The 43,364-nt window shown below is 41.4% G+C and carries 31 protein-coding genes, 2 pseudogenes and 1 CRISPR repeat array; of the genes and pseudogenes, 16 read left to right on the forward strand and 17 right to left on the reverse strand.

Going from position 1 to position 43,364, the window contains the following annotated elements:
* Window positions 1-93 precede the first annotated feature (93 nt).
* On the forward strand, window positions 94-1,893 hold the full coding sequence (locus G3T18_RS16950) for a PAS domain-containing hybrid sensor histidine kinase/response regulator (RefSeq protein WP_224411762.1): 1,800 nt from the start codon (window positions 94-96) through the stop codon (window positions 1,891-1,893).
* A gap of 144 nt (window positions 1,894-2,037) precedes the next feature.
* On the opposite strand, the gene G3T18_RS16955 is transcribed toward G3T18_RS16950, so the two are convergent.
* Entirely contained in the window at window positions 2,038-2,616 is a 579-nt protein-coding gene (locus G3T18_RS16955) for an NUDIX hydrolase (protein WP_224411763.1), read from the reverse strand.
* 824 nt (window positions 2,617-3,440) lie between these two features.
* On the opposite strand from G3T18_RS16955, the gene G3T18_RS16960 reads away from it, so the two are divergent.
* Both G3T18_RS16960 and murD read left to right on the forward strand, forming a co-directional pair.
* Entirely contained in the window at window positions 3,441-4,832 is a 1,392-nt protein-coding gene (locus G3T18_RS16960; protein ID WP_224411764.1) for a hypothetical protein, read from the forward strand.
* Between the two features lie 49 nt (window positions 4,833-4,881).
* Window positions 4,882-6,270, forward strand: coding sequence for a UDP-N-acetylmuramoyl-L-alanine--D-glutamate ligase (murD, locus tag G3T18_RS16965; RefSeq protein WP_224411765.1), 1,389 nt, complete (start codon window positions 4,882-4,884; stop codon window positions 6,268-6,270).
* A gap of 104 nt (window positions 6,271-6,374) precedes the next feature.
* Here the strand turns inward: murD and G3T18_RS16970 are convergent, their stop codons facing one another.
* Together G3T18_RS16970 and G3T18_RS16975 are read right to left on the reverse strand one after the other, a co-directional pair.
* Window positions 6,375-7,301, reverse strand: coding sequence for a glutamate cyclase domain-containing protein (locus G3T18_RS16970; protein ID WP_224411766.1), 927 nt, complete (start codon window positions 7,299-7,301; stop codon window positions 6,375-6,377).
* An 11-nt stretch (window positions 7,302-7,312) separates the two neighbouring features.
* Complete coding sequence (locus G3T18_RS16975; protein WP_224411767.1) at window positions 7,313-8,095, reverse strand: putative hydro-lyase; 783 nt, start codon at window positions 8,093-8,095, stop codon at window positions 7,313-7,315.
* A gap of 203 nt (window positions 8,096-8,298) precedes the next feature.
* On the opposite strand from G3T18_RS16975, the pseudogene G3T18_RS16980 reads away from it, so the two are divergent.
* A pseudogene (locus G3T18_RS16980) lies at window positions 8,299-9,756 on the forward strand (RecQ family ATP-dependent DNA helicase).
* Window positions 9,757-9,815: 59 nt separating this feature from the next.
* Here the strand turns inward: G3T18_RS16980 and G3T18_RS16985 are convergent.
* Together G3T18_RS16985 and petN are read right to left on the reverse strand one after the other, a co-directional pair.
* Window positions 9,816-9,956, reverse strand: a complete 141-nt coding sequence (locus G3T18_RS16985) for a hypothetical protein (RefSeq protein WP_224411768.1) — start codon at window positions 9,954-9,956, stop codon at window positions 9,816-9,818.
* Between the two features lie 3 nt (window positions 9,957-9,959).
* Entirely contained in the window at window positions 9,960-10,049 is a 90-nt protein-coding gene (gene petN / locus G3T18_RS16990; protein WP_224411769.1) for a cytochrome b6-f complex subunit PetN, read from the reverse strand.
* 78 nt (window positions 10,050-10,127) lie between these two features.
* Here petN and G3T18_RS16995 point away from each other — a divergent pair, with 78 nt between their 5' ends.
* Complete coding sequence (locus G3T18_RS16995) at window positions 10,128-10,616, forward strand: hypothetical protein (RefSeq protein ID WP_224411770.1); 489 nt, start codon at window positions 10,128-10,130, stop codon at window positions 10,614-10,616.
* Between the two features lie 443 nt (window positions 10,617-11,059).
* Window positions 11,060-16,909 (forward strand): beta strand repeat-containing protein, encoded by a 5,850-nt coding sequence (locus G3T18_RS17000; RefSeq protein WP_224411771.1) that lies wholly within the window; start codon window positions 11,060-11,062, stop codon window positions 16,907-16,909.
* Between the two features lie 184 nt (window positions 16,910-17,093).
* On the opposite strand, the gene G3T18_RS17005 is transcribed toward G3T18_RS17000, so the two are convergent.
* From G3T18_RS17005 to G3T18_RS17020, 4 genes and pseudogenes are all read right to left on the reverse strand, one after another.
* On the reverse strand, window positions 17,094-17,522 hold the full coding sequence (locus tag G3T18_RS17005) for a hypothetical protein (RefSeq protein WP_224411772.1): 429 nt from the start codon (window positions 17,520-17,522) through the stop codon (window positions 17,094-17,096).
* 620 nt (window positions 17,523-18,142) lie between these two features.
* Window positions 18,143-18,859, reverse strand: a pseudogene (locus tag G3T18_RS17010) (adenylate/guanylate cyclase domain-containing protein); the annotation flags it as partial.
* 506 nt (window positions 18,860-19,365) lie between these two features.
* Window positions 19,366-21,099: an ATP-binding protein gene (locus tag G3T18_RS17015; protein WP_397333962.1), complete on the reverse strand. Its 1,734-nt coding sequence runs from the start codon at window positions 21,097-21,099 to the stop codon at window positions 19,366-19,368.
* Between the two features lie 113 nt (window positions 21,100-21,212).
* Window positions 21,213-21,446, reverse strand: a complete 234-nt coding sequence (locus G3T18_RS17020; protein ID WP_224411774.1) for a type II toxin-antitoxin system CcdA family antitoxin — start codon at window positions 21,444-21,446, stop codon at window positions 21,213-21,215.
* Here G3T18_RS17020 and G3T18_RS17025 point away from each other — a divergent pair.
* The gene (locus tag G3T18_RS17025) at window positions 21,445-21,699 is read left to right on the forward strand and encodes a hypothetical protein (protein WP_224411775.1); all 255 of its coding nucleotides are present in this window, start codon (window positions 21,445-21,447) and stop codon (window positions 21,697-21,699) included. The two genes, G3T18_RS17020 and G3T18_RS17025, sit on opposite strands and share 2 nt — an antisense overlap.
* Complete coding sequence (gene lepA / locus G3T18_RS17030) at window positions 21,696-23,501, forward strand: translation elongation factor 4 (protein WP_224411776.1); 1,806 nt, start codon at window positions 21,696-21,698, stop codon at window positions 23,499-23,501. Before G3T18_RS17025 ends, lepA begins: the two co-directional genes overlap by 4 nt.
* Window positions 23,502-23,711: 210 nt before the next feature.
* Here the strand turns inward: lepA and G3T18_RS17035 are convergent, their stop codons facing one another.
* From G3T18_RS17035 to G3T18_RS17045, 3 genes are all read right to left on the reverse strand, one after another.
* Window positions 23,712-25,430, reverse strand: coding sequence for a putative bifunctional diguanylate cyclase/phosphodiesterase (locus G3T18_RS17035; RefSeq protein ID WP_224411777.1), 1,719 nt, complete (start codon window positions 25,428-25,430; stop codon window positions 23,712-23,714).
* A gap of 293 nt (window positions 25,431-25,723) precedes the next feature.
* Window positions 25,724-28,129, reverse strand: a complete 2,406-nt coding sequence (locus G3T18_RS17040) for a PAS domain S-box protein (protein ID WP_224411778.1) — start codon at window positions 28,127-28,129, stop codon at window positions 25,724-25,726.
* Between the two features lie 44 nt (window positions 28,130-28,173).
* Window positions 28,174-29,400, reverse strand: a complete 1,227-nt coding sequence (locus G3T18_RS17045; protein WP_224411779.1) for an RNA-guided endonuclease InsQ/TnpB family protein — start codon at window positions 29,398-29,400, stop codon at window positions 28,174-28,176.
* Between the two features lie 315 nt (window positions 29,401-29,715).
* Between G3T18_RS17045 and G3T18_RS17050 the strand changes: the two genes are divergently transcribed.
* The 3 genes from G3T18_RS17050 (at window position 29,716) to G3T18_RS17060 (ending at window position 33,870) form a co-directional block, all read left to right on the forward strand.
* Entirely contained in the window at window positions 29,716-30,660 is a 945-nt protein-coding gene (locus G3T18_RS17050; RefSeq protein WP_224411780.1) for a UDP-glucuronic acid decarboxylase family protein, read from the forward strand.
* Window positions 30,661-30,729: 69 nt separating this feature from the next.
* On the forward strand, window positions 30,730-32,121 hold the full coding sequence (locus tag G3T18_RS17055; protein WP_224411781.1) for a UDP-glucose dehydrogenase family protein: 1,392 nt from the start codon (window positions 30,730-30,732) through the stop codon (window positions 32,119-32,121).
* 171 nt (window positions 32,122-32,292) lie between these two features.
* Window positions 32,293-33,870: an NAD(P)H-hydrate dehydratase gene (locus G3T18_RS17060; RefSeq protein ID WP_224411782.1), complete on the forward strand. Its 1,578-nt coding sequence runs from the start codon at window positions 32,293-32,295 to the stop codon at window positions 33,868-33,870.
* Between the two features lie 3 nt (window positions 33,871-33,873).
* Here the strand turns inward: G3T18_RS17060 and G3T18_RS17065 are convergent, their stop codons facing one another.
* Genes G3T18_RS17065 through G3T18_RS17075 form a run of 3 tightly spaced genes read right to left on the reverse strand, consistent with a single transcriptional unit; the run spans window position 33,874 to window position 37,007 of the window.
* Window positions 33,874-34,812, reverse strand: a complete 939-nt coding sequence (locus G3T18_RS17065; protein ID WP_224411783.1) for an alpha-L-glutamate ligase-like protein — start codon at window positions 34,810-34,812, stop codon at window positions 33,874-33,876.
* Window positions 34,813-34,818: 6 nt separating this feature from the next.
* Complete coding sequence (locus G3T18_RS17070) at window positions 34,819-36,450, reverse strand: UUP1 family membrane protein (protein WP_224411784.1); 1,632 nt, start codon at window positions 36,448-36,450, stop codon at window positions 34,819-34,821.
* Window positions 36,447-37,007 carry an ATP-dependent zinc protease family protein gene (locus G3T18_RS17075; RefSeq protein WP_224411785.1) on the reverse strand — a complete coding sequence of 187 codons (561 nt, stop codon included), beginning with the start codon at window positions 37,005-37,007 and terminating at the stop codon, window positions 36,447-36,449. Before G3T18_RS17075 ends, G3T18_RS17070 begins: the two co-directional genes overlap by 4 nt.
* Before the next feature lie 118 nt (window positions 37,008-37,125).
* Window positions 37,126-38,080: a CRISPR direct-repeat array (repeat unit 37 nt; unit sequence GTTTCAATCCCTAAGAGGGATTTTAGCTGATTTAAAC).
* A gap of 424 nt (window positions 38,081-38,504) precedes the next feature.
* On the opposite strand from G3T18_RS17075, the gene G3T18_RS17080 reads away from it, so the two are divergent.
* From G3T18_RS17080 to G3T18_RS17095, 4 genes are all read left to right on the forward strand, one after another.
* On the forward strand, window positions 38,505-39,209 hold the full coding sequence (locus tag G3T18_RS17080) for an ATP-dependent Clp protease proteolytic subunit (RefSeq protein ID WP_224411786.1): 705 nt from the start codon (window positions 38,505-38,507) through the stop codon (window positions 39,207-39,209).
* 31 nt (window positions 39,210-39,240) lie between these two features.
* Complete coding sequence (locus G3T18_RS17085; RefSeq protein ID WP_224411787.1) at window positions 39,241-39,843, forward strand: ATP-dependent Clp protease proteolytic subunit; 603 nt, start codon at window positions 39,241-39,243, stop codon at window positions 39,841-39,843.
* Window positions 39,844-39,882: 39 nt separating this feature from the next.
* A complete protein-coding gene (locus tag G3T18_RS17090) occupies window positions 39,883-40,632 on the forward strand; it encodes a J domain-containing protein (protein WP_318013993.1) in 750 nt (249 codons plus the stop codon).
* Between the two features lie 145 nt (window positions 40,633-40,777).
* Complete coding sequence (locus G3T18_RS17095; RefSeq protein WP_224411788.1) at window positions 40,778-41,038, forward strand: hypothetical protein; 261 nt, start codon at window positions 40,778-40,780, stop codon at window positions 41,036-41,038.
* 199 nt (window positions 41,039-41,237) lie between these two features.
* On the opposite strand, the gene G3T18_RS17100 is transcribed toward G3T18_RS17095, so the two are convergent.
* Complete coding sequence (locus G3T18_RS17100) at window positions 41,238-41,561, reverse strand: hypothetical protein (protein ID WP_224411789.1); 324 nt, start codon at window positions 41,559-41,561, stop codon at window positions 41,238-41,240.
* Window positions 41,561-41,692 (reverse strand): hypothetical protein, encoded by a 132-nt coding sequence (locus G3T18_RS25575; RefSeq protein ID WP_263480471.1) that lies wholly within the window; start codon window positions 41,690-41,692, stop codon window positions 41,561-41,563. The genes G3T18_RS17100 and G3T18_RS25575 overlap by 1 nt, the downstream gene beginning before the upstream one ends.
* Before the next feature lie 174 nt (window positions 41,693-41,866).
* On the opposite strand from G3T18_RS25575, the gene G3T18_RS17105 reads away from it, so the two are divergent.
* Window positions 41,867-42,595 carry a WecB/TagA/CpsF family glycosyltransferase gene (locus G3T18_RS17105; protein ID WP_224411792.1) on the forward strand — a complete coding sequence of 243 codons (729 nt, stop codon included), beginning with the start codon at window positions 41,867-41,869 and terminating at the stop codon, window positions 42,593-42,595.
* The last annotated feature ends 769 nt before the right edge of the window (window positions 42,596-43,364 follow it).

Consider the following 43,364-nt stretch of genomic DNA (forward strand, 5'->3'; position numbering starts at 1 on the left):
ATCGTGCTAAACAAGATGGACAATCAGTTCTCTATACCGGAATCAGAGTTGACAGAAACGGCAACGAAAGAAATATTAGCCTCCGAGTTGGCTTTGAGCCAGAAAATCCCGCCCTCGAAAATTACCCAAAAATTGGGTAATGTGGAAATTCGAGGCTTTACTCCCGCTAACCCAGACCAAGAAAAGGTTTGGATGGCTAGTTACTATCCGGTGGATTTACTTGATGGCAATCGAGGGGTAGGTGCGGTGATGATTGAAATTACTCATCGCATTCATGCTGAAGAAGCGCTGCGGGAAAGTCAAGGAAAACTGCTCGAAGCCCAACATCTGGCTCAAATTGGCAGTTGGGAAGTCAGCGTCGGGGAAGCTTTTGACTTGAATGAAGCAAGATTTCTGGGTTCGCCAGAATTATTTAGGATTTATGGTATCGAACCGCAAGAGGATTTCCGTTTTGCCCGATTACTCGAATGTCATCCTGTAGAAGACCGCCAGCAATGGCAGGAAGCGATGATACGGTTGCTGGAAAATCTTACGCCTTACAATTTAGATTTGCGGTTTCATCGTCCCGATGGCGAACTGGGCTATATCAACATTATCGGACGGGCGACTCAGGAAGAAGGACAGATTACGAAGGTTTACGGCACAATTATGGACGTGAGCGAACCCAAACGGATCGAAGCTCAACTGATGCGTCAAAATCAAGCTTTAGAAGATGCGATCGCGATCGCTCAAGCTGCGGATTCTGCTAATCAAGCAAAAAGTGAGTTTCTCGCGAATATGAGTCACGAAATTCGCACGCCGATGAATGCTATTCTTGGGGTCAGCGAGCTTTTATTGCGGGGTCAAGTTAGTCCCGAACAACGCAATCTGTTAGAAATGCTCAGAGCTAATGGGAAAAAACTCCTCAAACTGATTGACGACATTCTCGATCTCTCGAAAATTGAAGCGAGAAAGTTAAATTTGCATAGTCGTCCTTTCAATTTGGATGAACTTTTGCAATCTCTGAATGATTCTTTTGCTTCCCAAGCTAACCAAAAACAAATTCAACTCAACTTGGAAGTTGCAGCCAATGTCCCCAACGACTTAACTGGGGACGATTTCCGACTCAATCAGGTGTTGAGTAATCTGGTAAGCAATGCGATTAAATTTACTGAAGTTGGAGAGGTGAAGATTACTGTATCTCGTGTAGCTGAAGAAAACGCGATCGCTACTTTACGCTTTACCGTCCAAGATACAGGCATTGGTATCGCCCCAGAACAACAAGAAAACCTCTTTCAACCTTTCACCCAAGCGGATAGTTCCACAACCCGTCAGTATGGGGGAACGGGCTTAGGTTTAACTATCTGTCGCCGAATTGTGCAGTTGATGAATGGAGAAATTGGCGTAGAAAGCAATTTAGGTGAAGGTTCTACTTTTTGGCTTACTGTACCACTAGAGCGAGTTAGTACCTCGGTTGACGCGGGCGAATCTTCAGCAACTCCAGCAACCACAACACTTTCAGCATCGCGTTCAACTCCGAGAATCCTGCTTGCGGAAGATAATGCTGATAACCGCGTTCTTTTGTCATTTATGTTGCGAGAGTTGGGTTATGAAGCAGATGAGGTGGAAAATGGTCGAGAAGCTTTAGAACGCATTAACAACGGGGATTATGACATTGTGTTTATGGATTGTATGATGCCTGTGATGGACGGTTATGAAGCTACCCAAGCTTTGCGTCAACAAGAAGGAGAAGAACGTCATACAATTGTAATCGGACTCACTGCTAACGCAATGGAAGGCGATCGTGAAAGATGTCTGGAAGTGGGAATGGATGAATATCTCAGCAAACCTGCGAGTTTGGAGGATTTGGAACGGATTTTGCACTACTGGAGCGAAATTTTAAACCGACGTTAGACATTGCTCATACTAAGTTGCACTTAAATATAGTAGGGGTTTTACGTCATCGGTGAGCGAAGCGTTCTCGAAGAGTAGGATCTCCCCAGATCCTACTCTTCGCTCACCGATGACATTTTCCCACATTATCGTCTTACAAGGACACTATCTCTGGACGCAACTTGGTATCAACTGCTGTTCGAGATAATTGAGTCCGAGGAAGATAGCCGCGATCGTTCCAGAAACGCAAATTTCTCCAGCAAATATCTTGGCTTTTACTTCAGTTAAAGGAACCAAAACTACTTCGATTTCTTCTGTTAAATCTAATTGTTGTTTACCAGTAGGAATAACATCAAGGGCGATATACAAATGAATTCTATTTGTATCTTTCGGTGGATTATCAAACAAAGTGGCTAATTTAACTAACTTTTCGGCAACATATCCTGTTTCTTCAGTTAATTCTCGCGCAGCCGCAGTTTCTCCAGCTTCTGACTCTGAGTTAAATCTACCCGCAGGTAACTCTAATAAAATTTCTTCTACACCATGTCGATACTGACGTACAAAAACAACTTCTTGGTTACGAGTAACTGGCAAAACTACGGCAATGTCTGGTCTAACATTAACAAAATAGTCATCAATAATCTTTCCATTCGACAACTGAATTGTATCTTGTCGCACTCGACACCAAATGTTGTCTAATACTAATCGAGAAGCTAAAATTTTCCACTTGCGTAACTTGGACATTTTCCCCCTAAAACATTCTCACTTTGGCAAATAACTTACCCCAAAAAAGTAATCTTCAATCTGAAAATTAAATATAGCAGAGAACGAGATAATTGTACTAAGTTGCACTTAAATATAGTAGGGGTTTAGAGACTAAAATATTTAAATAAATGAAATATCTAGATACAACTTCTTTTTTGTCTGATCTTATACCAATTTGTTTTAGATTTACTACATGAAATTGGGTAGAGACGTTGCATTTTAGTCTCTACAGAGTCTGTCTCTGTAGCATTCATTTAGGGAAATGGTATTACGTCATCGGTGAGCGAAGCGTGACGCGCAGCGATAGCGACGTTAGGAGCGTCAGGATCTGGGGAGATCCTGAGCGAAGCGAAGGATGACATTTTTCCATATTATCGTCTTACAAGGACACTATCTCTGGATGCAACTTGGTATCAGGACATCTTCATTTTCGGAAAACTTTGCTAGCCTAAGCTATTATCGTTGTTTACTGTTCACTGCTATATTTGCCACACTGCAACCAATTTTGATATTATCATAATTTGCCAACTAAATTTTGAGTGAAATTAATTTTTCTGTATTCTTATGCACTCTAATTTTGCTATAATAGTAAAATTTGTAGAGGTATTGCCGGCAACGTCTCTACACTAAACAATTAAATATTTTTACAAATCAGCTACTATTGCTATATGCTAAATAAATTTTTCAGTTGGCTAGATATATATGGTTAACTCGCGCTCAAATTTTTAAATTCTGTTGAGAATTTTGCTTGGCTTCGCTATTTAGTTGTTACTAATTTCTTTGACTAAACTTGAGAAAAAATCATGAATCTTGAGCAATTACGCCAAAAACATCCGCGCTTAATTTACCAAAGTTATAACTATGAAATAGTCGAGCAAGAATTAAAAGCAAACTGGAAATTTTGCTTAGAACCAGATATTATTTTTACACCCAAAATCATTGTTCCTATCGAGGCAAATTTAGACAAAAAACAAATAGAAAATTATATTTTTCATTTAGGATTAATCGAATTAATTAGTTATTGGAAAGCGGCTTGTCCTCCCGAAGTTGTTATCCAACCAGCGAAAATTTCTCCAGCACAAATCGAGTGGTTACATGACTTAGTTATTCACGGTTTAGGAGAATTTTATTACACTAATAATATTGACTTCACTGCTACCGATTTTCTGACAATTACTTGCGAAAGCGATCGATTGATTCCTACTGCTTCGCTGGAAAAAGAACATCAAGGTGATTTAATTTTAGTTGCTGGAGGTAAAGATTCTTCAGTCACGCTGGAAATTTTAAAAGAATTACCAAACCCCAAGGGAACGTTAATTCTTAACCCCACCAGATCGGCAATTGATAGTATTAAAATTGCTGGCTACGACTCTCCAATAACTGTTAAAAGAACTATCGATCCCAAGTTGATTGAATTAAACCAAGCTGGCTACTTAAATGGTCATACTCCATTTTCGGCTTATTTAGCATTTTTAGGCACATTTATCGCCGATTTATACGGCTATAAAAATGTCATTGCTTCTAACGAAAATAGCGCCGACGAGCAAAATACTATCTTCCACGAATTGAAAATTAATCATCAATATTCTAAGAGTTTTCGCTTTGAACAAAGATTCCGAGAATATGGCGATCGCTATTTAACTTCCGCAGTAAGTTACTTTAGTTTCCTCCGTCCGTTATTAGATTTACAAATTGCCGGATTATTCGCTGAATTTCCGCAACATCATGCGTCTTTCCGCAGTTGCAACGTTAATCAGAGAAAAGATTCTTGGTGCAAACAATGTCCGAAATGTGCTTTTGTTTATCTCTCCTTATTTAACTTTTTACCCTACCAAGAAATGCTCAATATTTTCGGGGACGATCTTTATCTAAAACCCGAAATTCAAAGTTCCTTAAAAGGTGTTGCGGGAATCAGCGAACATAAACCATTTGAATGTGTAGGTACAGTGGAAGAATCAAGAATTGCTCTTGCGCTCAGTGCCAAAAAATATGAGAAAATGAATGAAGAAATACCGGAAATTGTTCGCTTAGTAGAGCGAGAGGTTTCCGGAAACGAGAGCCTCGGGATTGAAGCTATAGCCGAAAAACTTTTGACTCAATGGAGCGATCGTCATTATTTACCCCAAAAACATGAAACTATTTTAAGGCAAAAATTGACCTCAGTCAGCCGCAAACTCCTGGAAAATTTAAATTAAAATCAAAAAAATTGCTGAATAAATTTCCGATTAGTAACTAAGCAAAAAAATGGCAGAAATTGAAGGTAAATCAATCTTAATTCTGGGATACGGTAGAGAAGGACAAAGTGTTCATAAATACTTATTAAAACACTATCCAGATCGAGTTATTGGAATTGCCGATCTAAATGAAGTTAAAGATTGCTTTGACTCCAAAGCAAAAATTCATAGCGGTGCAAATTACTTATCTGCTATTTCCGAATATGATGTCATTGTACGTTCTCCGGGAATCACTTTACTAACACCCGAAATACAAGCTGCGCGATCGTCAGGAAAAGAGGTTACTTCAGCAACTAACATTTTTTTGTCAGAATGTCAAGGTACTATCGTAGGAATTACAGGAACTAAAGGCAAAAGTACCACTTCCACGCTCATTTTTGCCATCCTGAGTAAGCATTATCCTGATGTAAAATTAGTTGGTAATATCGGTCAACCATCTCTAGATTATTTAGAAGGAGCAAATGAAGAGACAATTTTCGTTTTAGAACTTTCTAGTTACCAATTATCTGACGTTCAATCTAGTCCAAATATCTCAGTTTTACTAAATATTGTTCCCGAACATCTCGATTATCATGGCGGTTTTGCAGGTTATGTCGCTGCGAAAGAAAATATTTTGAAATATCAAACAAAGCAAGATATTATTGTTGGTAATCCCAATCATGAAACTGTCGGTCAAGCAATTCACAAAAGTGTAGCCCAGAAAATTTATTTTTCCCCAGAAAAAAATTTTGATTATGACTATACAGCTTACATAGAAGATGGATATATTATTAGCCAGCTTCAAAATGGAAGCAAGGAAAAAGTTATTTCTGTAGAGGAGATTCCCCTAATTGGCTTTGGCAATTTAGAAAATACGTTAGCAGCAACTACAGTAGGAATAATCTTGAATGTACCTACTGCTTTAATTGCTGAAGCAATTAAAGAATTCAAGCCCCTCAGACATCGTTTAGAGTTTGTTGGTGAATATCGAGGAATTCGCTTTTACGATGATTCGATTGCGACAATTCCCGAAGCTGCGATTAATGCGATCGCGGCTTTAGGAGATGACGTAGAAACGCTAATTCTGGGAGGTCACGATCGCGGACTTGACTTTTCTGAGTTAGGCACTTATATTATTAGTAAACCGATTAAAACTTTGATTCTATTTCCCGACACAGGAACCCGAATTTGGTCAGCAGTTTGTCAAGCTGAACCAGAGGAGAAAAAACGACCTCAGAAATATGATGTTACCTCGATGGAAGAAGCAGTAAAAATTGTTTACAGCAATACGTCACCGGGTAAAGTTTGCTTGCTTTCACCTGCTTCTCCTCGGACTCGTTGGTTATTTCACAGTTTTGACGAGAGAGGAGATACTTTTAAAAAGTATGCAATTGAATTAGGAAAATCTCTAGAAGTTTAATCAATAAGAAACTAGGAAATCTGCATAATGGTAATCAATCTTCAAGCCGTTCCTTGTTCGGATTCTCCTAGCCTGAAAAATGGACGAAGAAGTAGGAATTAGTGTTAAGTTAAATCGGCGGCTTGACAAATATATTCTAAGACTTGACGATGAACTTCCCAAGGTAAATTATCCACTGATAAAGTTGGCAAACCTGTAACGCCATCCACAGCAACTTTTTGCTCGATAAGAGTCTGTAAAATACGATAATCGGTGTCTGAATTTAATCCTTTAGTTAAGTTAGCTTGTAGATCGGGTCTGAGTAAAGAGAGAGCAGCCAATAAACCTAAACCTCCCCAATTAGAAACACCGCAAACGATGAGATAATCGCTAGGAATAACACAAGTAATTTTTTCGCCTTGACTGATATTATTGATGACCAATTCTAGAGGTAATTTCCCCATACCTAACTCATTACCGCCATCACCAATAGCGATCGTTGTAGCGTTACTTTTGCTAAAAAGAAGATGTAAAGGCGCTGTGTAGGCTGTGATATCTTTACCTTTCATATTACGGATTTTACCATCAAAACTGGGTCCGGCTCTTTCAATCGAAATCAGATGAGAAATCGACTTAGATCCCCTTTCCCAGGAATTGAGAATCGAGGTAACTTGGCTGACATCTTCCCCCAAGACATCAAAAGCAGTGTCAGCCGGGACTTTTGCGGCTTCAGCAGCAATTTTCACTGCATCGAGACAAAAGCGATCGCTAACTAATCTTACTGGAATTCCCGCCCGAATCAGCCCTGCGGCTAAATGAGCAGCAGCGATCGGACCATCAGTTTCCGCAGCCGGAGGATTTCCGTGAGGAATAAAAAAACCTGTCATAATAGCCACATGAGGTGAAGAATGTTCAGCCAAAGATTTCGCTGCACCGCATAATTCTCCTCTGCTAAACTGTGCTAATGGCTCAATTCCTCTACCTACATCCTGACTACAAATACTTTCAATTTTTGCTATTTTCGCTAAGACTTTTTCAGAATAATTAGTCATTTCAGTTACGCTTAAAAACCTAAACAATCATCCTTAAGATCGCTAACAAACATATGTCCCGGAGCATGGGTAATTGCCAACTCTGGTTTCGCTTCCAGAATAGCAAGTTGAGTTGTCACTCCACAAGCCCAGAATACAGGTAATTCTCCCTCATTGATAGTTACCGAATCGCCAAAATCTGGACTATCTATTTCCTTAATTCCAATTGCAGCCGGATCGCCAATTTGAATTGGCGATCCATGTGCTTTTGCATAACGTCCAGTAATTTGTACCGCTTGAATCGCTTGATTCATAGATAAAGGACGCATCGAAACTACTAAATTTCCCGAAAAAACTCCTGCGGATAAACAAGGAATATTTGTTTTATACATCGGCACATTTTTTCCTTCTTCAATATGTCTCACAGGTAAACCCACACGCAACATTGCCGCTTCAAAGGAAAACGAACAACCAATCAAAAAAGCCACTAAATCGTCGCGCCAAAATTCAGTAATTTCTGTTACTTCTTCTCCTAAATTGCCATTACGAAAAATCCGATACCGAGGTAAATCTGTCCTCACATCTGCCCCCGAAGCGATAATTTTTGGTTCCGGATTTCCTACTTCAGTTACATCTAAAACTGGACAAGGTTTAGGATTGCGCTGACAGAAAAGCAAGAAATCAAAGGCTAATAATTTAGGTAGAATTACCAAATTAGCTTGGACATATCCAGAGGCTAAACCTGGTGTAGGAGTGACTAATTTTCCAGTTCGACAAAGCTGGCGAATTTCCGCAGGGTTTAAAGATGATTTCATCGATAGTTTGGGGCAAATTTCACTGTTTACTGACTTTATTACATAAATTAGTAAAAGTAAAGCTCGTGCCATAAATATTGATTAAGTAAATTTAAATCATATTTAGACTTGGTTATTGTTAAAATTGTTACAGACAATGATACAATTAAATAATTATCAAAAATTAGGAGTTAAACTGATAACTAAAACTGGTTGCGATCGTTATGTCTACCAACTGGAACCAAGTAAAAAAAGAATTTCAACGTATTTGGGGCTACGAAGATTTTCGACCGCCCCAAGGAGAAATTATTCGCTGTCTGTTAGCATCAAAAGATAGTTTAATTGTCTTACCTACAGGTGGAGGTAAGTCAATTTGCTTTCAGTTACCAGCTTTATTGCAAACAGGTTTGACTTTAGTAATTTCGCCTTTAGTAGCTTTAATGGAAAATCAGGTACGGGAATTACAAAATCTGCATCTTCCTGCGGCTTTATTGCACAGTCAATTACCTGTTTATCAACGCAAGCAAACTCTCAAAGCAATCGAAAATCAACGCTTAAGATTACTATATTTATCTCCAGAAACTTTACTTAGTCCTCCCGTCTGGGAAAGAATATCTCAACCGCAAATAAAAATTAATGGTTTAATTCTCGATGAAGCCCATTGTTTAGTTCAGTGGGGAGATACATTTCGTCCAGCTTATCGACGTTTAGGTGTAGTTAGACCAGCTTTATTAAAGTCTAAACCGAGAGGTACTAAAATCCCAATTGCGGCTTTTACTGCTACTGCCGATCCTACCACGCAAAAAATCATTGGCGAAACCTTAAAATTAAGACAACCACAAGTTTTTCTTACCAGTCCCTACCGCGAAAATCTTCATCTTAGCGTGCAAACTATTTGGACACCGAGAGGAAGAAGACAGCGTATTTTGAAGTTTATTAAAGCTAAATCTCAACAGTCAGGATTGGTGTATGTTCGTTCCCGACGAGATAGTGAAGAATTAGCTAATTTTTTTACTAATTTAGGTTATCAAACCGCAGCTTATCATGCAGGGCTGGCTGGAGAACAAAGGCGAGAAATTGAGAACAATTGGTTAACGGGAAAAACCCAATTTGTGATTTGTACTTGCGCGTTTGGAATGGGAATTAATAAGCCCGATGTTCGCTGGATAATTCACTTTCAAGCGCCGCTACTTTTAGCTGAATATATTCAAGAAATAGGAAGAGGTGGCAGAGATGGAAAACCTGCCGAAGCTTTAACCTTAATTAGCGAACCTACTGGTTGGTTAAATCCCGAAGATAAACAAAGAAATCAATTTTTTGCCGATAAATTAAATTAACTGTATCGTCAAGCACAGCAAACAGCAAAAAATTTACCTCTGCGGGGAGAAATTAAGTCAGTAAGTAAGGAATTTCGTAGCGGAGAGATTACCTTATCTCTTCTTCATAGTGCCGGGGAAATTGAATGGATCGATCCCTTTCATTATCAACGCAAAAATCAGGTTGGTAAGCTTTCTTTTGCCAATTTAAATGTTAGCCAACAACAATATCAAGGGCAAATGAAAGCGTATTTTACCACAAAAGAATGTCGTTGGCAATACTTATTAAATGCCTTTGGTTTCACTCAACAAGCAGAGGGATTTAAATGCGATCGCTGCGACAATTGTCAGCGAAAAGCAAATTAGCCCGTCGAAACGGGCTGAATGAAATCTAGCCAGGAAGTTACACTTCAGGCTATGATTGATTAACGAATTTTCTCGTCACGTTTTTGACGACGGCGATCGCGCCATTCGGCTGCTGTCAAATAAGCAATACCACCACTCACCACAAGTAGGAGTGCGATCGCAGCTAAAAACAGAACATTGAGTAGAGAAATTGTTTCCACAACTTAGAAACCGTTACGACCCCAAATAACCATTGCAATCGACCAAGTGAACAAAGTCAAGACTCCAACCCAACCAAGCGTCAAAATATCCATAAATTGCTATTGAAACAAAACTAAACAACAAACTCTATAAAATATCATAATACTCGTTGCTCTTTGGTGGTGGAATCCTTGGATAACTTGCAAGCCGAAAGAATCGAATCCTTAAAAGCAGGAATTATTTCTAGCTTATCTTTTACTTTCAGTCAAGTCCTTGCGATAATTTTTAACAATTTCTGGTTAGCAGAGAAATATGAATTTCTGTTTGCCGAGGAAATAACAACTGAAGTAGAGTGGTTAGAGCGAGTAGCGATCGCCCTACTGACAGGTTTCCTTTTCGGTGTTACCTACCGTCATCTCGTGCGATCCGAGCAAAACTCTCACCTCAAAGATGGCGCAGTATTAGCTTTTGGAATCGTGCGAGGATTAGCCTTAATAGAAGCCCAGTTATCTGCTACTATCAGTATTTGGTTGCTAGGTATTCTTGTAGTACAAAGCATACTTAGTTTTTTCGTAGCTCGCCTTGTCTTAGATAGAGCGCTAAAGGGGAAAATTGTCAAGCCATTAACCAACTTTTCCTTAACCCAAACAGACAATCGACTCGGAAGCTTTCCGGAATGAGCCTAGAGAATTTTGTAGTGCCTCACGTAATCGAGTTGACAATTAAGTCAATTTGCTAGAAAATTCAGCCGTCGAACGCAGTTAAATCAGATAACTTGCCAAAAACTGCTAATATATGAGAATTTGTGGTGTAAGATTACTTAGATATTTAAGATTCTTGCACCGAATTAGAGAGCAACCGTATCTTACCTCAATCATGTTTCACCTTCAGCGATCGTAAACTCCGGCAATCTTGGAATTTCGCTCTCTATCCCAGAGGTTAGTCGAGCAATAACAGAGAGATTAGCTTCTACAAGTTATCAATAGTTTGGTGAAACAACAAAGCTCTCGCTGAGTTCAGGTGGATTAAGTTATCGCTCAAAGTCGGTTTTTGAGATCCAAAAATTGACACAGGGCTGTAATACCAAACTCCTCACACAAACACAGTAAACCAGGTAACACATATGGCGACTTTCAATCCGACAACAACAGAAGAACTCATCCAAGCAATTCAAGATGCCAATGCTAATGCTGAAGCAGACACAATCAACCTAGTTTCTGGTGCTACTTACACAATTACAGGTAATGAAACAGGCGTACCATTTACCGCCACAGCCGAAGATCCTAACAATCCAGGTTTAAACCAGTTTCCTGATGGAGTTTCTGGATTACCTAACATTACCAGCGAAATTGTTATCAACGGTAACGGAGCAACCATTGAGCGCTCTCCAACGGCGACAGGCAACTTCCGACTTTTTTATGTATCAATACCAGGAAACCTAACTCTTAATGACGTAACCCTTACGAATGGCAGGGCAGAAGATGAAGCTGTAGGCCCAGGTATATTAGGAAACAATGCACCAGATGATGGTGGAGCTATTTTCAACCGGGGTACACTAACCGTAAATGATAGCACCTTCAGCAATAACGCGGCTGTGGATGATGGGGGAGCGATCGCTAATGAAGGTCAGTTTGCTACTCTCACAGTAAATAATACTGATTTCATCAATAATACTGCCGAAGGTGATGGCGGTGGTGACGATGGTGGTGGCGCGATCGATAATAACGCTGGAGGTACTCTAATCCTTGAAGGAAATACCTTTGAAGGAAATAGTGGTGACGAAGGTGGTGCAATCCGCAACCGTGGCGGTAGCGAAATTCAAGATAACGGCAACAATACTTTCAGTAACAATGAACCAAACAACGTTGAACTAGAAGATGACCCTGCCGTTGACGATCCACCATTTAATACCGTCCCAGGCGATCAGAATGTACTCCTCGGTTCAACACTAACTTTTGCAGATGATGTCAGCGACACTGGTAACTTAATCACTGTCAACGATCCTGATACAGCCACACTAGATGTAACCCTAACAGCAACCAACGGGACGCTGAATTTAGGTCCCACAGTTCCAGCAGGAGTAACAACTACAGGAGATGGTACCGATACAATTACCTTAAGTGGTCCCGTTGCCGATCTCAACACAGCTTTAGACGGTCTAGGTTTTGTTCCCACCGCCGAAGGTACAGGAACTATCCAAATTGAAACCAATGACGGAACTTCAACCGATACCGACACCGTTGAGATAACTATTGCCGGAACTAACAATCCCCCTGTGTTCGATCAAGATCCTTTTACTTTCGACGTTGAAGAAGCAAGCACTGCTGGTACCGCAGTTGGGACAGTAACAGCCACAGACCCAGATACAGGTGATACCCTGACATATTCCATTATTGATGGAAACACTGATGGTGATAGTGATACCAACTTGGCTTTTGCGATCGACCCAGCAACAGGAGCAATTACCGTCAACGATCCTGACGATATCGTCAATGGTACAGACCCAGAATTTACTCTCACCGTAGAAGTTGAAGACTCCTTCGGTGCAAGTACCACAGCTACAGTGAATGTCAATGTCAACGAAGTAGGTGACAATCCACCAGAGTTTAGTCTAGATACTTTTACTTTTGACATTGAAGACGGTAGCACTGCTGGTACTGAAGTTGGGACAGTAACAGCCACAGACTTAGATGACGATATTGTCAGTTACAGCATTACTGGTGGCAACGATGATGGTGATGATGGTGATGGGGAACTACCTTTCGCGATCGACCCAGCAACAGGAGCAATTACTGTTAACGATCCTGACGATATCGTCAATGGTACAGACCCAGAATTCACTCTAACAGTAGAAGTCACCGATGCCAACGGCAACACCGATACTGCCGAAGTTCAGGTTAACATTGGTGACGTTACTGGCACACTAATCGACGCAGTAGATGATGAAGCTACTACAGCTTTAGATACACCTGTTACCATTAGTATCCTCGACAACGATACCTTTGGCACTTTAGTGACGATTGAAGTTGACGACGATTCTGCTACCAACGGTACTGTAGAAATTAATGACAACGGCACTACAGCCGACTTCTCTGATGATTTTCTAGTCTTTACCCCTAATGCAGGTTTTGATGGGTTTGAAGACTTTAATTATACGATTACCGATGAAACTGGTAGCGATACAGCCACAGTTATCGTTGAAGTAGGTGGTGATGTCATCGCTACCATCGATGCTGTAGACGATCTTGCTGAAACTGAAGCAGCTACACCAGTTACCATCGATATCCTCGACAATGACATCTTTGATACTTTAGATAGTCTCGAAATTGAGTTTGATTCAGTTATTAACGGTACTGTCGAAGTCAATGATAATGGTACTACGGCAGACTTTACCGATGACTTTATCGTCTATACACCTGATGCTGGCTTTGATGGGGTAGAAGATTTTACTTATACCATTACATCAGGCGATGACAGCGACACAGCGACAGTTGAAATTACTGTTGGAGCAATTCTTAGCACTCTTGATGCTGTTGACGACGAAGCGATTACAGACACAAATACACCCGTTACCATTCCGATTCTCGATAACGATAATCTCGGTGATGGCTTAAGTCAGCAACTTACTATTGACGATACTACCTTACTCAACGGGACAGTAGAAATCAACGACAATGGCACTACGGCAGATTTCTCCGATGACTTCGTTGTCTATACACCCGATCCTGACTTTGAAGGTGTAGAAGACTTTAACTACACTATTACCGATGGGACTAACACCGATACGGCTGAAGTTACCGTCAGCATTGGCGTTGTCGATACTTCTATCGATGCTGTAGAGGACGAAGCGACAACAGAGGCGGCTACACCTGTTACGATTAATATCCTCGATAATGACATTTTCGATTCTGCCACTTTACAAGATATCCAGATTGATTTTGCTGAGGTTATTAACGGTACGGTAGAAATCAATGACAATGGAACTACAGCAGATTTCTCTGATGACTTTGTTGTCTATACACCTGATGCTGGTTTTACCGGGGTAGAAGATTTCTCCTACACGATTACAGACGATACGGGTACTGATTCGGCGGAAGTATCGATTACAGTTGGTGATGTCATTACTACTATTGACGCTGTAGACGACGAAGCCACCACAGAGGCAGCTACTCCTGTTACGATTAATATCCTCGATAATGACATTTTCGGTACTTTAGATAGTCTCGAAATTGACTTTGCTGAAGTTATTAACGGTACGGTAGAAATCAATGACAACGGGACTACAGCAGATTTCTCTGATGACTTTATTGTCTACACACCAGATGCAGGTTTTACTGGGGTAGAAGATTTCACTTACACAATCACAGACGATACGGGTACTGATTCGGCGGAAGTATCGATTACGGTTGGTGATGTCATTACTACTATTGATGCTGTAGACGACGAAGCGACAACCGAAGCCGCAACTCCTGTTACAGTCAGCATCCTTGACAATGACACTTTCGGCACTTTAGAGAATCTTGAAATTGACTTTGCTGAAGTTATTGGTGGTACGGTAGAAATCAATGATGGCGGTACGACTGCCGATTTCAGTGATGACTTTATTGTCTACACACCTGATGCTGGTTTTACTGGGGTAGAAGATTTCTCCTACACCATTACTGACGATACGGGTACTGATTCTGCTCAAGTGTCAATTACTGTTGGTGATGTCATCGCTACCATCGATGCTGTAGACGATCTTGCTGAAACTGAGCTAGCTACACCTGTCACAATCAACATTCTCGATAATGACACTTTCGACGCTGCTACCTTAGAAAGCATCGAAATTGATTTCTCTGATATCTTTAACGGTACAGTGGAAATTAATGACAATGGCACTACGGCAGATTTCTCGGACGACTTTATTGTCTTTACCCCGGATGAAGGATTTAGTGGAACTGAAGATTTTGACTATACCATCACTGATGGTACAGGTAGCGATACAGCGAAAGTAATAATCACAGTTGATGAAGACGTGGTGATTACTACTATTGATGCTGTTGACGATCTTGCTGAAACTGATGCGGCTACACCGATCACCATCAACATTCTGGATAATGATACTTTCGACGCTGATACGATTGAAGCGATCGAAGTTGACTTTGCTGATGTCTTCAACGGTACGGTAGAAATTAATGACAATGGCACTACAGCCGATTTCAGCGACGATTTCATTGTCTATACTCCAGATGCCGACTTTGATGGTATTGAGGATTTTGAGTACACGATTACCGATGCTACAGGTAGCGATACTGCAACGGTTGTAGTTGGAGTTAACGAAGTTGTTGTCGGAGCTACACTCGATGCGGTAGATGATACGGCAAGTGCTGAAGCGGCTACACCTGTCACCATTGACATTCTCGATAATGATGTTTTCGATACTATTGATAGTCTCGAAATTGACTTTAACGATTTACTCAACGGTACGGTAGAAGTTCTCGACAACGGTACACCAACTGACTTGACTGATGATGTCATTGTCTACACTCCGAATGACACTTTCCGGGGAGTGGAACGATTTGACTACACGATTACCTCTGGTGATGAATCAGATAGTGCTTCAGTGACAGTTACCGTTACTGAAACTGACGATCCTAATCAGCCACCTGTAGCTGGGGATGATACGGCAACAACCGATCTGGGTATCCCAGTTAATATCAATGTTCTCGCTAATGATAGCGATCCTGACGGAGATCCGCTTTCACTAAGTATCATTAACGCTCCTGATAACGGTACAGCTACGGTTAATAACAACGGTACGCCTACCGATCTGACTGACGATTTCATTACTTACACCCCAACTGGTGACTTTGTTGGTGAAGATACCTTTGTTTACCAGGTTGATGATGGTAATGGTGGTACTGATACGGCAACAGTAACAGTCACGGTGGCAGATGATGGCGGCGATGTGGTGCTGATGCCGCCAACGAATAATGTTTTCCCCATTGGTGGTAATCCAAATCAGGACGCTACCTTGAAGTTCACGTTAACTGGTGTAGATGCAGCGTTAGTTAACCAAATCGGCGTGTTTGAAGTTGATGATGATGCTGGTGCGATCGGTACTCTCGAACCGGGAGATTCGGGTTATATCACCGCAGCACTGAATTCGGGACAGGTAATCTTCTCGGCGCTTTCTTCCGAGTCACCAGATTTCTTCGATACTCAGTTCCTGGGCGACGATGCGATGCGGATTTTGTCTGGCTTCCAGGGTAGCGATCGCCTCGGTTTCTATCTCATTCAAGGTAGCACTTCTGAAGCGGTACTCTCTGGCGATACTCCTCAAAGCAATGTACTGTTGGGCTTTGCTTCTAATGGTGGAGATGAAGTGCTGAGTGTAGATGAAATCTCTGATGGTTTATTCCAGCTATCATTTGAGGATACCCCTGATGTAAGTGGCGATGATGCACCTTTTGGTGACTTGGTTGTTACTGCTCAAGTAACCAATGAAGATCCTGTGATTGGTGCTGGGCTGCAAGGAGAAGTTGAATTAATCGACTTGCGTGAGTTCCAAGGTGAGCAATTACAAACTCAGATTATTGCTACTGGAGAAGCTCAGTTGGATAATCGTGGCGGTTTGTATATCGTTCAAGATACTGATGGCACTGTCTTCGATCCTGTAACTGGTCAATTTGTGACTCCGGGTCAAGCAAATTACGCTGAGGCTGCTTTGCGTAATAGTGTTATTGAATTCAACCGCGTCGATCCTGATGTGTTTAACATTGCAGGTGGATTCCTCTATGCACCTTATATGCAGATTGGTGGCGATTCCGATCAAACTTTGTTTGCTTTCAATGAAGCTAATCCACAAGGTTTTGATGCTAGTCGCTTGCTCGCTGATAATACCTTTGGCTTTGAAGATGTCGTTAGTGCTACAGAGTTGAGCGACTATGACGATTTTGCCTTCCAGGTTAATTTCGCGGCTGATGTCTAATTAAATTCTCTGGGTAAAGTTTCTCACTTTACCCCTGGAGAAAAGGGGATGGGTTTCAAACCCATCCCCTTTTTACACTCAAAGATTTTCTTTACCAGATGATTCTTTTTTTGTCAAGCCAAATACAGACAGTTTAACAAAACTTGTCTGTAAAGAGAAGATTTTTGGGTTTTTATCTGCTGAGTCAAGTATTTTTAGCCACTGGCGATCGCCCCGCTTGAGTTTTGGCGAGATCGAGAAACTCCAGAATTGACTCTGGTTTAGCTTTGGAGTCAATCAAATGCTGCACGTCAGCAACCAGGCGTTTTGGTACATAACGGCGATTACTTCTACCATTACGATAATATCCATATCGATATTGTCTTACCGAACCATCCCAGTTACGTTCTTCCTCAATCCATCCCGTACCCCGGGAGGATGAAGTCGTATAAATAAAACAGTTTACCGCTCCTGCTTCCTGAAGCAGATTTGCTTGCTCTTCCGAAAGAGCAACTATTTCTGCTTGAATTTGTAGTTTTCTAGCAGGAGTTGCATCCTTAAGCTGATGAACTAGAACCTGCTGTTCTCGTAAAATCTCGTTGAGACGAGTCTCTGGCGATTTTTCTTTAGACATAAAAGTTACCAGCAGTAATCCTATCGACATCAGCTTGAGGCTGCTTCTTAGTAATTTAGCATCTAAGAGCAGAGGTTTGAATCTACTACTTGACTGATTATAGTGCCATCCGAGCAGGCAATGAAAAGTTTGCAACATATTGTTTCACCGCATTGAGTCCAGGCGTACCATCGACTTACCTCTCCACACTGTCTAGCTAGTAAGTTTTGCTCTTGCTTCGGTTTTAGCGATTGAGAAGCTAGATTCACCTCAGCAAGCTGAAGAGGAAAAATCGCGAGTATTAAAGCCGTAATCATGACGCAATGCACCCTTGTTCTATTGTTGCAGAAGTTTGGGAAAATATCCGGAAAACTCCTTTGATATACCCCAGATAAATTTTGCAATCCTCTGACGGATCTTGGTAGAGGGGCTATACCCCTCAAGGAGTAAAGCTACAAGCCGATTTCAACCTGTCAGTAGTAGTCAAGCCAAAATCACCTATGTTAATTTTATCTGCTCAGAGGAATATTATTTCTAGGGATTTGGGACCTTGGATTAGTGTTACGTCTGTAGAGATTAAGTGAAATTGAACAAATTAAGCAAAATTTTCTTTAATTCAGTTAAAGTAACAATTCTTAAAATTAGCGCTCGTCAACTTTTTTGCCCATTAAGAGATAAGTAATCATATTTCCTTTTCCTTTAATATCGATCGCGCCCCGACAGACAAAATGATACCTATCTTTTAATTTTTCGTAAGTAGTAGCAGTGACTTGAATTTTACCAGGAATTCCGTGGGATTCCATGCGACTAGCAGTGTTAACAGCATCACCCCAAAGATCGTAAGAGAATTTTTTCTTACCAATTACGCCAGCAACTACTTGTCCAGTGTTAATCCCAATGCGAATGCTAAGGTTAAAGTTATGTCGAGCATTAAATTGAGCAATTTCTGCTTGCATAGCGATCGCCATTTCGGCAACTGCTTCAGCGTGGTCACTTCTTGGTGTAGGTAAACCACCGACTACCATATAAGCATCGCCAATAGTTTTAATCTTCTCCAAATTATAATTTTCCGTGAGGCGATCGAAGAGCGAAAAAATTTCATTGAGCAAGTTTACCAATTGTACGGGAGAAATTTGGGCAGAAATTTGCGTAAAACCAACCAGATCGGCGAAAAGAATAGTTGTTTCGGCAAATCCATCCGCAATATAACTTTTTCCTTGTTTTAACTGTTCGGCAATAATTTCTGGCAAAATATTAAGTAATAATTGTTCTGATTTTTCTCGTTGTAAAGCTAATTCTTGATTTGCTTCTCGTAACTGAGCAGTACGTTCAATCACATTTCTTTCTAATTCCTGAGAAGTTTGGAGCATCCGCCCAATAACTACAGCTATTCCCGAAATCCCTAAAAAGCCAATACTTCCTAACATAATGCTAGTTTCTCGCAGTCCGTTGCGGGTCATAGTCACAAACGGATCCAAAGGAGTAGTGATTTCCAAAACTCCCCGCACGTCTCCAACTTGCCAATCATTTTTTGGTGTATCAGGATGGCTGTTATGACGAGACGGTGCATATTCCACATCGCTAAGGTTACGCCGATCGCAAACAGTAGCGTTAGGAGTAAGATCGTTTGCTGGTAAAGAAGTCGGGCAAAGTTAGATAATACCTTGGAGATAAACTGATTCATTGCGAGATTCTCCTGGGAACAAAACGACGAGCGATCGCTACTAACGCAAGCTTTCTAATTCCCTAACTTTCTTGAGTTGCGATCGCTGATGCTCCCTGAAACTAACGATCGCGATCGAGGTCGCTAAAGAGTTGGTTTTGCTCGTTACCGACCTTCTCAGTGTTACTCAAGTTAAGCTTCTCAGTTAGTAAGAGAATTCATTTCCTGTTCTCCAGATTTAATCACTGGTGCTTGATATAAAGGAACGGTAAAAGTTACTGTCGAACCGAGCCATTCGCCCATACTATAGAAATTAATCACCCCACCCATCGCTTCGACCAACTTTTGGGAAATAGCTAAACCCAAACCAGTTCCACCATATTGACGAGTGCGAGAACCATCTACCTGATTAAAAGATTGAAATAGCCGATCTTGCTTGTCGAGAGGAACGCCAATACCTGTATCGGCGACCCGGACTCGAACCATACCGGGATATTCTTGATTATTAACAAAAACTTTCTTCCGAACCACCTCAGCCGCGACCGTTACTCCTCCTTCGTTAGTAAACTTAATCGCATTACCCACCAAATTTAACATTACCTGTAACAAACGTTGGTAGTTACCGTAAATAATTACTTTGTCATAAGTAGCTGGAAGTTTGAGATTAAAGTTGAGCTTTTTGCGTTCTGCTTGAGGTCCGGTAAAGTTTTTCACATTTTGGAAAAGTTCGTCTAACTCCACCGGAGCCAGATCCAGTTCCATTTTACCTGCTTCGATTTTGGCAATATCGAGAATATCGTTAATTAAATTCAGTAAATGTAAAGCGGAACTATGAGCTTCTTCGATAAATTCTCGTTGTTCTTCCGGGTCATCTGCCATTCCTTCTAAAATGAGTTTCAGAAAGCCAATAATTCCGTTGAGAGGAGTACGCAATTCGTGAGAAGTAGAAGCGAGAAACTCACTCTTGAGACGAGAAGCCTCTTCAGCTTCATTGCGAGCTTCTTCCAATTCGCGGTAGAGAGTCGCTTGCGCGATCGCGGTTCCCACTTGATCGGCTAATTCGCGAACTAACTCTTTTTCCGCAGCGCTCCACATTCTGTGGCGATCGCATTGATGCAAGCAAATCAAACCGTTAGGTTTATTGCGATAGCAAGTTGCCACTGCTAGTACCGACATTACTTGACTATTATCAGCTTCGATCCGATCGACAGTCACTACTTCGCGAGTAGCGATCGCTTGCTTCAATTCCAGGTCTTCTTCCCAATCCAATTTGCTTGCTAACATCGACTTAAACGGTTTTTGGCGATTTTCTGCTTCTACCTTCAGTCGTTTTCTCTCTGGATTATAGGAAATTAGCAAACAGCGACTTACTTTTAGCGCCTCTCCCAAACTGGTTGCTGTTTGCTGCCAAATTGTCTCTAAATCTAGGGTACGACGAATGTTACGAGCTATTTGAGTTAATAGTTTTTGATAAGGATCGGGATTTACAGGTAATGCTGAGTTACTGGTTACGGAGATTTCTGTTTCGTTTAAAACGTGACCCATCACTAGCACTGATTGTGCTGTACCATCTGCTTGCAAAATCGGACTGACAACTAACTCTAAAGGTAAGGACTTCCCCACACAGTCAAACCAGCAATGACACTGTTCGGGAATCCGTCTCTCCAAAACCCGCTCAATTCTCTCATGATAAGCTTCTAAAGCGACTGGGGCTAAGACTTCATCTAATTTTTTTTGTTCAATTAGATCCCCTACTAAACCGTAATCAACAGCTTTTCGCCAATAAAAAGAGAGATATTTACCGGAGCTATCTTGTACAAACACCATTTCAGCTCCTAAATTCTGCCAACTTTGAGAATTAGCTAGGATTGCAGCCGCCGATTTGGGAAAGCTAGACTTCATGTGAGAATTTTGGGAATCAGTGAGAACTACCATCTTACCTATTGATCGCGAAACAGTAAGCCAACTGGTCGAGAAGATAATTTAGATTAACAAACCCTGATGCTGCTGTGTATCGATTTAGATCGTCTCGGGAGGTGATTTGTGTCTTAATCGTTCCACTCACCTCGCGGTGGAACGGGTGGATTGCGACGCAAGCTGCGAGAGAGATCGTCATCTTGTTCGCCTCGTTCGCCTCTGAGCCATTGTTTAATTGCTGTTTCAATGACTCGCGAAGGATCGTTGGTTAAGTGCTTGATTTGCTCGATTAGGTCTGAATCGAGTTGAATTGAAATTTCTACTTTTTCATCCGATCGCTGCGAGCCTACTACTTTATCGTTCATGATTTTAGTTTCTTTTTTTTACCCTACTTTTGCATTTTACGATCTCGTGGGAGAGAGAATCGGGATCTCGCTTGTTGTTGCCGGTATTCCCGTGATTATTTCTTTAAATTTAGCTGCTGAATTAGCTTTTTTTCCCCGCGAGAACTGTAAACAGCGATCGCTGTTGTCGGAAATACATCCTTTTGTCGAAGATCGACCTTACAATAGTTTAAGAAGTTTTAATTTTTTCTTGCCGCAGCTTGGATACTTATGACTGACGTTCCCGTCTCTCGCATCCGTAATTTCTCTATTATCGCTCACATTGACCACGGAAAATCAACTTTGGCAGACCGTCTCTTACAGGTGACGGGTACTGTCGCTCAAAGGAAAATGAAAGAACAATTCCTCGACAATATGGATTTAGAACGAGAACGAGGAATTACGATTAAGCTACAAGCGGCACGCATGAATTATACTGCTAGCGACAAGCAAGATTACGTGCTGAATTTGATCGATACCCCCGGTCACGTGGATTTCTCTTATGAGGTTTCTCGGAGTCTGGCTGCTTGTGAGGGGGCTTTGTTGGTAGTTGATGCTTCCCAAGGTGTGGAAGCGCAAACTTTGGCGAATGTTTATTTAGCGCTGGAACACGATCTAGAAATTATTCCGGTTTTAAATAAAATTGACCTTCCTGGTGCTGAACCGGAAAGGGTATTAGCAGAAATTGAAGAAGTTGTCGGGCTTGATTGTAGCAGTGCAATTCGCGCTTCGGCAAAAGAAGGAATTGGGATTAATGAAATTCTTGAAGCGATCGTTCATTTGGTTCCACCTCCCCAGGATACAGTCGCTCAGCCCCTCAGAGCTTTAATTTTTGACAGTTATTACGATCCTTATCGGGGCGTAATTGTTTATTTCCGCGTTATGGATGGAACAGTCAAAAAAGGCGATCGCGTCCTGCTCATGGCTTCGGGTAAGGAGTACGAAATTGACGAGTTAGGAGTTCTCTCTCCTACTCAAATCGAAGTAGATCAACTTCATGCTGGTGAAGTGGGTTATTTTGCGGCGGCAATTAAAACTGTTGAAGATGCCCGCGTCGGCGATACAATTACTCTGGCAAAGGCTCAAGCTGAGTCTCCTCTCCCTGGTTATAAAGAGGCTAAACCAATGGTCTTCTGTGGTTTATTTCCTACCGATTCCGACCAATACGAAGACTTGCGCGATGCTTTGGAAAAACTCAAACTCAATGATGCTGCTTTGCATTACGAACCAGAAACTTCCACAGCAATGGGTTTTGGTTTCCGTTGTGGTTTCTTGGGTTTACTCCACATGGAAATTGTCCAAGAACGCCTCGAACGAGAGTATAATCTCGATTTAATTACCACTGCTCCTTCGGTAATTTATCGCATTACTACTACTGACGGGGAAGTGATGGAAATTGACAACCCCAGTCAACTTCCACCACCAAACCAGCAGGAAAAAATTGAAGAACCATTAGTCAAAATTGAGATAATTACTCCGGAAGAATACGTCGGTCCGTTAATGGAACTTTGTCAAACTCGGCGCGGCATTTTTACGGACATGAGATATTTTACACCGACGCGAACTACTTTAGTTTACGAGTTGCCTTTAGCAGAAGTAATTACTGACTTTTTTAACCAACTTAAATCGCGCAGTCGCGGTTATGCCAGTATGGAATATCAAATGCTGGGCTACCGCGAAGATAAGTTAGTCAAATTAGATATTCTGGTTAATGGCGATCCTGTCGATTCTTTGGCTACCATCGTTCACCGCGATAAAGCTTATCATGTCGGTCGCGCTTTAACAGAAAAACTCAAGGAATTAATTCCTCGTCATCAGTTCAAAATTCCCATTCAAGCTTCTATTGGAACTCGCGTTATCGCTAGCGAACATATTCCTGCTTTGCGCAAAGATGTCTTAGCAAAATGTTATGGCGGTGACATTTCTCGGAAGAAAAAACTGCTACAAAAACAAGCTAAAGGTAAAAAACGCATGAAGGCGATCGGAACTGTTGATGTTCCTCAAGAAGCTTTTATGGCTGTTTTACGCTTGGAATAGTGGTGTCGAGACGTTGTACAGTTTTACTGCTGACTGCAACGGTGCGGCTAACATCCTCAAAAAAGTAGCGGCAACTTTGAAATTTTCTCTCAAAGGAGTCAGTAGGGGCGCTTTGACTACGCCTTTAAGAGTCCATTTTTGGATGGCTTAAGAATCCCCTCCCTTTAGCAACGCGGAGGGAGGGGAGCAGTCAAAAACGTCTCGACAAATCTAAACAGGATTTGTTGAAAGTAAAGCGAGAACTGCATCGTCGGGGAGAGGTCGAGAGAAAAAGTAACCTTGGGCGTATTCGCAACCGAGATCGCGGAGAAGATCTCGTTGTTGTTGTGTTTCTACGCCCTCAGCGATCGCCTCTAATCCTAGACTATCTGCTAAGCTGATAATTGCTCTGACTATATCAATATTTTTGCCACCATTATCCATATTGTTAATAAACGAGCGATCGATCTTGAGAATATTAATTGGTAAATGATGCAAATAAGCTAGAGAAGAATAACCCGTACCAAAATCATCAATGCAGATCCGTATTTCTCTTTCTTGTAATTGGGTTAGCAATCTGCTGACAGCTTGAGGATTTTCCATCAAAACGCTTTCCGTTATTTCTAATTTTAATTTATGACCGCTCAGACGAAATTGTTCGCATATTCGGTCAATGTTTGCTAAAAAATTAGGATGTTTAAGTTGCAGTCCCGAAACATTTACACTAATAGTTAGATCTGAATTGTGGGGATAATATTCTTGCCAGATACATAATCTTTCTATCGCTTCAGTTAATACCCACTCGCCGAGAGAAATAATTAGTCCGCTTTCTTCAGCTACGGGAATAAACTTAGCTGGAGAAATTACTCCTTGTTGGGGATGCCGCCATCTTACTAGCGCTTCAAAACCGATTAATTCTTCTGTTTGTAGAGAAACAATTGGCTGATAGTGTAAATATAGCTGCGCACTTTTCAGGGCTTGTTGTAAATCAGTTTCTAAATTAAAGCGCTCAATTACTTTTTCGTGCATACTGCGATCGAAAACAGCCCAACTTCCTCTACCCTGTAATTTAGCGTAGTGCATTGCTGTGTCTGCAGCTTTAAGAAAATCTTCGGCTTGCTGATAACTCAGATTACTCATGACTACGCCAATACTAGCAGTTGAAGTAATTACAGGTCCATCAAAGTTATGGGGAGATTTTAACTTGGATTGAATTTCGTTTATTCTTTGTTTAGCTTGTTCGAGAGTATCTATATCTGGCAGCAAAAAAGCAAAGTTATCTCCTCCTAAATGGGCTAAAAAATCGCGATCGCTGAGGCAAGTTTTTAAGCGACGGGATGTCGATCTCAGCATTTCTTCTCCTACCAAGTGACCGAGACTATATTTAATCATTTGGTAGCGGTCTAAATCTAAAAGCAGTACGGCAAAAGGAGAATTAAAATTATGTTCTTGAAAGTTTTTGATTTTTAAGTTTAAATGCTTAATAAATTTGGTACGATTCGGTAAACCTGTCAATTCGTTGTAATAAGCGAAGTAGCGCAATTTTTTTTCTGCTTTCCGGCGAGCCCCTCGCTCTTTTGCTTCTCTGATTTCCCGCTCGATCGCCGGAACTAATCTTGCTAGTTTATCTTTGAGGAGGTAATCGTGAGCGCCTGCTTTCATCGCTGCTACTGCGGTTTCTTCGCCAATCGAGCCGGAAACGATTAGGAAGGGTATGTCTAGCTCTTTTTCTTGTAATAACCTCAGAGCTTCCATCGCACAAAACTGAGGTAGAGAGTAGTCACAAAGAATTACCTCCCAATCTTGTTGCTCTAAGGCTGTTTTCATCGCTATTTTCGTTTCTACTCTTTGAGAAATGGGTTCGTAACCATTTCTTCGTAATTCTAAGAGGAGTAGTTCGGCATCGTCTACAAAATCTTCAACGATTAAAACTCGTAGTAATTTACTCATCTCTCCTTGAGAAGGATATAAAGTTTGCTTAATTACTGAGCGCTACTAATACTTTTCTCCATTGTCTAAACTAATGCAAAAAACGAGACAAAAATGACTCTATTACACAGAATATTTAACTTTTGAGCAAAATTATCCGGAAAGTTGTTCCCCTTGCCATAATCATTCCTAAATATTAATTTTATCTATTTTTTTGACTTCCTTTTGCCCAATTTTATTTTTTGGTAAAGATATTAGTGAATCTACTGAACTAATTACTTAGTTGCGAGCTGGCTAAATTTAGCATTCGATCGTCAATTTAAGGTAAAATAAAAAGTTGCACCTTTTTCAAGAGCAGCTTCCACCCAAACTTTTCCTCCATGTCGGTGAATAATGCGAGCGACGGTGGCAAGTCCGATTCCCGTACCGGGAAAATCTTGTTCTGGATGGAGGCGCTGAAAAGCTCTAAATAATCGATTGGCATAAGCCATATCGAAACCTACACCATCGTCGCGAACGAAATAAATTGGTTTTCGCTCGGCTTCAGTAATTACCCCGAATTCAATGCGAGCAGTAGAATGGCAAGAAGTGTATTTCCAAGCATTGTTGAGTAAATTTTCTAAAGCTATTGGCAATAAACGGCGAGATCCGCGAACAACAATTTCTGGAAGAATAGAGAATTCTACTTGTCTTTGAGGTTGAGATTGTTGCAATTCGGTAGCTATTTCCTGGGCGAGACTGCTAAGATTAACTTCAGTGCGCTCGATTTCAGTGCGAGTAAGCTGAGATAGCATCAGCAAGCCGTCAATTAATTCGGTCATTTTTTGGACATTGGCACGAATTCGTTTGAGATAATCTTTACCTTGCCCATTGATAACTTCGCTGTAACTTTCATAAACTACTTGACTAAAGCCGTCGATAGCCCGTAATGGCGCGCGTAAGTCGTGAGATACAGAATAAGAAAAAGCTTCAAGTTCTCGGTTAGTGGCTTCGAGTTGAGCAGTACGTTGTTTGACGCGCAATTCCAAATTTTGATTTAGTTCTTTGAGAGCTTGTTCGACCTGAACGCGATCGCTAATATCAGTGATAAATCCTTCTATGGCGATCGCTTCCCCATTTGCTGTAAAAACACCTTCACCTTTCTCCCAGAGCCATTTACAATCCCCAGTAGCAGTGATAACACGATAAACTAACTCAAAGGGTTGCTGTTTTCTTAAAGCGCTTTGTATATCTTGCCAAACTTTTTCTCGATCGCGCAAGTCAATAAGTTCTCCAAAACTAATCCGTCGATTACCAATTAACTCTTGGGGTTGATAGCCAACTAACTCATAACTGCCTTGACTGACAAACTCCATTGTCCATTTTCGGTCATTCTGACAGCGATAAGCCATTCCGGGCAAATTATTCATTAAAGTAGTTAGAGCGCGCTGGCTTTCTTTTAATGCAAACTCAGCTTGTTTTTGTTCGGTAATATCTCGCGAGATCGCCAGTTGAACGTAACCGGTTCTGGAGCGATCGAATAAAGGAACTGCACGAGTTTCTATCCAACGACAGTTTCCTTTACTGGTGACGATTTCAAATTCTAAGCTTTCTTGATTTCCAGCACAAACACTTTCATTTAAGGCTTGAAATTTGGCGCGATATTTGGGCGCAATTAGGGAATATATCGATCTATTAATTATTTTACTGGGATTATCTATCTCTAAAATTTTCAAACCTGCTGCATTAATATCAAGTAAAGTTCCATCAGCCGCTACCAGTTTAATACATTCGGGTTCGTTATCAATAATCGTCCGTAAATATTGTTCGTTTTTGCGTAACGCTGACTCGGCTTGTTTTTGTGCGATCGCTAAACCTAATTGACTGGCAACTGAAGTGACTATTTCGACCAATCTTTCGTCTTCTGTTAAGGCTTTTAAGCTAAAAAAAACTAAGATTGCGACAATTTTTTCATTAGCAATAATCGGTACTCCTAGCGCTCCTTTTAATTTTACTTCTTTGGCTAAATCTACTCGCAGAAAATCAGCTTTACTACAAAGAGAAACGTCATTATTCCACTCAGCTTTCCGACTTGCCCAAACTCTTCCCGGAACTCCTTCACTTTTCGTAAAAGTGAAATTTTTGCTACCCTGACGAAATTTTCCTAAACTAGGATTATCGCCGTACCAAGCTGGATTTAAGATTAAGATTTCTTCTCCCTTTTTTATTTGCCAGGCTTCAGCATAATTCCAACCTGTAGCTTGACATACTTTGGTAAGAGTTATTTCTAAGGCAGCTTCAAAACTCTTAGCATCAATAATTGCTTGAGTTATACTTTGCAAAAGTCTAATTTCTGCTTCAGCACGCTGGTGTTTAGTTACGTCATGTGTTGTCTCAAGAGCTAGTTTCAGTTGTGACGAACTCGAACGAAGTGCTATTTCTAGATTAAGGCGAGATCGTTCTAGTTCGTGACGGCATCGTTGAGCTTTTTGCAGTAAGTAAATATTTAACGCTAGTATCCACGAGAGAAGCAATCCACTACCAATAACTATTTCTGGTAAAATTTGTTCGAGTTGGTTTTGGCGATCGCTAAGTAATTCTTGCCATAGTAGCAGCGTCCCTAGAGAAGCGACGATTCCTACTAAAATTGGCAAAGACGGTACCAGAAACCAACCAGTGTTTTTGATGGTCAGTAAATTTTCTCGTCCTTGAGTGGCTTGTTGCTTGTAAATCTGGCTCATACTTGATTTTGGAGACTGAGCGAGAAAAGTTGACGCTCCACGCCCTAGAAGGACGTAGATTCTTCATTCAACGAATCTTCGTTGGCTAACAGGATTTCTCCAACCAACCAAGAGGAAGTTTCTCCTGAAGCGTAGATTTTCGTGCGCCCCACGATATATAAAGCTTTTTGCAGAATGTTTATCGCCGCGTTCCAGTCCCGGTCGCAAACAAACCTACAATGATGACAAACATGAGTTCTCGTCGATAGAGATTTTTCTACTTTCTCTCCACAGTTGGAGCAGTTTTGAGAAGTATTATGGGGAGGGACAGCAATGGCTAATTTCCCATATTTGTCTGCAAAGTATTCTAACCATTGACGGAAAGTTGTCCATCCTGCATCCGTTATCGATTTAGCTAGACGACGATTCTTCACCATGCCTTTGACATTCAAATTTTCATAGGCGACCAAATCGTTAGATTGGATTAAACGGAGTGCCACTTTCTTGACGAACTCTTCTCGTTGCCTACTTACTTTTAAATGCTTTTTGGCAGATCGCTGTCTCGCTTTGTGATAATTATTGGACTGTGGCTTTTTGCCTTTGCGGTACTTATTTGATTTCCTGCGGTTGAGTTTATTGAGATGTTTTTCTGCTTTTCTATAGTATTGAGGAACTACTTCTGTATTCCCCTGACTATCAGCAATGAAAAACTTCAAACCCACATCAATTCCTACAGCCTTCTGAGTAGGAGTTAAAGGTTTTACGGTATCTCTGGGGTCTAATTTAATCGAGAATTGGACGTAATACCCATCTGCTCTCCTGACAATTCTGACCCGTTTAATTTGCTCTGGCTGAAAGTATTGAATGTCTCTAGAACCAATTAACTTTAGTCTCCCTATTCCTTTTTTATCGGTAAAGGTGATATGCTTCTTGGTGCTTTCGTCCAACTTCCAACCCGAAACTTTGTACTCTACAGAGCGTGAGTGCTTCTTGAACTTTGGATAGCCCTTTTTTCCTGGTTTTTGTTGTTTACAATTCTCGTAAAAACGAGTAATTGCTCTCAGTGTTCTCTCAACCGCAGTTTGACAAGCATGGGAGTTTAAGTCTTTGACAAATTCCAACTCATTTCTTAATGCTGTGTTGTATCTAAAGAGTTCAGCTTTACCTACACCTCTATTATCCATCCAGAAGCGAAGCACTTTATTTCGCACAAACTGACTTGTCCGAATCGCCTCTTCAATGGCAGCTACTTGTTGTGGCTTTGGCTTAACCTTGTACTCCAAGACCAACATTTGATCCTGACCACGTTAGTATCAAAATGGTAGCAGATTCAACCCAAAATAGCAACAAAAAGCCGTCCTCCGCTTCCCTAAAGGACGGGGCTTGAAACCCAAGATTTTCGGTCAAAAGTGCGATCGCTAACTTAGTAGCTTGCTAGTTTGCGAGAAAAGCAAAGCAGATTAAGAATTTTCCCGCAAAATTCACAAAAACTTAATATAAATTGTCCTCAGATTCAGCCCAACTTAACCAAAAGCAGCTTAACCTGGACAGAAGAATCATCGAAAAGTTAGTTTAAGATTGATTTCAAATTTCCTTGAGTCAGTTACATGAGAATCTTGGTAACAGGCGGCGCTGGTTTCATCGGCTCCCACTTAATTGACCGTTTAATGGAAGAAGGTCACGAAGTTTTGTGTCTGGATAACTTTTATACAGGTCACAAACGAAATATCCTCAAATGGCTGGATAAACCTTATTTTGAGTTAATCCGCCATGATATCACCGAACCAATCCGTCTGGAAGTCGATCGCATTTATCATCTTGCTTGTCCTGCTTCACCCGTACACTATCAATACAACCCTGTCAAAACCATCAAAACCAATGTGATGGGAACCTTGAATATGCTGGGGTTAGCCAAACGAGTTAAAGCAAGAATTTTACTAGCTTCTACTTCGGAAGTGTACGGCGACCCGGAAGTACATCCTCAGCCGGAAGAGTATCGCGGTAACGTCAACCCCATCGGAATTAGATCCTGTTACGACGAAGGAAAGCGAGTAGCGGAAACCCTGGCTTTTGACTACCATCGTCAAAACGGTGTAGACATCCGCGTAGCTCGTATTTTCAACACTTACGGCAGTCGGATGTTGTTTAATGACGGTCGGGTAGTGAGCAATTTTGCAGTCCAGGCTTTGCGCGGTCATCCTCTGACAGTTTACGGCGATGGTTCCCAAACTCGTAGTTTTTGTTATGTTTCTGACTTAGTAGAAGGACTAATTCGACTCATGAATGGCGATTACATCGGTCCTGTTAATTTGGGCAATCCTGGTGAATATACGATCCTGGAATTAGCCCAGAAAATTCAACAAATGGTCAATCCTGACAACGAGATTGCGTTTAAACCTTTACCTCAAGATGACCCCAAGCAGCGTCAACCTGATATTACGAAGGCAAAAACCATTCTCGGTTGGGAACCTACTATTCCTTTGGATGAAGGGTTAAAACTATTGATAGATGATTTTCGCTCGCGTTTGAATTCTGGGGAATCATCTAATTAGGGTGCTAGTTATTTTTCTTTGGCAGACAACTTTCGATAAACCTGTTTGAGCTATTTTGAGGACAAGGATATGCGTGTTTGTGTAATTGGTACTGGATATGTTGGTTTGGTAACTGGAGTTTGTTTATCTCACATCGGACATGATGTTATCTGTGTTGATAACAATGAGGAGAAAGTTAAGTTATTAAAATCTGGTCAGTCTCCAATCTACGAACCTGGTTTGACGGAGTTGATGAAGTCTTGTACCGAAGCAGGACGTTTGCATTTTACTTCGGATCTTGCCGCTGGGGTAGACCATGGCGAAATTCTCTTTATTGCGGTGGGAACTCCTGCTTTAGCGACAGGTGAAAGCGATACTCGTTATGTAGAAGCGGTTGCTCGCGGTATTGGGGAACATCTTCTGGATGGTTACAAAGTAATTGTCAATAAGTCTACTGTACCGATTGGTTCGGGAGACTGGGTACGGATGATTGTCCTGGATGGTGTGGCTCAACGTCAAGAGTCTCTAGTGACAGCCGGAGGTGGTTCTAAAGAAGATGTTCTCAAGGAAGTGACGGCTGAGTTTGATGTGGTAAGTAATCCTGAGTTTCTCCGTGAAGGTAGTGCTGTTTATGATACTTTTAACCCAGATCGGATTGTTTTAGGTAGCAACAGCAAGAAAGCTCTGGAAATGATGCAGGAACTTTACCAACCTTTGGTTACTCGCGAGTTTGGTGAAGATAGTTCTCTTCCTCCGGTTCCAGTGGTGATGACTGACCTCAATTCGGCGGAAATGATTAAGTATGCAGCTAATTCTTTCTTAGCGACGAAGATTAGCTTTATTAATGAGGTAGCAAATATTTGCGATCGCGTTGGTGCAGATGTGACTCAAGTCGCGAAGGGTATCGGTTTAGATTCTCGCATTGGCAATAAGTTTTTGCAAGCGGGGATCGGTTGGGGAGGTTCTTGTTTCCCGAAGGATGTTTCGGCTTTAATTCACACTGCTGATGACTATGGTTATGATGCACAGTTGTTGAAATCGGCTGTGAGTGTTAACCAACGTCAGCGTTTGATTGCGTTGGAAAAACTTCAGCATGAATTGAAAATCCTTAAGGGGAAAACTGTTGGTTTACTCGGTTTGACTTTTAAACCGAATACTGATGACTTACGCGATGCACCTTCTTTGATTTTGATCGAGCAACTTAACCGTCTTGGTGCTAAAGTTAAAGGCTATGACCCGATTATTTCGCAAACGGGAATGCGTCATGGCTTAACGGGTGCGATCGTTGAAACTGACCCGGAACGTTTGGCTGATGGCTGTGATGCTTTGGTTTTAGTTACTGACTGGGAACAGTTCCAGAATCTTGATTACAAGAAAATGGCGAAGTTGATGAATAATCCTGTAGTTATTGATGGTCGCAATTTCCTTGATAAAGATGCGCTTGAAGCTGCTGGTTTCCGTTACGTGGGTATTGGTCGCTAATTTGATTTATCCTACACTGATGTTTGGGAAATGTGTGGGATGAATAACGAGTTAAGTTAAATAGTAATTGGTAGGGTGTGTGAATGAACGCACCCTACTAATCTTTAGAGAGAAGAAATTTCACAATCTTTTTGCTATAAAAAATCCAGGATGTGACTTAAAATAATTTTTATGCAGCAACCGAGACCAGAGATAGAATCAGTTGTAGTTTCCGCCGCGCAAATGCAGGAAATTGAAGGGCGAATTTTTGCGGCAGGAATGCCTGTTGCTGCTTTAATGGAAAAAGTGGCAGTGGATCTCGCGCAACGAATTATTTCTCTGTTCCCTGATGACCAAATTTCGCGAGTTGGGATTCTTGTCGGTCCGGGTCATAATGGTGGTGATGCTTTGGTTGTGGCTAGGGAGTTACATTTAGCGGGTTATCAAGTTGTTCTCTGTCGTCCAATTCCCAAAGCGAAGGAACTTACTCAACAACACGCTAATTATGCAGCTAATTTGGGTATTCCCTGTTACGAAGATGTCGCAGCGTTACACAATTGCAATTTAATTATTGATGGTTTGTTTGGTTTTGGGCAAACTAGAGATATTGCAGGAAATCTCGCGGAAGTTATTCAACAAGTTAACAAATGGCGGAAATTAGTTGTTAGTATCGATCTACCTTCGGGTATTCATACTGATACAGGATCTATTTTAGGAATTGCGATTGATGCGACATACACTTTCTGTATTGGTTTATGGAAACGAGCATTTTTCCAAGATCGAGCTTTACAATATATCGGTCAAGCAGAATTAATTGATATTGGCATTCCGACTGCTGATATTTGGACAATTTTATCAGATCCGCCGCAAATACAATGTTTAACTTTTGCCAAGGCTAAAGAATATTTACCTTTACCTCGTCCCGCAGTCACCCACAAATATAAACAAGGTCATTTATTATTAATTTGCGGTTCAGAACGTTATGCGGGTGGTGCTATTTTAACAGCTTTGGGTGCAAGAGCGTCAGGAGTGGGAATGCTCTCGATCGCTGTTCCGGAAACTTTGAAACCATTGCTAGTCAGTCACTTACCAGAAGCTTTAGTAATTGCTTGTCCGGAAACAGAATCTGGAGCTATAGCCAATCTACCACCGATCGCTGCCGAATTTGATAGTTATCACGCGATCGCCTGCGGTCCCGGTTTGACTCTCGCGGCTAAACCCATTTTCCAACAAGTTCTCCAAGCTGACAACCCCCTGATTTTAGACGCAGACGGTTTAAATATTCTCGCCGAATTAGACACAATACCAACCTTAGCCCAAAGATCGAAGCAAACCATCCTTACGCCCCATCCAGGCGAATTTAAACGGCTTTTTCCGCAAATTTCTCATCCCAACAGCGATCGCCTCAGCGCCGCCCAACAAGCCGCGCAAGAAAGTAATTCAATTATTTTACTCAAAGGATCGAGAACCGCGATCGCTTCACCACAAGGCGCTGTCTGGGTAATTCCTGACAGTACACCAGCCTTAGCCCGTGGCGGTAGTGGGGATGTCCTCACAGGTTTAATTGGCGGCTTAGTCGCGCAAACAACAGCCACAGAGAAGCCATTAGCAGCGATGGCTACGCCGACCTTACGGTACGTTGCTACTGCCGCTTGGTGGCACGCCCAAGCAGGTATTTTAGCAGCCGAAGAACGTACCGAATTAGGCGTAGATGCTTTTACCTTATCACAATATTTGATTCCTTATTTGAGTAAAAAATTAACTAAATAATCGCTAATCACGAGCAAAATTTTCTTGTGCAAAAGCGATTTTTTCTTCAATATCCGAAAGTTTCAGTAAAGCGCGATCGATAGTTTGCAATCGTTCAGTTAAACCCTCTCGATTAGCAATTTGAATAGAAAGTCCGGGACGAGCATTTATTTCTAATAAAAGTGGTCCTTTGTCGCGATCCAAAACAATATCCACACCAAGGTAGCCAAACTCAGTGCGATCGCCTAATTTAGCAGCCATCTCTAAAATAGTTTCCCAATGGGGTATTTGATGACCTCGCAACGGATATCCAGTTTCTGGATGCTTGTCAAGATAGCGATTATTTTGAATCCCAGCTAAAGTTTTCCCCGTCGCTAAATCAATTCCCACACCCACACCACCTCGGTGCAAATTTGCCTTTCCGTCAGAAACTTTTGTCGGTAAACGCAACATTGCCATTGTAGGAACACCATGATAAACGATTACTCGAACATCGGGAACGCCTTGATAAGCTATTTTTTCAAATACGCGATCGAACTGTACCATAGCTTCAATAATTATCAGATCGCTTTGACCTGCAATCGAAAACATTCCGCCAAGAATATTATACAAATGATAATGCAAATCATCTGATTTCATAACAGAACCATTTGCTTGACGGTAGCCTGATTCGGTCACTTCTTTAACGACCATAATCCCATCTCCGCCACTTCCTTTTCCTGGTTTTACCACAAAAGATGAGCAATTTTTGACTAACTTTGGTAACGTCTTAACCTCATTTTGAAAAGTAATTATTCCGTAAGTTTCGGGAACAGGTATACCAATACTTTCAGCAATCTTTTTCGTTTCAAGTTTCGAGTCAGCAAGTCGATAAAGCTGACGTGGATTATTAGGAAACAAATAATCTAAATTCCGAGCATTAATTCCCAGAATTCCGTGGCGTTGAAGTGAAAATGGCAACATAAAAGCTTATCTTTCTGCTTGATTCAACTGCTTTTGGAGAGACATAAAACGGAAATACTCGATTAATTTATAACCGTTGTAGCGTCCCACCATAATATTAATCCCCAGGACTAAAAGCAATAATTCCGGAAAGACAAATGCCCAATGTTGTACATAATCATTAACCATACAAAAATAACCAACAACTGCCGCTAAAACTGTTCCCAGTCCGGCAATTACCGTATCTTTAGCACCATCTTCTTCCCACATTAAAGATGCTCGTTCGATTGTCATCGCGAGGATCACAATCGGAAACAGAGAAACTGATAAACCTAACTGAATACCGAGACTTTCCATGACAACTGCTAGCAAACCGACTAACAAAACAGTAGCGGTTAAAATGGCGGCGAGTCTAGGAACAATTAAAAGCTGTAATTTATTAAGGTAGCCACGGAATAAAAGCCCAATAATTACTACTAAAATAAATAGAGGTATCCCGACAATAATTCCGGTTTGACGAAAGGCAAGCGAGATTAAAATGGGTGTAAATGTGCCAAAGGTTTTTAAGCCGACCATTTGGTGTAAAATGGAGATAATTAAAGCACCAATTGGGACGAGAACGAGGATTTGTAAGACTCTTTGAGTTGCTAGTGGTAGCCGGAGAAAAGAGTATTCTAAAAAAGGACTTATCGCAGTTTCGTTCTCTAAAACTGTGCGGGTAAATCCGTCATTGGTATTTGGTTGAACAACGATCGCTAAATCGACATTGTTTGCACCTGTTGCGGTTAAGACTCGATCTGTACCGTACCACCAAGTTAGATAGCGATTTTGTTCTTTAAAAGTTTGGTCAACTGGATCTAAAGCTAACCAGCGAGATCCGTCTTTAACTTCCAGCCATTCAACAAAATCAGTCGAATAAACTTCTTCACCTCTCAAAAAGATTCCGTTACCAACTCTTACTGGAACTTCGGCTCTTTCTAACAAAAATGCGGCTATTTGAACGGTGGAATCTGGCTTTCTGACATTTCGACTGACAGCTTGAATGCGAATGTCATCTGTCTGAAGAGCTAGTTGATAAATTTGTTGAGCAAAAGAAAAGCGATCGCTGGATTTTTCTTTCGCTTCTTTAATCAAACCGACGATCTCGGTAACGGGCAAATTTTCCGCTAAATTTTCTTTCACTCTTTCAGTATTCGTCCCAAAGCGAACCATTTGCTTATCTACTAGCCGCCGTCCCGAAATTGGCACTTCTTCTTCAATTGGAGTAAAGCCAGTGTTTCTTTCAATATTAGCTCGATAAAAGATGAATTCACTGGCATTTTCCGCATTTTGTTTCGTAAAAGTTGCTACTCTGTTAGTCGAATTTTCTTCTGTTTCAATTTGGCGATCGAATCCTTGATTAACGAAGTTTTCTGCTACAATTTGATAACGGGGAGAATCTTGGGGAAGATGAAAGCGAATGCTACTAGGCAAATCCGTATCTACCGAAAGTGGTGATGGTTGCGAAGAGAAAGAAATTTTCGCTTCCACATACCAACTATTAAAAGCTTGATTAGGAAAGAAAGGAACCTCAGAAGCAGTTAACTTATGAATAAAAATGCCTAGTCCCACTGCTCCTAAAAATAAGGCTAAAAGTAAAGCATGAAGAGTGCGCTTCACTGTTGTTCCTCCTCTTTTAGACAAGAAGGATCTTGGGTAAATGTCTGAGAGGAATCAACCGCCAATTTGCCTTTTTTAAGCATATTACGTCCGACTAAAACAGAATAGTTAAAGTCATCTCGATCTGCTAAGTTTACTTCTTCTTCAATCCAGCTACCTCCAACACACATTTTCATGCGTACCACGGGACGACGAATGTAATCTTGGGTGCGACTTTCGATTTTAACCCAACGAGCAACAGGAAGCTCATAAACTTGGCTGACTTCTTCTCCATCGCGGAAACGAAATTTAATCATTCCGCCAGATTCGGTTTCTTCATCGGGTTGTTCGATAATTTCGGCATTAATTGAGGAGGTAGTTGCACCTGTATCTAACTTAAATTTAATCTCTTGGTCTAAGCCGGAAATTTTGCCTTTTTCTACCCAACCGACAATCTCAACTGATTGTGTAATTGAACTATCAGCTTGAGTAGGTTGACCTGTGCATCCTGCCCCTAATAATAAGCCTAGAGAGCAGAATACGAGGGAAATTTTTTTTACTTTAGGTGGTGATAACAAAATGGATTTATGGATTTAGGGAGTAACGTCAACGAATCTTAACAATTCTTTCACAAGTGTAGCAAGATTTTCGGGTCGGGGACGCGATCGGGAACATTATCCTCATATAGTATTAAATGTTTTAATCCCTAAGAGGGATTTTAGCTGATTTAAACGAAACAATAGCCACTGCCTGTTATTAAGAAGCGATGTTTCAATCCCTAAGAGGGATTTTAGCTGATTTAAACTATTGCTCATCACTTCCTAGCTGAGTTTATGGCTGTTTCAATCCCTAAGAGGGATTTTAGCTGATTTAAACGGAAACCACGGTTGCCTTATGGAATCGTAGTCAAGTTTCAATCCCTAAGAGGGATTTTAGCTGATTTAAACTTGAGTATGTTTGTTTAGTTGTAACCATTTTTCAGTTTCAATCCCTAAGAGGGATTTTAGCTGATTTAAACGCCAATGCCCGACTGGAATAAGATTACTTTTGGGTTTCAATCCCTAAGAGGGATTTTAGCTGATTTAAACCGTAGACAAACAATTAACAACCGTGGAAGGTGACGCTGGTAACGTAGAATTTGTTTCAATCCCTAAGAGGGATTTTAGCTGATTTAAACAGGCAGAATTGTCGATTTTGAAGATAAGCAAGTCTTTTGGATTGTTTCAATCCCTAAGAGGGATTTTAGCTGATTTAAACTATTTAGTTATCTTTAACCAAGGGTTGGGTTTACGCCCGTTTCAATCCCTAAGAGGGATTTTAGCTGATTTAAACCAAAGAAAATGGTGAGTTACATAGAAGCGGCTACGGTTTACGCCCGTTTCAATCCCTAAGAGGGATTTTAGCTGATTTAAACTTGAGTCGCCGCAGGAAATAGGCGATCGCCTAGATTGGCTTAAGGCTGAAGTTTCAATCCCTAAGAGGGATTTTAGCTGATTTAAACGTTAGAATTCATTGTAAAGAAATCTATTTAGCCTGTGTTTCAATCCCTAAGAGGGATTTTAGCTGATTTAAACCTCAAAGAGTACATTATGGCAAACATGGCTACATTAAGTGGTTTCAATCCCTAAGAGGGATTTTAGCTGATTTAAACTGCGGTAGCCAGAAACCGTTGTGATATGTAGTTTTCGAGGTTCATTTCTGCGAATCTCCTCTAAATATATCATCAGGGTGAGGAAATAGCAAGCCAAAATAGCTGAAACCCTTACCAGATAAAGGCTGCGGATCGTTTTTGAGAAGAAAATACTTGTAAGCATTGAGCCACATAGGTTGTAGAGATTTTTTTCGAGAGGCAATTTTGTACACCTACCCATCCGCAAACTAAAGCGCGATCGCCTTCCTCAGAAAATGTTCGCTTGGGGAAATTATAGTCTGGGTGAGGCGCGATCGCGTCCCGAAAACTACCACCTCACCTCGTGGTAGAGTTACCCGCAACAGCGCGATCGGACTGATAAGCTAAAATCAAGTCAGAACCGCATTTTCCGCAGAAATTAAAGCTGAGAAACGAGCGAGAACCCATGATCGATGACAACCTGAAATCATCACCAATACAGGCGGTGCAAGCCCCTTATCGAGGCGGATCTACCTACCGCACTCCACCCCCAGATTTACCCTCTTTACTTTTAAAAGAGCGAATTATCTATCTGGGACTACCTTTAGTGTCACCTGATGAATACAAACAACAACTTGGTATTGATGTTACTGAGCTAATTATCGCTCAATTGCTTTTCCTCCAGTTCGATGACCCAGAAAAACCGATTTTTATGTACATCAACTCTACTGGTACATCTTGGTACGGTGGAGAAGCGATCGGCTTTGAAACTGAGGCGTTTGCGATTTGCGATACTATTGATTACATCAAGCCTCCTGTACATACGATTTGTCTGGGTCAGGCAATGGGAACAGCAGCTATGATTCTTGCCGCAGGTGCAAAAGGTAATCGTGCTAGTCTACCCAACGCGACGATCGTACTCAATCAACCTCGTCAAGGGGCGCAAGGTCAAGCAACAGACATTCAAATCCGCGCGAAAGAAGTTTTGGCAAATAAGCGCGTGACTTTAGAGTTACTTTCTAAATATACAGGTCAGCCAGTCGAAAAATTAGATAAAGATACCGACCGAATGTTCTATCTGAGTCCGCAAGAAGCTCAAGAATACGGTATCATCGACCGCGTTTTGTCAAGTACCAAAGATTTGCCCACACCCCCTCCGGCGGGAATTTAATTTAAGTCCATCTTTACGAGGATCGAGTTTTATGCCTATTGGTGTTCCCAAAGTACCTTATCAACTTCCCGGTCAACCTTATAGTGACTGGATTAATATCTACGATCGCCTTTATCGCGAACGGATTATTTTTCTCGGTCGCGGGATTAATGATGGTTTGGCTAATCAAATTATTGCCGTGATGCTTTACCTTGACTCGGAAGACTCCAGCAAACCGATTTATCTTTATATCAACTCTCCTGGAGGTTCCGTTACGGCGGGGATGGCGATTTTCGATACCATGCAGCATATCAAATCGGATGTAATTACGATTTGTGTCGGTTTAGCTGCTTCGATGGGTTCTTTCCTCCTGGCTGCGGGAACGAAAGGAAAACGCCTTGCTTTACCTCACTCTCGGATTATGATCCACCAACCTTTGGGTGGTGTGCAAGGTCGCCGACAAGCTACTGATATCGAAATTGAGGCAAGAGAAATTCTCCGGATTAAACGCCAACTCAATCAAATGTTAGCAGAACGCACTGGTCAAACAATCGAAAAGATTGAGAAAGATACCGATCGCGATTATTTCATGTCGGCTCAAGAAGCAAAAGAGTACGGACTCATTGACAAAGTGATCGAAGAAGGCGCACCCTAGTACAGTGAACAGCGAACAGTTACCAGTTACCAACGAGCAGTGAACAGTGACAAACGATCGCTTCTGAGTTTACCAGTTGGCGATCGCCTATTTCTCACCACTGGTAACCGCTCGCTGTTAACTGATAACTGTCAACTGATAACTGATAAGGTGGTAATGAAACTGGCGGACTGCTATCGTTTGTTGGGTTTGAATTATGGAGCCGATTTAGAGCAAATTAAGGCATCTTATCGGCGTTTGGCGCGAATGTATCATCCTGATGTTAATCCAGGCGTGCTGGATGCGGAAGCGAAGTTTGTTCGGTTGACAGAAGCTTATAAGTTGCTTGTCAGCATTGCAAGTCGCACACCCTCAACTATCAAAACTCCGTTGGTAAAGCCGCCGAGAAGCACTCAAACTACTCCTAAAGTTGAAGTAAAGCCGCAGGGAAAACCTTCTCCACAACCCCCTCCACCATCTCCACCACTGCCAAAAGTTCCTTCTCTGTCGAAAGCGGAATTAGAGTTGAAGTGGAATTCTTATCAACTTTTACAAGTATTATTGAAAAATAAACGGTTTGCTCGCGCGATCGCTTTGGTTGATGGTTTAGGACAACGCCTCTGTAAAGATCCTGAAGTTCGTCAATGGCAAGCTATTACTTATCAACAATGGGGACGACAACTTCTTAAGGAAGGCGAACTACAAAAGGCAAGAATTTACTTTAAAAAAGCTCTGCGTACCGACCCTCATAATCGCTCGCTATGGGCAGAAATTGAACGGGATTTTCGCAAAATGGAGGAACTATTTTAACTGTATTAAGTTATGTAAGCATCTTGGTTATAAATCGAGATGTTGCGCTAATCTGAGCAGTAAATACTTAGAAAAAACTGGCTCGTTAAAACGCGATCGCTACCGAAAAGTTGTTACGTAAATATTATTTACCAGCAAATCAATTATGGCAAGAATTAATCCTTATACTCTGCAAATGCAAATTACTAGAATGTTCGAGCAAGGACAATCTTTATTTGCCACTACAAAAGTACAAGATTGGCTGCGAGAACGCAATCAAAATCCTCAAGATTATGAGATAATTTTTCAGAGAAAACCTGCTCCACCTGGTTCTAATTTAGTTATGATAATTGAAATTGAGTTACGCCGTAAAGATGGGCAACCTGTCGATCCTTGGTTACAGGAACAAGTTAATCTTCATGGTTAAGATGAGTTGATGGTTGGGCTTTAGTGCTATTTTTTTAGGCTAAAGCTTGACAATTAATTGTTGATATTTTTTTGTAACTACAGATAAACACAGATGAACGCGGATGTTAGATTAAAGGTTAAATAAAAAGCTACAGAGTTGATGTAGAAAAGTTGCGTGCAATGTCTCTACAAGGTGATAATAGGTGACCAAGATTTGCTTAATTTTTGGGTAGTTGAGAAACTAATCTTTGGCTACTTTTTGCTAGTAAATGATTGTCTAATTTTCCGGCTGTATCGGCTTTAAGTAAGGCTGAGATTGCTGGATAATATAAGTCAGTGTCGTAAGCAATCAGAATTAAATCTACTCCTGCGTTGAGGACGCTAGATTTGGTAAGCTGAAAATTAACTTCGCTGAGGGCAGTAACTGTGAAACTGAAAGCAGCAACGGCTAAAACGAAGAAACTGAGTAAATTGGGGAATTTGAGTTGAATTTTCTTCAGAAAGAGACATTCCGAGACGATAAAGATAAACGCGATCGCCACTACAACCTATAATAACCAACTGCTAATAACCAACTGCGGACACTAGCCAAAAGCGGCGATCGCAAATAAATTGCTGCTACTGAGAGTGTAACTGCGATCGCAATTTGAACGATTTTCAGGAAAATAAACATATTTCAGGGATTGGTAGACAAGGGATAGAGGGTTATCAGTTATCACGTCGCCGCATGAAATAGTTATCAGTTTACCCAATCACCAATCCCCAATCCCCAAAAATTCCCGGAATCTAGTAATTTGAGCAGAAAAGGCAGCTATAATTCGATGTGAAATCAACTAACAACTCAGATATGTTGGAGGCTCCCAAACAATTTTCGGTGCTAGGGCTACCAGTGCATCTTGCTGTAGACTATACTAATTGGTTACGCGATCGCTTGCACAGTGGTGTCAGCACTCATATCGTCACCCTGAATGCGGAAATGGTCATTCAAGCGGAACAAAATGAACAATTGGCGGCAGCAATTCGCCAAGCTGATTTAGTCATTCCCGATGGTGCAGGTGTGATTCTCTATTTACGTCGAAGGGGTTACAGACAAAGGCGTTGTCCGGGAATAGAATTAGCAGAGTCATTACTCGAACAATTAGGAAAGCGAGGGGAATCTTACCCGATTTTCTTTTATGGGGGTGCGCCTGGGGTGGCTGCTTCCGCCGCCGACTACTGGAAATCGCGATCGCCGGAATTATCTATTACTACTAGCCACGGCTACCTAAATTCTGACGGTCAAACCCAATTGCAACAAACTTTAAAACAACAGCAGCCGCGCTTGGTTTTTGTTGGTTTGGGCGTTCCCCGTCAGGAATTATGGATAGCTGAAAATCGCTGGCTTTGTCCCCAAGCAACTTGGATTGGTGTTGGTGGTAGTTTTGATATTTGGGCGGGTATCAAAAATCGCGCCCCGGAATGGTTGCGCGAACATAATCTCGAATGGTTATACCGATTGTATCAAGAACCTTGGCGTTGGCGGCGAATGTTGGCTTTACCTCAATTCGCTTGGCGGGCTTTAGTAGTTCGATGTTAGCTTTAAGCTGATTTTCTCCTCGGCTGGCTTGCGATCGCTGCTAAATTAATACTTATGCTGTTTCAGCAACAATTTTTCCTGTTTTCTCTTGTGGGTAAAATGCCCGCCAGATGGTTAATCTGAGATTCTGTTTGGGTAAATATGAGGAATTGTAAATCAGCCTTGACGAGCGCAGGAATTAGTAATTATGTTAAAGCTGCCAATGCGTCAAAAATTCAAATCGACGCACCTCGGCAAGAACCTTGAAAACTGCATAAATTCGTTGACGTGCGTCGATGCCTTACCCAGTAAGGGTTTCAGACGACAAAAGTTGACTATTCTCAGGTGTCAGAGAGGAAAAATTTGGAGGTGCGTCGATTTGACCTCTGAAACCCGCTCACAGCATGGGTTCTACAGCGAACTCTTTCCCTAACCTCTTCCCCGCAAGGGGATGGAAACCTGAGTGGCACGGATGTTCAAACCGCGCCCACACGAAAAACTTTCCCTAACCTCTTCCCCGCAAGGGGATGGAAACTTTTGGGTACCGACCGCTACACCAGTGAGGTTTCCCCTTTCCCTAACCTCTTCCCCGCAAGGGGATGGAAACCACCAAATGCAATTGTCGTTTAACTCGCACGTAGCGCGAAACTTTTCCTAGCTGTTGAAACAGATAACAGCATTGGTCGCACTTAGCTTAGTTTTCCGTTTACAGGATCTCTTGACGCTCCACGCCCTAGAAGGACGTAGATTCTTCATTCAACGAATCTTCGTTGGCTAACAGGATTTCTCC

The sequence above is a fragment of the Oscillatoria salina IIICB1 genome (genome assembly GCF_020144665.1).
Lineage (GTDB): Bacteria > Cyanobacteriota > Cyanobacteriia > Cyanobacteriales > SIO1D9 > IIICB1.

Excerpts from the sequence above, each read along its gene's own strand:
- G3T18_RS16955 (WP_224411763.1), bottom strand. The coding sequence starts at position 2,616 with ATGTCCAAGTTACGCAAGTGGAAAATTTTAGCTTCTCGATTAGTATTA.
- G3T18_RS16960 (WP_224411764.1), top strand. The coding sequence starts at position 3,441 with ATGAATCTTGAGCAATTACGCCAAAAACATCCGCGCTTAATTTACCAA.
- murD (WP_224411765.1), top strand. The coding sequence starts at position 4,882 with ATGGCAGAAATTGAAGGTAAATCAATCTTAATTCTGGGATACGGTAGA.
- G3T18_RS16970 (WP_224411766.1), bottom strand. The coding sequence starts at position 7,301 with ATGACTAATTATTCTGAAAAAGTCTTAGCGAAAATAGCAAAAATTGAA.
- G3T18_RS16975 (WP_224411767.1), bottom strand. The coding sequence starts at position 8,095 with ATGAAATCATCTTTAAACCCTGCGGAAATTCGCCAGCTTTGTCGAACT.
- petN (WP_224411769.1), bottom strand. The coding sequence starts at position 10,049 with ATGGATATTTTGACGCTTGGTTGGGTTGGAGTCTTGACTTTGTTCACT.
- G3T18_RS17000 (WP_224411771.1), top strand. The coding sequence starts at position 11,060 with ATGGCGACTTTCAATCCGACAACAACAGAAGAACTCATCCAAGCAATT.
- G3T18_RS17005 (WP_224411772.1), bottom strand. The coding sequence starts at position 17,522 with ATGTCTAAAGAAAAATCGCCAGAGACTCGTCTCAACGAGATTTTACGA.
- G3T18_RS17015 (WP_397333962.1), bottom strand. The coding sequence starts at position 21,099 with ATGGTAGTTCTCACTGATTCCCAAAATTCTCACATGAAGTCTAGCTTT.
- G3T18_RS17025 (WP_224411775.1), top strand. The coding sequence starts at position 21,445 with ATGATTTTAGTTTCTTTTTTTTACCCTACTTTTGCATTTTACGATCTC.
- G3T18_RS17020 (WP_224411774.1), bottom strand. The coding sequence starts at position 21,446 with ATGAACGATAAAGTAGTAGGCTCGCAGCGATCGGATGAAAAAGTAGAA.
- lepA (WP_224411776.1), top strand. The coding sequence starts at position 21,696 with ATGACTGACGTTCCCGTCTCTCGCATCCGTAATTTCTCTATTATCGCT.
- G3T18_RS17035 (WP_224411777.1), bottom strand. The coding sequence starts at position 25,430 with ATGAGTAAATTACTACGAGTTTTAATCGTTGAAGATTTTGTAGACGAT.
- G3T18_RS17040 (WP_224411778.1), bottom strand. The coding sequence starts at position 28,129 with ATGAGCCAGATTTACAAGCAACAAGCCACTCAAGGACGAGAAAATTTA.
- G3T18_RS17045 (WP_224411779.1), bottom strand. The coding sequence starts at position 29,400 with ATGTTGGTCTTGGAGTACAAGGTTAAGCCAAAGCCACAACAAGTAGCT.
- G3T18_RS17050 (WP_224411780.1), top strand. The coding sequence starts at position 29,716 with ATGAGAATCTTGGTAACAGGCGGCGCTGGTTTCATCGGCTCCCACTTA.
- G3T18_RS17055 (WP_224411781.1), top strand. The coding sequence starts at position 30,730 with ATGCGTGTTTGTGTAATTGGTACTGGATATGTTGGTTTGGTAACTGGA.
- G3T18_RS17060 (WP_224411782.1), top strand. The coding sequence starts at position 32,293 with ATGCAGCAACCGAGACCAGAGATAGAATCAGTTGTAGTTTCCGCCGCG.
- G3T18_RS17065 (WP_224411783.1), bottom strand. The coding sequence starts at position 34,812 with ATGTTGCCATTTTCACTTCAACGCCACGGAATTCTGGGAATTAATGCT.
- G3T18_RS17080 (WP_224411786.1), top strand. The coding sequence starts at position 38,505 with ATGATCGATGACAACCTGAAATCATCACCAATACAGGCGGTGCAAGCC.
- G3T18_RS17085 (WP_224411787.1), top strand. The coding sequence starts at position 39,241 with ATGCCTATTGGTGTTCCCAAAGTACCTTATCAACTTCCCGGTCAACCT.
- G3T18_RS17095 (WP_224411788.1), top strand. The coding sequence starts at position 40,778 with ATGGCAAGAATTAATCCTTATACTCTGCAAATGCAAATTACTAGAATG.
- G3T18_RS25575 (WP_263480471.1), bottom strand. The coding sequence starts at position 41,692 with ATGTTTATTTTCCTGAAAATCGTTCAAATTGCGATCGCAGTTACACTC.
- G3T18_RS17105 (WP_224411792.1), top strand. The coding sequence starts at position 41,867 with ATGTTGGAGGCTCCCAAACAATTTTCGGTGCTAGGGCTACCAGTGCAT.